Source organism: Halomonas sp. NCCP-2165, assembly GCF_023708045.1.
Taxonomy (GTDB): Bacteria; Pseudomonadota; Gammaproteobacteria; order Pseudomonadales; family Halomonadaceae; genus Bisbaumannia; species Bisbaumannia pacifica.
On sequence record NZ_BRCY01000003.1, the window covers coordinates 57,672 to 114,421 of the forward strand.

A 56,750-nucleotide genomic window follows, 5' to 3' on the forward strand; every position below is an offset into this window, starting at 1 on the left:
GTCGAGCCCCAGCAGTTGCCCCATGACGGCGAACTGCGCAACGGTGGCGAGGTCAGCGTGGGCGAGACCTTCAACGGCTGGCTCTCCGGGCAGCACCGCGAGTACCGCCTGGTGGTGGACGAGGCGGCCCTGGTCACCATCGATATGCGCTCCCAGGACTTCGACAGCTACCTGGAGCTCTCCGGGCCCGGCGTCTCCACCAGCAACGACGACGGCGGCAGCGGTCTCGACTCGCAGATTCGTCAGCGCCTGCAGCCGGGCAGCTATACCATCGTCGCGCGCAGCTTCAGCAGCAGCGCCAGCGGCCTCTTCGAGCTGTCGGTGGCCTCCCGGGAGATCGGCGACCTGCCCAGCGGCGGCGAGCTGACCCTGAACGAGTCCCTGGAAGCCTGGCTGGAGCCCGGTGCCCAGGACTACTACGCCTTCGAGATCACCCAGGCCGGTCGCTATCGCCTGGACATGATGTCCAACGACCTGGACACCTACCTGGAGCTGGAAGGCAACGGCATCTTCGAGAGCAATGACGACGGCGGCAACGGCCTCGACTCGCGCATCCAGGCCTACCTGGAGCCCGGCGAGTACCGCGCCATCGCCCGCTCCTACGGCAACCACAGCAGCGGCACCTATACCCTGCGCCTGACGGCCGAATAAGCCGCGGAGCGAGGCTCCGCATCCAAGCGGTGCAGCAGAGGGGGCGGCCTTAGGTCGCCCCCTCGTCGTTGTGGGGTGAGGCATCGCCCCGCCCCCTGACCAGATCGTCCACCGCCGCCTGGCCGCGGCGGGTCAGCCCATCCAGGCGCTCGATCTGCTCGCCCAGGGCGGGCAGGGCCTGGCGGCGATAGTCCGCCAGGTCGTCGATGGCCGCCATCACCTCGCCGAAGGCCTCTTCCAGGGCCTGCATATCGAGCATCGCCGAGGCGGCCCGGGTCTGGATATCCACGCCCTGGGCACGCAGCGTCTTGGCGGTGCGCGAGATCATCTCGCTGGTGGTGGCATTGAGCCCCTCCACTCGATCCAGCACCATGCGCTGATTGGCCAGCGCCAGGGCCACGGTGACCGCCACCCCCAGGGCCGCCACCGTGACATTGACGGCCCGCTCCACGCCGCGCATCAGCTCCCGGTTGTTGCGGATGATCACCTCCAGGGCGAGGATGCCCTGCTGGCAGACCGCCACCTGCTGTTGCAGGTCGAGCAGGCGCTGGCGCAGCGGGAAGCACAGCTCCTGCTCGATAAAGCCCCGTTCGGCCTCCTCGAGGTCGCCCTCGGCGAGGCTCGCCTCGAGTCGCGCCGCGATGGCCCGGCCCAGGGCGACCTGGTGATGGAGCTCGGCCAGGGTCTGCTCCAGGGCCTCCTGGTCGTCGCCCAGGGTCAGGTTGTCGCGATAGAGGACGTCTCGTCCCGCCTGGAGCTCGTCGATGATGCCGTCGATGGCCTCCTGGGCGTTCTCGAAGCGCCGGAAGTAGCGCTGCAGCCGGCTGCTCACCCCGGGCAGCCGCTCGACCAGCCAGTCGAGGCGCCGCGGCTCGAGGTGATGGGCCTGGGGGTCGAGCTCGTGCATGCGTTCGCGCAGCCCGGTCAGGGCCTGGGCCACCGGCCCGCCATCCTCGCTGTGGCGCGCCAGCTTGCGCAGCGGCGTCTTGAGCATCTCGCTCTGATGGGCGGCGCGGCGTTGCGTCGCCAGCCCCAGCTCGTCCACGGCGTGACGCTGACGCTCCCGGGCCCCACTGCCCAGCACCGCCTCGACCCAGGCCGCGGCCTCCGCCTCCAGGGCGTCCGGATCCGGCGCCTCGGGCCGCTCCAGCCGGGCGGCGAGCTCCTCGGGATTGGGCAGCGACAAGGGTCGCCGTTCCGACTCTGTCATGACACGCCTCCTCGGCCGCCGTTGGCTGCCCTCAGCATAGCTCGCCCGTCCCCGGGCTCACGACTCCTTGCGCCCGTAGCGCTCGGCCCGTTCGGCGAAGCGCTTCAGCGCCTCGAGGGCATCGTCTTGTCCGAGGCGACGCGGCGCCTCGGCCTGGAGGCGCGCCAGGCTGACGCAGGTATCGTCGAACAGGGTCAGGATCGCCTCCAGCCGGGCCCGTACCCGGCGCAGGTCGCGCTCGGTCTCCTCCACCAGCGCCAGGCGCCGCTCCAGGGCCAGGCACTCCTCGACGCCGAGCCCCGGCTCGCGACGTTCCAGGCGACGGCGCACGAAGTCGGCATCCACCCCGGCGACGCCCTCCAGCAGAGTGGCCATGGCCTCGAGCTGCCCCAGCGCCTCCCGCCCCACCTCGCTGACCAGGCCATGGGCCCGCCCATAGGTGACCTCGTCGCGGCGAAAGCTGCCCTCCAGCAGCGCCAGCACCCGCCGATAGCGGCTATAGAAACGATCGACCTGGAGCGCCAGGTCGCTGCGTTCCTTCGCCTCCAGGGCCGCCTTGGCGCGGCATAGCGCCCGGACCAGGTCGTCCGCCCCGGCGGGCGGCGTCTCGCTATCCAGGTGGCGCAGGTCCGCCTCATGGGCCTCGCGGGTCTCGCGCTCGCGGCGCCGCGCCAGCTCGGCATCCAGTCGCGCCTGCAGCCGGGCGCGCCGCCGGCGCCCCCACCAGGCCCGCAGGCGGCGCTCCACGGGAAGCGCCACAGCGATGGCAAGGAGCCCCGCCAGCCAGCCCCACAGGCTGGGGGAAAAACCGCCCCACAGGGAGGTAAGCCACAGCAGCAGGCTGGCGAAAGGCAAGATGAGGGCATAGCGCAGTACCGCCTGGAGGCGGCTGGGCTCGGCGCCGGGCAGCGCCAGGGGCGGCGCCAGCAGCCCCACCACCAGCCAGGGCCAGCAGGTCAGGAAGAGGCCATAGGCGAAGCCCTGCAGAAATCCCAGCATGGTCGGTTCCGTGCATCGACGGGCGGCCGAGCGCCGCCCCATGCCGACAAGCCTAGCCGTCCTCGCCGCATCGGCATTGCATCGGCATTTAACGCTGCGCCTTGCCGCGCGCCGTCTCCTCCAGGGCGCGCAGTGCCTCGCGCAGCTCGTTGAACAGGTCCTGGGTATGGTGCGCCACCTCGCCGATCTCCTTGGCGGAGCCGGAGGCCCGTTCGGCCAGGGAGCGCACCTCCTGGGCCACCACCGAGAAGCCGCGCCCCGCCTCGCCGGCCCGGGCCGCCTCGATGGAGGCGTTCAGCGACAGCAGGTTGGTGTTCATGGCGATCTCTTCGATGGACTCGGCGAAGCGGGTGATCTGCTCGCTGGCCTCGGCGAACTCCGCCATGCGCGCCACCATGGCCTCGCGGTGGGCCACGTCCTCGGTGACATCGCGCAGGAAGGCGGTAAAGACGACGCTGTCGTCGAGATGAATGCGCGCCAGGGAGAGCGCCGCCCAGGTGGTGCTGCCATCCTTGCGCACCACCTCCACCTCGCGGGTCTTGCCCACCAGGCGATCCTCCCGGGTGTCCCGGTTGCGCTGCACATAGCCGTCGTGGTGGTCGCGGATGGCGTGGGGCACCAGCATCTTGACGTTCTCGCCGATCACCTCCTGGCGCGCATAGCCCCAGAGACGCTCCGCGGCGGCATTGAAGAAGGTCACGCAGTTGTTCTCGTCGATGGTGACCACCGCATTGATGGCCTGCTCCAGGGTGCTCTCCATCAGGGTCCGCACCTTGCGCTGCTCGGTGATATCGCGCACGAAGGCGGTATAGCACTGGCGCCCCTCCACCACGAAACGCGACAGCGCCAGATTGACCCAGCGCGGCTCGCCATCGCTGCGGAACAGCTTCACGTCGCGGCTGGTGCCGACGATGCGATCCGTCCCGCTGTGCCGGTGGCGGTCGACGAAGCCATCGTGTCGATGGCGGATCTCCGCCGGCACCAGGCGGTTGACGTTCTGGCCCAGTACCTCGCCGCGCTCATAGCCCCAGAGGCGCTCGGCGGCGGCATTGAAGAAGGTGACCCGGTTGCGGTCATCGATGCTGACCACCGCATCCAGGCACTGCTCCAAGGCCTCCCTGGGCCCCTGGGCCTGCTGACGAGCCTCGGTGATATCGCGCAGTTGCGCCAGGTAGCCCTGTCCCTCGGGCAGCGGCAGCCGCGACAGGGCGATGCTGACCCAGCGCATGGAGCCATCGGCGCGCATCAGCTGCACCTCCCGGTGACGCCCCACCTGGGCATCGTGACCGGTCTCGCGGTTGGCACGAATATGGTCGCGATGCTCCTCCTTCAGGAGCTCGGGAATCAAGCCATCCACCGGCCGGCCGATCACCTGCTCCCGGGGCAACCCCCAGAGGGCCTCCGCGGCGGCATTGAAGCGCAGCACGCGATCCTCGCTATCGATCATGACCATGGCATCCAGGCCCGCCTCCAGGGCCATTTCGGCCAGTTCCTGAGGGGCAGCGGAAGGTTCGGTGGGGGAAATGGCGGTGGAAGGCCGAGGATGGCTACGGCGTCGCCCTGGGCTGATCAGTTTTTTATAATCCAGCAGCATATGAATGGCTCTCTGCATTCTGACGCGTGCCGACTCGCCCACGCACGCGCTGCTTTTATTGTTTGTCTCTACATCAGCGATACCTACCAATACCCCTGCCACTGTAAGCAATCGGTGCCAATCGCAGCGTTTATACAGGGTCGAAGCTCTCGGCTGGCAAAATGAATGCCATGGTATGCTGGGTTCAGCATCCTTTCCGGCCCCCGATCCATGTCCCTGACCGACCTGCTCGCCCAACCCGCCAGCCTCGATTGGCATCGCCGCCTCGCCCAGCTGATTCGCGAGGCCCCGACGCCTCAATTTCCCCTGAGCCTGTCGACTCAGCTGCAGGAACTGAGCGGCTTCGACACCATCCTGATCAATACCTACCAGGGGCGCCTCAGGCCGCTGCTGATCCACGACGACTACCCGGCCCACAAGCGCCAGCAGGGCATCGACCGCTACCTCAGCGAGGCTTACCTGCTCGACCCCTTCTTCGCCGCCGTGGACGGCGGCCTCGACCAGGGCGCCCACCGCCTCAGGGAGCTGGCCCCGGACCGCTTCGAGGCCAGCGACTACTACCACCACTATTACCGGGCCCTGGGCCTGGCCGACGAGGTGGGGCTCTTCGCCCGGGTCGCGGAAGACGTGGTGATCGTCGCCTCCCTGGGCTTTCGCACCGGGGGCGGCAAGCTGACCCGGCGTACCCTGCAGGCGCTGCGCCATCTCGCGCCCCTGGTGGAGGTTCTGCTGGTGGAGTACTGGAAGTGGCAGGGTGGTCAGTTCCAGGCCGACCTGGACGCCCAGGCCCCGGTGGAGGCGGCCTTCGCCAGCTTCGGTGACGGGGTGCTCACCGCCCGGGAGCAGGAGATCGTGCGCCTGCTGCTGGCCGGCCACTCCACCAAGTCGGCGGCCCGCGAGCTCGACATCAGCGACGGCACCGTCAAGGTGCACCGCAAGCACCTCTACCAGCGCCTGGGGGTCTCCAGCCAGTCGCAGCTGTTCCGACTGTTCCTCGACCACGTGGCCCTGGTCTCCCGCCAGCAGAGCGGCTGACGGGCGTACTGTCGACAATACCGAAAAGGATGACTGCATAGAGACGACACTCGGCGTACCCTAAACGCCGTCCCCGCCTCGGCCCGAGGCCGCCTCCGGGACGTCCACCCACAGCAATCGCCACCCCGGTGGCCAAGGAGCAAGCGATGAGCAAGACCGTTGCGGTTATCAAGGGAGATGGCATCGGCCCCGAGATCATGGAAGCCACCCTCAGGGTGCTCGAGGCGCTGGACTGTGGGCTGGAGTACGAGGTGATCGAGGCGGGCCTGGGCGCCCTGGAGAAGCACGGCACCCTGATCCCCCAGGCGTCCCTGGACGCCATCGCCAAGCATGGCGTGGCCCTGAAGGGCCCCCTGACCACCCCGGTGGGCAAGGGCTTCTCCTCCATCAACGTGCAGCTGCGCCGCCATTTCGACCTCTACGCCAATGTGCGCCCGGCGATCAGCTTCCCCGGCACCCGCTCCCGCTACGACGACATCGACCTGATCACGGTGCGCGAGAACACCGAGGGCGCCTACCTGGCCGAGGGCCAGAGCCTCAGCGAGGATGGCGAGACCGCCCTGGCGACCATCAAGGTGACCCGCTCGGGCTCCGAGCGCATCGTGCGCTACGCCTTCGAGCTGGCCCGCAGCAAGGGCCGCAAGAAGGTCACCGCGGTGCACAAGGCGAATATCATCAAGAGCAGCTCCGGGCTCTTCCTCGAGGTGGCCCGGGAGGTGGCCCGGGAATTCCCCGAGATCGAATTCCAGGAGATGATCGTCGATAACGCCTGCATGCAGCTGGTGATGAATCCCCACCAGTTCGATGTGGTCGTCACCACCAACCTGTTCGGCGATATCCTCTCCGACCTCTGCGCCGGCCTGGTGGGCGGCCTGGGTCTGGCCCCGGGGGCCAATATCGGCAAGGACGCGGCCATCTTCGAGGCGGTGCACGGCTCGGCCCCGGACATCGCCGGCCAGAAGCTGGCCAACCCCTGCGCCCTGCTGCTGGCCGCGGCGGACATGCTCGACCACCTGGGCATGGTCGACAAGGGCACCAAGATCCGCACCGCCATCCGTGCCGTGCTGGAGAGCGACCGCGACCGGGTGACCCCGGACATGGGCGGCAGCGGCACCACCGACACCTTCGCCGAGGCGCTGGTGGAGTACTGCCGAGCCAACTAAGTCAGGCGCCCTCGACCGTCCCTGGCTCGCCATGAGTCAGGGACGGTCGAGAGCGCTTCACGCTTACTTCATGACACGATCCGGGCTCAGCCCAGCGCCGCCCCCAGGGTGAGGACGCCCCAGATCACCAGCACGCCGCCCAGGGCATGGCCCAGCCAGTGACCGGCGGGGGCCAGCTTCTCGATCAGCACCCAGAGCGCCAGGGCGGCGATCCAGGCCAGGCTCATCACCCCGCCCACGAACAGCAGCAGCATCAGCACCCAGCAACAGCCGACGCAGTAGCCGCCATGGGTCAGCCCCATCATAAAGGCCCCCCACTGCCCTTCCCGCCACCGGGTCAGCATGAAGTCCAGCGGCGAGCGACAGTGGCGCAGGCAGGCCTCCTTGAGCGGTGTCCACTGATAGAGGCCGGCGCCGATCAGCACCAGCCCCGCCAGCCACTGGCTGGTCAGGACCAGCATCGGCGACAGCAGCGCCGCCCGCTGCAGGGCATATTGCAGCAGCACCGCCAGCAGGCTGAACAGCGTCCAGATCACCAGATAACCGGCGGCGAAACCCGCCGTGGAGGCGGCGGCCTCGCCGCGGGCGCGGCGACGGCGGGTCAGGGTGGTATGCAGCAGGATCATGGGGGCGGCGCTGGGCAGCATCATCGCCGTCATCATCAGCCCCCACATCAGCAGCATCAGCCCCGCCTCCAGGGGCGTCCAGGGGCCCATCGTCATGGGCATCAGGAGGGTCTCGCCACGGGCCATCAGCAGGGCCTCGGCGATCAGGTAGCCCCAGCACAGGGCGGAGACCGCTCCCAGGGCGACCAGGGCCCAGAAGCGGTCGTGGCGCAGCAGGCGTTCCAGCGCATGGTCTTCCACTCCCTACCTCCCCGCCGCCTCGCTCAGGCGGCCACCCCCTGGGGCGTCTGCACCACATGGGCCAGGGTACTGTGGCCCCCCCGGGTGGAGAAGGCCAGGTCGCCGGCACAGTCGATATCCGACGACGCCACCTCGCCCTCGAGATGCTCGAAGCCTTCCGGCATTACCACTCGGATGCGATGCGGCGTATCGGTCACCGGATTGATAATCGGCGCGACCCGGGAGCTGAGCACCCCGGGCATCTCGAGTCGGGCGGTGCGCGCCGCCACATCGAACTCGAGCTCGATGGGCGTGAACAGAGGCTCGTGCAAGCGGGCCACGATCAGGCTGAAGATATGGAAGAGCGTTCCCTCGTCGGAGTGCTCCCCGGAGAGAATCGCGAACAGGGCCTCGCGCTGCTCGGGGGTGGCACGCTCGTCGATCAGCGGTTGGGCATCCCCGTTGCCCTCGTGCAGGGGCCCCGGGAACTTCACCACCACGAAGAAACTCAGGCCATCGAGGCGGGTCGTGCCGAAGTATCCTGAAGCGATACGCATCCCCAGGAAGCCCTGACACTCGCCCCGGGTCGGTGGGGCCAGGAAGTCGCAGGGGCAACCGAAGGCGCAGTTGCAGTTCTTGAGCCAGTCTCCTTCGAGACGCCAGTCTTGGCGGGACATAATGAAATCCTCCCCTTAGCCGTCGAACAACGGCCGGCGGCCGGATCGGTCACCGGCCCGTGGAGGCTCCCTCCGGGAGCAATCGTCAGACTCCCTGTCCTACGCAGTGTAGACGTTACGGCTCCGCGGGCATGGGGCTATCGCTCAGGGGGTGAGCGCCATCCATACGGTCTTGAGTTCGGTGTACTCCTCCAGGGAGTGCAGGGACTTGTCGCGGCCGTTGCCGGACTGCTTGACGCCGCCGAAGGGCACCGTCTGATCGCCACCGGCCCAGTTGTTGACGAACACCTGGCCGGAGTGGAGCCGGCGCGAGACGCGCATGACGCGGTCGATGTCCTGGCTCCACAGCCCCGCGGCCAGGCCGTAGTCGCTGTCGTTGGCCATGGCCACCGCCTCGTCCTCGCTGTCGAAGCCGAACACCGACAGCACCGGGCCGAAGATCTCCTCGCGACCGATGGTCATGGCCGGGGTCACGCCGTCGAAGACGGTGGGCGGGATAAAGTAGCCGGCCCCGTCGAGGGCCTGGCCGCCGGCGCGCAGTGTCGCGCCCTCCTCGGCGCCCTTGGCGATATAGTCGAGCACCCGGCGATACTGGGTCTCGTCGACCATGGCGCCCATAAAGCTCGCGGGATCCAGCGGGTCGCCGGGCTGCATGCCCTTGGCGGCCTCGACCACCTTGTCGACGAAGGCCTCGCGAATCGAGTTCTCCACCAGCAGGCGCGAGCCGGCGATGCATACCTCGCCCTGGTTATGGAAGATCGCCGCGGCGGCGTGCTGGGCCACCTTGTCCAGGTCCTTGCAGTCGGCGAAGACCAGGTTGGGGGACTTGCCGCCGCACTCCAGGTAGACCCGCTTGAGGTTGGACTGACCGGCATACTGCATCAGCTGCTTGCCCACCTGGGTGGAGCCGGTGAAGGCCAGGCAGTCGACCTCCATGGACAGCGCCAGGGCCTTGCCCACGGTGTGGCCGTAACCGGGCAGCACCTGGAAGACGCCCCGCGGCAGGCCCGCCTCCTTGGCCAACTGGGCCAGGCGCAGCGCCGACAGCGGCGACTTCTCCGAGGGCTTCAAGATCACGCAGTTGCCGGCGGCCAGCGCCGGGGCGATCTTCCAGGCGGTCATCATCAGCGGGAAGTTCCAGGGCACGATGGAGGCCACCACGCCCAGGGGCTCGCGCAGCACCAGGCCCAGGCTGTCGTCGCCGGTGGGGGCCACCTCGCCGTAGACCTTGTCGATGGATTCCGCCTGATGGCGGACGGTGCCGATGGCACCGGCCATATCGCCCAGCGAGCTGGAGACCGGCTTGCCCATGTCCAGGGTATCGAGCAGCGCCAGCTCGTCCTTGTGGGCCTCCATCAGCTCGGCGAGGCGCAGCAGCGTCTGCTTGCGCTTGGCCGGCGCCAACCGCGCCCAGTCACCCCGGGCATGGGCGGCCCGAGCCGCGGCCACGGCCCGCTCGGCATCGGCGGCGTCGCAGCTGGCGACATGCGCCAGGGTCTCGCCGGTGGCCGGGTTGAGGGTCGCCAGGGTCGCGCCGTCGACGGCATCGACGAAGGCGTCGTCGATAAAGGCGCGGGTCTCCAGGCGCGGGATCAGGCGCTCGGCCAGGGCCTGCCAGTCGGACTGGGTGGTGGGGGGCTGCACGGACTCGAGGGCACTCATTGGCTCGCCTCCAGGGTGTTGGCGCGTTCCAGCATCGCCTCGAACAGCACCTGGGTGCCCAGGGCGCAGTGCTCCGGGGTGGCGTACTCCGCCTCGTTATGGCTGATGCCGTCGCGGCAGGGGATAAAGATCATCGAGGTGGGGGCGACCCGGGAGACATAGACGGCGTCGTGGCCGGCGCCGCTCATCATGCGCCGATAGGCCACGCCCTGGGCCCGGGCGGCCCGCTCCACGGCGTCGATGCAACCGGCATCGAAGTTCACCACCGGCGAGGCCCAGATGCGCTCGCTGGCGGTCTCGACGCCGAAGGCCTCGGTGAGGGCGGCCAGCTCCCGGTCGAAGCGCGCCTCCAGGGCGTCCAGCTCGGCCTCCACCACATGGCGCAGGTCCATGGTCAGGCGCACCTCGCCGGGAATCACGTTGCGCGACGGGCTGTCGATCTCCAGGCAGCCGACGGTGACCTTGGTACCGCCGCTGGTATCGGCCAGGGCATGGGCCTGCAGGCGGTCGATCAGCCTCGCCGCGGCGGCCAGGGCGTCGTGGCGATAGGTCATGGGGGTGGGGCCGGCATGGGCCGGCTGACCGCGCAGGGTGACGTCGAACCAGCGCATGCCCTGGACGCCGGTGACCACGCCGATGACCTCGTTCTCCTCCTCCAGCACCGGGCCCTGCTCGATATGCAGCTCGAAGAAGCTCGCCAGGCGCGGCTCGCCCACCGGCATCTCGCCGGCGAAGCCGCTGGCCGCCAGGGCCTGGCCCAGGGTCACGCCGTCGCGATCGGTCCGCGACAGGGTGTATTCCTCGCTGAACTCGCCGGCGAAGGCGCCGGAGGCGACCATGGCCGGGGCGAAGCGACTGCCCTCCTCGTTGGTCCACACCACCAGTTCCAGGGGCCGCTCGGTGACGATTCCCTGGTCGTGCAGGGTACGGAACACCTCGAGCCCCGCCAGCACCCCGAGGATGCCATCGAAGCGCCCGCCCTTGGGCTGGGTATCCAGGTGGCTGCCGGTGGCCACCGGGTCGAGGTCGTCGCGCCTGCCGGGGCGGCGGATAAAGAGGTTGCCGACCCGATCGACCCGCAGGGTGCAGCCGATCGCCTCGCACCACTCGATCAGCAGGCGCCGCCCGGCGGCATCCTCCTCGGTCAGCGCCAGGCGGCAGCTGCCGCCGTTCGCGGTGGGGCCGATCTCGGCCATGGCCATCAGGCTCGACCAGAGCCGCTGGCCATCGATGGAAACCGTCATAGGGTGCCTCCCCGGTTCTTGTGAAGGGTACTGGTTGCTTACTGCGGAATGGCTACACCTTAGGCGGCTCCTCAAGCGCACCGATATACCCCAATCGGGATATATTCCCGGCGCCCCGCCCCTCGCTAGTCTGCTCCTGACCTCCAACGACTCATCTCAACAACGACATCGGACAAGCGAGGGCGAGACCATGAGCACCGAGACCCGCACCTACGACGCCCAGGCGCTGTGGCAGAAGGACAAGGATCACTTCATCCACCCCTTCACCGACTACAGCCTCTTCCATGAGAAGGGCTGCGACCTGATCACCGAGAGCGACGGCATCTACGTGGAGGACGTCCACGGCAACCGTTTCATCGACGGCATCGCCGGCCTGTGGTGCGTCAACGTGGGCCACGGCCGCGCCGAGATCGGCCAGGCCATGGCCGACCAGGCCACCCGCATGGCCTACTTCTCCACCTTCAACAACCTCTCCAACGCCCCGGCGGCGGAGCTGGCCGCCAAGCTCGCCGAGCTGGCCCCGGCCCACCTCAACCATGTGTTCTACAGCTGCGGCGGTTCGGCGGCCAACGACGCCACCATCCGCCTGGTGCACTACTACTTCAACCGCCTGGGCAAGCCCAACAAGAAGCGCATCCTGTCGCGCAACAACGCCTACCACGGCACCACCTACCTCGCCGCCAGCCTGACCGGCATCGCCAGCAACAACTGGGAATTCGATACCCTCGACCACCTGGTGACCCACCTTAGCGAGGCCAACTGCTACCGTCGCCCCGAGGGCATGAGCGAGGCGGCCTACTGCGATCACCTGGTGAAGGAGCTCGAGGAGGCCATCGCCGAGATCGGCGCCGAGAATATCGCCGCCTTTATCGCCGAGCCGATCATGGGCGCCGGCGGCGTGCTGATGGCCCCCCAGGGCTACCACGCCCGCATCCAGGCGGTGTGCCGCGCCAACGATATCCTGTTTATCGCCGACGAGGTGGTCACCGGCTTCGGTCGCCTGGGTCACTTCTTCGCGTCTGAAGCGGTCTTCGACACCCAGCCGGATATCATCAACTGCGCCAAGGGCCTCTCTTCGGGCTATGCGCCCCTGGGCGCCACCCTGATCTCCGACGAGCTCTTCGAGGTGCTGGGCACCCCCCAGGGCAAGGGCGGCGTGCTGAGCACCGGCTTCACCTACTCCGGCCATCCGGTGAGCTGCGCGGCGGCGCTGAAGAACATCGAGATCCTGGAGCGCGAGGCGATCTGCGAGAATGTCCGCGAGGTGGGCCCCTACCTGGAGCAGAAGCTCAAGACCCTGGCGGATCACGAGACGGTGGGCGATGTGCGCGGCAGCCATTTCATGCTGGCCATCGAGAACGTCGCCGACAAGGCCACCAAGGCGCTACTGCCGGTGGAGGCGCGGGTCGGCGACCGGGTCGCCGCCGAGGCCCAGAAGCGCGGCCTGATCATCCGCCCGGTGGGTCACCTCAATATCATCTCGCCGCCCCTGATCTGGGACCGCGACACCGTGGACCGGGTAGTGGCCATCCTCGACGAGGCCTTCGCCGCCACCACGGCTAGCCTCAAGGCCGACGGTTTCCTCTGAGAAGGGCCGATTTATTGCTGCGCTCGACATCCTGACCGCCGGCGGTGCTCGCAATCCTCATTGAGCAAACTGTCAACTCCGGTTGCTGTGCTCCGGCGGCGGCCAGCCTATCTTCGCTCGCGACATAAATCGGCACCTTCTCGATTAAGAACCGGATAGCTACCACAACGATAAATAGAGAGTCTTGTATGGAAAGTTTTGGCGCCTGGAGCCTGCTCCCCACCCTGGTGGTGCTGGGCATGGCCATTATCACCCGCCGTACCATCGAGTCGCTGATGGCCGGGGCCCTGGTGGGGCTGCTGATGATCGACCCCACCAGCGTGGTCACCCAGGGCTCGGATATCCTGCTCAGCGTGCTGGGCAACGACACCGTCACCTGGATCATCCTGGTCTGCGGCCTGTTCGGCAGCCTGATCGCCCTGCTGGTCAAGACCGGCGGCGTGCTCAGTTTCGGCGACGCCATCACCCAACGTATCCATAGCCGCCGCCAGAGCCTGCTGGCCACCTGGGTGCTGGGGCTGGTGATCTTCGTCGACGACTACCTCAATGCGCTGACCATCAGCGCCTCCATGAAGAAGGTCACCGACCGCTTCCAGATCTCCCGGGAGAAGCTCGCCTATATCGTCGACTCCACGGCGGCGCCGATCTGCATCCTGGTGCCCTTCTCCACCTGGGCGGTGTTCTTCGCCGGCCTGCTGGAGGAGAACAACGTCGCCGGCAACGGCATGGGCCTGTATATCGAGTCCATTCCCTATATGTTCTATGCCTGGGTGGCCGCCGCCGTGGTACCCCTGGTGGCACTCGGCTGGATTCCCAACCTCGGCCCCATGAAGGCCGCCGAGGCCCGCGCCGCCGCCGGCCAACTGATGCCGGACGGCGTCGACGACACCGCCCTGGAGGTCGAGGACACCGGCGCTAAGCGGCCGCATCTGCTTAATTTCCTGTTACCCATCGCCACCCTGATCTTCTTCACCTGGTACTTCGAGATCGACATTCTGCGCGGCGTCATCGTCGCCCTGGCAGTGACCCTGGTGCTGATCGCCAGCCAGAAGCTGCTGAGCTTCAACGACACCTTCGACACCGCTCTGGATGGTTTCAAGGCGATGATCATGCCGCTGGGCACCCTGGTGGCGGGCTTCACCCTCAAGGAGGTCAACGACGTGCTGGGGCTCACCGACTACGTGATCGCCACCGTGCAGCCGCTGATGACCCCGGCCCTGCTGCCGGCGGTGGTCTTCGTCACCATGGCCTTCCTGGCCTTCGCCACCGGCTCCTTCTGGGGCATCTTCGCCGTGGCCATGCCCATCGTGCTGCCGCTGGCGGCGAGCATGGACAGCCATATGCCGCTGGTGATCGGCGCCCTGATCTCGGCCAGCGCCTTCGGCAGCCACGCCTGCTTCTACGGCGACTCCACGGTGCTCTCCGCCCAGGGCAGCGGCTGCACCCCCATGGCCCACGCCCTGACCCAGTTACCCTATGTGTTGATCGCCGCCGCCATCGCCGCCGGTATCTTCCTGATGGTCGGCCACCTGTGAGAATCGCCATGAACCAGCCAATGATCGATCGAGCCACCACCGAGGCCACGCCCCGGGCCCAGGGCTTCGCCATGCCCGCCGAGTTCGCCCCCCACGACGCCTGCTGGATGCTCTGGCCCCAGCGCCCCGACACCTGGCGCTACGGCGCCAAGCCGGCCCAGCAGGCCTTCGCCGAGGTGGCCTGCGCCATCGCCGAGAGCGAGACGGTGTTCGTCGGCGTCAACGACGAGCAGTACGAGAACGCCCGCAACCAGCTGCCCGCGCATATCCGCGTGGTGGAGCTCTCCAGCAACGACGCCTGGATGCGCGACATGGGCCCCACCTTCCTGACCCACCCGGACGGCCGCCTGGCCATGGTGGACTGGGTATTCAACGCCTGGGGCGGCCTCAAGGGCGGCCTCTACTTTCCCTGGGACAAGGACAAGCGCATCCGCACCAAGATCGCCGAGATGCTCGGCATCCCGCGCTTCGAGGCGCCGGTAGTGCTGGAGGGCGGCGCCATCCATGTGGACGGCGAGGGCACCCTGATCACCACCGAGGAGTGCCTGCTCAACGCCAACCGCAACCCGGAGATGAGCCGCGAGGGGATGGAAACGGTGCTTCGCGACACCCTGGGCATCGACAAGGTGATCTGGCTGCCCCGGGGCTGCCACCTGGACGAGACCGACGGCCACGTGGACAACCTCTGCTGCTTCGTCGCCCCGGGCCAGGTGGCCCTGACCTGGTGCGACGACGAGACGGACCCCCAGGCCGCCATCTCCCGGGAGGCGCTGGCGGTGCTTGAGGGCGCCACCGACGCCAAGGGGCGCCCGTTGACCGTGCACAAGCTGCCCCAGCCCGGCCCGCTGTATATCGCCGAGGACGAGGCCAGCGGCCTGGATCGCCTCAACAGCTCCCACCCGCGCCAGCCCGGCGACCGCATGGCCGGCTCCTACGTCAACTTCTATATCGGCAACTCGGTGGTGGTGATGCCCTTCCTCGACCCCGCCCACGACGAGGAAGCCCGGGCGATTCTCCAGGGGCTCTTCCCCGACAAGCGGGTGGTCGGGGTGCCGGCCCGGGAGATCCTGCTGGGCGGTGGCAATATCCACTGCATTACCCAGCAGCAGCCCAGGCCCTGATCGCCTACTACCGCTGGGAGCACCGAGGGGCGCTGGGGGCAGGCCGGAACAAAGCGTCTTTTTCAGGGACGAAAAAGTCGAGCGTCCAGGGAGGGATTCACAGCGTCTTTGTGCGGGGCCGGCCTTCCGGAGTGCCTGCCCACAGGTTAGCCCCGAGCCTCAATGCTAGATGGAACGAACTCCGACACCGCCGAGGTCCTGATACGGGGCCTCGGCGGCGTCGTTATACGGCTTGGTGACGCCGCGCAAGCGTTTTGTTGCCCCTTGACGCGAAAACTACTTGCGACCAGCCTCATGGGGGGCCATTATCTGCGCCCTCTCGCCGGCCCAGCATGACGCGGAGCCAAGCGAGGCCATGACCGGGGTGGCATCGGGTCGGGGTGCGCTGTGGCGGCCCACTACCGATAAGACCCTACCACTGTTGACATTTCCCGATCTGGATTCGAACCCATGAGCAAAGTCTTGATTATCGGCGCCGGAGGCGTCGGCGGTGTTGTTACCCACAAGTGTGCCCAGCATCCCGAGGTCTTCAGCGAGATCCTGCTGGCCAGCCGCAACGAGGCGAAGTGCAAGGCGATCGCCGACCAGTTGGATCGCCCGATCCAGACCGCCCAGGTGGATGCCGACGACGTCGAGGCGCTGGTCGCCCTGATCGAGTCGTTCCGACCGGACGTGCTGATCCACGTGGCCCTGCCCTATCAGGACCTGACCATCATGGAGGCCTGTCTGCGTACCGGCGTGCCCTACCTGGACACCGCCAACTACGAGCATCCGGACGAGGCCAAGTTCGAGTACAAGGAGCAGTGGGCCTTCCAGGACCGCTACCAGGAGGCCGGTAACATGGCCACCCTGGGCTGCGGCTTCGACCCGGGCATGACCAATATCTACTGCGCCTACGCCCAGAAGAACCTCTTCGACGAGATCCACCGCATCGACATCCTGGATGCCAACGGCGGCGATCACGGCTACCCCTTCGCCACCAACTTCAACCCGGAGATCAATATTCGCGAGATCACCGCGAAGGGTCGCTACTGGGAAAAGGGCGAGTGGAAGGAGACCGACCCGCTGGCGGTGAAGCGCAAGTTCGACTTCGACGGCATCGGCGAGAAGGACATCTACCTCCTCTATCACGAGGAGATGGAATCCCTGTGCCAGAACATCAAGGGCCTGGAGCGCATCCGCTTCTGGATGACCTTCTCCGACAAGTACATCACCCACCTCAAGGTGCTCGAGAACGTCGGCATGACCAGCATCGAGCCGATCAAGGTGGGCGATGCCGAGATCGCCCCGCTGGAGTTCCTCAAGGCGGTGCTGCCCGACCCGGCCTCCCTGGGGCCGCGCACCAAGGGCAAGACCAACATCGGCATCATCGCCGACGGCATCAAGGACGGTAAGCGTCGCAAGGTGCATATCTACAACATCTGCGACCACGAGCAGTGCTACGCCGAGGTCCAGTCCCAGGCCATCTCCTACACCACCGGCGTGCCGGCGGTGACCGGCGCCATGCTGATGCTGGAAGGCATCTGGAAGGGCGCGGGCGTGTTCAACGTCGAGCAGCTCGACCCCGACCCCTTCATGGCGCGCATCGGCGAGATGGGCCTGCCCTGGCAGGTGGTCGAGCTCGACCCCGACCACGACCCCCTGGCCTGAGCCATGGCGAACGCACGCGAGCAGGGCCTGGACTTCAACGTCCGGGCCTGCCCCTCCCCGGCCTATGTGGTGGACGACGCCCTGCTGCGCCGTAACCTGGAGCGCCTCGCCGAGGTCCAGGAACGCAGCGGCGCGCGCATCCTGCTGGCGCTGAAGGGCTTCGCCATGTGGGACAGCTTCCCGCTGGTCCGCCAGTACCTGGTGGGCACCACCGCCAGCGGCCAGGACGAGGCACGCCTGGGGGCGGAGACCTTCGGCGGCGAGGTGCACTGCTACTCGCCGGCCTTCACCGAGGAGGAGTTGAGCGTGGTGCTGCGCTACGCGGACCACCTCAGCTTCAACTCCCCGGGCCAGTGGCGGCGCTTCCGCGAGACCATCGCGGGCGCTCCCCGCCGGGTCTCCTGCGGGCTGCGGGTCAACCCGGAGCACTCCACCGGCGCGGTGCCGCTCTACGATCCCTGTGCACCGGGCTCGCGGCTCGGCACCCGGGCGCGGGACCTCACCCCGGAGGTGATGGACGGCCTCGAGGGGCTGCACTTCCACACCCTGTGCGAGCAGAACAGCGACGACCTGGAGTCGACCCTGGCGGCCTTCGAGGAGCGCTTCGGCCACTACCTGGCCGGCCTGACATGGGTCAACTTCGGCGGCGGCCACCATATCACCCGCGAGGACTACGACGTCGAGCGGCTGGTGCGGGTGATTCGCGGCTTCCGGGAGCGCCATCCGCATCTGACGGTCTACCTGGAGCCGGGCGAGGCCATCGCGCTGAATACCGGCTACCTGGTCTGCTCGGTGCTGGATATCGTCGACAATGACGGCCCCATCGCCATCCTCGACACCTCCGCCACCGCGCATATGCCCGACGTGCTGGAGATGCCCTACCGACCGCAGATCATCGGCGGCGGCGAACCGAACGAGAAGGCCCACACCTACCGCCTGGGGGGCATGACGTGTCTCGCCGGCGACGTGATCGGCGACTACTCCTTCGATGCGCCGCTCGAAATCGGCGACCGCCTGGTGTTCACCGACATGGCCCACTACACCATGGTCAAGACCACCACCTTCAATGGCATCCGCCTGCCGTCGATCTGCCGCATCGACGAGGCGAGCCGCGAGGTGCGCACGGTGCGGACCTTCGGCTACGTGGACTATATGCAGCGGCTTAGCTAAGCGAGTCGCCCGCCCACAGCGAAACGCCACGCCCAGGTAGCCTGGGCGTGGCGTTTTTTTTATGGCTTCCCACCAATAGCTCCTATCTCAGTCGTTCAAGTAGCGCCGCCGATAATCGCCGGGCGTTACCCCGACGACCCGCCCGAAGGCGGTGGTGAAATAACTGGCGTGGCGGTAACCGACCCGCTCGGCGACCGCGGCGACGTCGAGGCGGGTATGGATCAGCAGGGACTGGGCCTCGCCGATCCGGCGGCGAATCAGGTAATGGATGGGCGCACAGCCCACCGCGGCCTTGAAGCGGTGGGCCAGGTGGTAGGGGCTGACCTTGAAGCGCGCGGCCAGGCCGGCCAGGTCGATCTCTTCGGCATAGTGCTCGTCGAGGTAGCGGCGCACCTCCTGGCCGAGGTCGTAGCCGGGGACCTCGAGGCGTGGCTCAGGCCGCTCCAGCAGGCGCCCCACCAACTGGATCAGCGCCTGCAGCAGGTGATGGCACACCTCCGCCTCGCCCTGCCCCACCCGCTCATAGAGCAGCCGCATCAGGCCCTCGATGGCATCATGGTGTTCGCCGCTGGCCAGCACCGGCCGGCCCTGGTCGGGCACCAGGTGATTGACCGGCAGCCCCTTGAGCTTGAGGTGGCGGAAGCCACAGCAGTAGGCGCCGATGCCCACCTCCGCCCGTGCCGACTCGTCGTGGAGGACGCCGCTGTTGTAGATCAGCACGTCGCCGCGGCGGGTGCGGTACTCGTGCCCGCCGATGATATGGGTGCCCTCCCCCTCGCGGATAAAGACGATCTCGGCGCGGTCGTCGTGGCGATGCATGGCCCGGGGCATCTCGCTCTGGTGACCCTCCGCCAGGCACATATAGAGCAGCTCCGCGGGCCGCTCCACCACCGGCGAGCCGCCGGCGGTGGGAACCATAAAACGCTGAATCACCGATTCGTCTCCTCGCCGTCACGCCGCCCATCTTCGCCCGGCCCCGGTGGCGGGTGCCAGCCCGCCTGGATTCATGGAATAACCGCGGACCGCTTCCCGCGATCAGCGGTAGTCGACCCACACCGCCCCGGCCTCGGCGGAACGCACGCAGTGCTCCACCCAGCGCACCCCTTCGACGCCGGCCTCGATGCCGGGGATGCCCAGGGCCTCGACGGCCGCGGTATCGTCGCGGTCCAGCGCCTCCATGGCCAGGGCGAAGCGGCCGTAGAGGTTGGCCCAGGCCTCGAAGAGCCCCTCGGGGTGGCCGGCGCCGATACGGTCGTCCTCCCGCGCCTCGGGTGAGAGGTAATCCATGCCCCGCTCCAGGATCCGGACCGGCTCGCCCTGCACCTCGTAGCGCAGCTGGTTGGGGTGCTCGTCCCACCACTCCAGGCTGGCCTTCGAGCCGATCACCCGCACCTTCTGGCCGTGCATGGAGCCGGCATTGACCGCCGAGGCCCACAGGTGCCCCATGATGCCGCCCTCGTACTCCATCAGCACATAGGCGTTGTCCTCCAGGGGCGCGCGGCTTGCCACGAAGCTCTGCCGCGAACAGAGCAGTCGCTTGATGCGCCGATCCGGCAGCAGCGTCTCGGCGATATAGTAGGGATGGGTCGCCAGGTCGCCGAGCACGTAGCTGGGCCCGGCATGCTTCGGGTCGACTCGCCAGCGGGTGCTGGGGTTGGCCAGCTCCACGGCCTCGCTATGGAAGCCATGGGCGAACTGCATATGCACCATGCGGATCTCGCCGAGCTCGCCGGCGGCAATCATCGCCCGGGCCTGGCGGATCATCTGATGCCCGGCATAGCCGTAGGTCACGCCGACCAGGCGGCGCCGCTCCCCGGCCAGGGCGCGCAGGGTCTCGGCCTCCTCGATGGTGAAGCACAGTGGCTTCTCGCAGACCACGTGCAGGCCGGCCTCCAGCGCCGCCCGGCAGATGGCGAAGTGGGTGCCGTTGGGGGTGGCGATGGAGACCGCCTGGATACCGTCCGATCGTTTGGCCTCCTCGGCGAACAGGGTCCGGTAGTCGGAATAGCAGCGCTCCGGCGCCACCCGCAGCGCCTCGCCGAAGTCGCGGCCCCGCTCGGGATCGATATCGAAGGCCCCGGCGAGGAGTTGGAAGCTGTTGTCGCGCAGCGCCGCGCAGCGATGGCTATAGCCGATCTGGCTGCCGCGGCCGCCGCCCACCATCGCCCAGCGGATGGGTGCAGTCACTCTCAGGTCACCCTGGATCATGGTCGTGTCTCCCGTATCAGAAGCTGGCCCGGAAGCCCCGGTCTTTGAGGTAGTCGAGGCTGGCGGTCACCGCGGCGAGACTGCCGTCGGCATGGCGGGGGTCGCGCTCCTGCTCGATGGTGATATCGCCCTGGTAGTCGATCTCCTGGAGCAGGCGCCGGATGGCGTCGTAGTCGATGCATCCCTGGCCGATGGGGCACATCACCCCCCGGGCGCAGGCCGCGAAGAAGTCCACCCGGTCGGCCATGACCTCAGCGAAGACCCGCGGCGCAATATCCTTGAAATGCAGGTAGTCCAGGCGCGCGGCGTGGTCGCGCAGCCAGGTCACCGGATCCATACCGGAGTAGTGGAGATGGCCGGTATCCAGGCACAGGCCGGCGGTGTGGTCGGGTATATCCACCAGCAGGCGGCGGATCTCGTCGGCGAACTCGATATAGCCGCCGGCATGGGGATGGACGACCGCACGGATGCCGTACTCGCGGCTGGCCAGCTCGGCGATGGCGCGGATATTCGCCATCAGCGTGTCCCAGCGATCGTCGGCGAGGCGCGGCGCCGTCTCGGTGTGACCGGCATGGCGGCTGCGCTCGGCATGCACATGGTCGATCAGCACCAGATAGGGGGCGGGGTGGCGCTGGCCCGGCGCCCGGGGCAGTTCCGGCAGCCGCCTGAGGAAGCCACAGATCTCGTGGGTCTGGCGGATCAGGCTATCGAGGTTGGTCGGGTCGACCAGGTCATCGAAGATGGTACCGGCGACCACCGTCAGGTCACGCGCCTCCAGGGCCCGGGCGAGGCGCTCGCCCTCCAGGGGCAGGTAGCCGTAGGGCCCCAGTTCCAGGCCCTGGTAGCCCGCCTCGGCGGCCTCGTCGAGGACCCGCTCCCAGGGCGGCAGGTGGGGGTTGTTGACGTCGTCGACGCCCCAGCAACAGGGCGCGCTGGCGATTCGTAACTGCATTCGGAGGACTCCGTGAGCAAGGTTTGGGATGAGGGGCCGATGCCCACTCGCCCCCATTACAGCAGTCGGCCGATCCACCTATTTTCACTTTCTTGTTATTTCTTCCCTGCCGCAATCCTCTCCATACGCTGAAACGGGCGACCCGGAGCACTTATTCCGGTGGCGAGGCATCAGTAAATTCACTTTCTTGTTATCCCCTTGCCCCAACGGCCAACGACGACGGGCCGGCGCGAAGCCGGCCCGTCGAGGGGAGTGGAAGCGCGCCTTGCCTCAGGTGGTGCGCGGCTTGCGGCGGTTTTTCATCCACAGGGTGGCGGAGGCGAAGTAGAGCGCCGTGGGCACCACGATCAGCCACTGGAAGCTGTCCAGGTGAGCCACCGCATCGGCGCCGTTGAACCAGGCCCAGCCGGCCGCCCCCAGGATCACCAACAGGCAGGCCACGGCGGTGAAGTACCAGGGGTCGAGCACCCGTACCGGATGGTGCGCCTCGGCCTCACCGCCGGGGACCTCCGGCGGATGCACCGGACCGTAGGCCTCGGTATAGACGTCGCCGCCCGCGTCGCGCTCGACGCCCAGGGCCCGGCACAGCAGCGGATAGGCCACCAGGCTGACCAGCCAGACGGGAATAAAGAGGGTGAAGAGGTGCAGTGAGCCCTCCATCAGCAGCAGGACACCGGCCAGGATCCCGACGCCCCAGGCCAGGAAGGCGGGCCGGTTGTCGGCGAGGCCCCGATGCTCGCGCCACAGGGGACGCATGCCCAGGCGCGGCAGCAGGAAGTGCTCGGCGGCGATGATGGCCCCCACCGGGGCGATCAGCATGATGAAGTAGGAGAGCACATTGAGCCACTGGGTGAAGACGAAGGGGAAGCAGGCGATCAGGGTGGTCACCAGCCCGGTAACCGCCGTCACCCGGACCCGGGAATATTTCGGGAAGACCGACTGGAAGGCCAGGCCGGCGCGATAGAGGCTGGGAATGGAGGTGGTCCAGCCGGCGATCACCACGGCGATCAGCCCCATGGCGCCGAGGATCCGGAAGGCCACGCCGCCCGGGTCCATCTCGGTGAGCTGGGAGCCGGCCAGCAGCGCCGCGGTGGCCCCCATCATGCCGGCGCAGACCCAGGCCATGTAGTGGCCGATATACATGCCGGCGGCGGAGAAGTAGCCGTAGGAGGACTTGCGGGCGAAGCGCAGGATCGACATGTCGCTCATGCCCAGGTGCATGGGCAGGTTGGCGCCCCAGGCCCAGGCGGCGATCACCCACACCGAGATACCCGGCGCGCCGTCCGGGGTGGCGCCGGTCCAGACGAAGGTGTCGACCACCCCGGCGAGGCTGGTGATGCCGTCCAGTTGCCCCATATGCAGCAGCACCGGGATGGTGACCACGCCGCTGGCCAGGAACATGGTGGCCATCCAGGGCGAGCAGACGGTGGAGAAGTTGGCGATCAGCTTGAAGCCCTTGAGGGTCATCCATACGGTGATGGCACCGACGAAGAGCACCAGGGCCACGAAGCTGAGGCTCTGGGGATACCAGGCGGTCTGCGGCGGGATGCTGGTCACCACCCGGAAGGCCGAGGCGGAGACGGTGATCATGGCCCCGGAGACCACGGCGAAGATCAGGCCGTTGAGCAGGTTGTAGGCCAGTGAGAAGCGCTTGCCGGCCAGGCGCTCCAGGTACCAGTAGATGGTCATGCGCGAGCGGGTCGCCACCGGACTGCACACCCAGGCCCAGGAGAGCACGGCGAAGAGGTTGCCGATCAGCAGGCCCCACAGCAGGTCGCTGGTGCTGACGCCCAGTGCCACCAGGGAGGCGCCGATCACGAATTCGGTGCCGGCGACATGCTCGCCGGCATAGGAGCCGAGGAAGTACTTGCCGCTGAGTTGGCGGCTGGCGGGGATGCGTTGGTGTTCGAATTCCCCTCCCTGGCCGGAATCCGCGGTCGAGGCGCTGGCGCCCGGCGCGGCGAGTGTCGAGGTCTGGGTGCTCATAAGCGTCTCCGGTTATTGTCGATGCCCCTCTGGCCGACGCTGCCGAAGAGGCTGATGAAATACACGTTCTAGAATATAGATTCCACGAATGGATTATTCAAACCATTCACTCCCCGACTTTAGTCGAGGCCAGAGCCCTCCGGGTACAGACGAAGTGGCCATCGGACGCTTCGGCGCCAACGGATTCGGGGGAGCGTGCCGACACTCAGCTGGCCTGATGGGCCTGGAGAAACTGCGCCTCGCCGTGGCCGAAGCACCAGTCGGCGTCCCGGTTCTCGGTGATCACGATCATCACGTTGGCGGGGTCGATATCGGCCTGGCGGGCCAGGTCATCGGTGATGCGGCGGTAGAAGGCCTGCTTGGCATGAGTCGGGCGACCGGCGCGCATAGTCAGTTGCAGGATAACGGCGTCGCGATGCCGGGCCTGCAACTCCATCTGCTCCACCGGCAGGGGCTGGATGATCTGGTAGCGATCATCCTCGGGGAAATCCAGGGTCTCGATGACCGCGGCGTTGACCAGGTCGGCGACCTTCTTGCGCCACAGCACCGGACGATGATCCGGCAGGGTAAGGGTCACGAGGGGCATGGCGTGCTCCCTGGCTGGGGCGCCGGAGCGGGCTCCGGCGCCGGGTTGGGGTCAGCCGCTCACAGGGTCGGCATGGTGAAGTGGTTGGTTTCCTCGCGGATGCCGCTGGGCCAGCGCTGGGTGATGGTCTTCATGCGGGTGTAGAAGCGCACGCCGTCGGGGCCGTGCATATGCAGCGGACCGAACAGCGAGCGCTTCCAGCCGCCGAAGCTGTGGAAGGCCATGGGCACCGGGATCGGCACGTTGACGCCGACCATGCCCACCTGGATCTGCTCGCAGAATTGACGGGCGGCGTCGCCGTCGCGGGTGAAGATGGCGGTGCCGTTGCCGTACTCGTGGTCGTTGATCATCTTCACCGCCTCGTCGTAGCTGGCGGCACGGGCGATGGCCAGCACCGGGCCGAAGATCTCCTCGCGGTGGATGCGCATCCCCGGCTTGACGTGATCGAAGAGGCTGCCGCCCACGAAGTAGCCGTCGCCGGCCCCCTCAATGCGTGCCTGGCGGCCGTCCACCACCAGCTCGGCGCCCTCGTCCACGCCGGCCTGGATATAGCCGCGGACCTTCTCCAGGTGCTCGCGGGTGACCAGCGGGCCCATGTCGTTATCGGGGCCATCCACCAGGCCCGGGCCGACGCGCAGCTTGTCAAGCTCGGCCACCAGCTTCTCGCGCAGCCGCTCGGCGGTCTCCTCGCCCACCGGCACGGCCACCGAGATGGCCATGCAGCGCTCGCCGGCGGAGCCGTAGGCCGCGCCCATCAGCGCGCCGACGGCCTGGTCGAGGTCGGCGTCGGGCATGATCACCATATGGTTCTTGGCACCGCCCAGGGCCTGGACCCGCTTGCCGTGCGCCGAGGCGGTAGCGTAGATGTACTCGGCGATGGGGGTGGAGCCGACGAAACTCACCGCCTGGACCCGCTCGTCGGTGAGCAGCACGTCCACGCTCTCCTTGTCGCCGTTGACCACGTTGAAGACGCCGTCCGGCAGGCCCGCCTCGCTGAGCAGCTCGGCCAGGCGCATCGGCGTGGAGGGGTCCTTCTCGGAGGGCTTCATCACGAAGGTGTTGCCGCAGGCCAGGGCCACGGGGAACATCCACATCGGCACCATGGCCGGGAAGTTGAACGGCGAGATGCCGGCGCAGACCCCCAGGGGCTGCATCATCGAGTAGCTGTCCACCCCGGTGCCCACGTTCAGGGAGTGCTCGCCCTTCTGCAGGTGGGGGATGCCGCAGGCGAACTCGACGACTTCCAGGCCACGGGTCAGCTCGCCCTTGGCGTCGGAGAACACCTTGCCGTGCTCGCGGGAGATCAGCCGCGCCAGCTCGTCGGCGTGCTCCTCGACCAGGGCCTTGAACTTGAACAGGATGCGCGCGCGCTTGAGCGGCGAGACCCTGGACCAGGTAGCGAAGGCCTCGGAGGCCGAACGCACCGCCTCGCGGGTCTCGTCGGCACTGGAGAGCGCCACTCGAAGGGACTCCTCGCCGGTGGCGGGGTCGTAGACGGGGGCGCTGCGCCCGCTGTGGCTGGCCTCGGCCCGGCCATGGATATAGTTGCCCAGCATGCTCATGGGGGAAACTCCTTTCGCTATTCGGTTATTGGGTGACCCGGAGGCCGGCCTCGTCGCAGAAGCGCTGCAGGTTGTCGTGGCCCAGGCGGGCATAGGTGAGCGGGTGGGCCACGGCGGGGTCCTGTTCGGCCTCCACCACCAGCCAGCCCTGGTAGTCGCTGTCGCGCAGCCCCTTGAAGAGGCTGACGTAGTCGATAAAGCCGTCCCCCGGCACGGTGAACATTCCGCCCAGCACACCTTCCAGGAAGCTGAGGTCGCGGTTGCGCAGGTCCTCCAGCACCTCCCTACGGATGTCCTTGCAATGCACATGTTTGATGCGCTCGGCGTACAGCTTCTGGGCGGCCACCGGGTCGCCGCCGGCGCCCACCAGGTGGCCGGAGTCGAGCAGCAGGCCAACCGACGGGGCGGTCTCCGCCATCAGCCGGGCGATCTCCTCGGGGGTCTCGATCAGGGTGCCCAGGTGGTGGTGATAGGCGATCGTCACGCCCTGGGCCTGGCAGTAGTCCGCCACCCGGTTGAGGCGCGGGATAAAGGTCTGCCACTCTTCTTCGCTCATGGTCGGGCTATGGGAGAGCGGCACGTCACGCTGGCCATGCACGCAGCGGCTCACCTCGCAGAACACCATGGCGGTGGCGCCCAGCGACTTGAGCAGGCGCAGGTGGGGCTTGATCGCCTCGATCTCCTCCTCGGCGGTACGGGTCAGCAGCTCGCTGCTGTACCAGCCGGAGACCAACGACAGGCCGTGGTTATCGAGGATGGGACCCAGCACCTCGGGGTCGCGGGGAAACTTGTGGCCCAGCTCGAAGCCGGAGAAGCCGGCCTGCTTGCCCTCGGAGAGGCAGGTCTCCAGGGGGGTATCGCCGCCCAGCGACGGCATATCGTCGTTGGTCCAGGTCAGGGGGTTGATGCCCAGTCTTACGCTCATATTGGACTCCTGAATTCGCTCGTGATGGGGTCGAGAGTTAGAGATTCTTGAATTGGCGGGCCTTATAGGCCTCGTAGCGGCTCCGGGCCTCATTGACCTCGGGACGCTCCGAGACCTCGGGCACCGCCACGTCCCACCAGGAACCGCCGTCCTGGGTATCGGCCAGGGCATCGGTGTCGATGGCGATCACGTAGCTGATCTCGGCGGCCTTGGCGCGCTCCAGGGCCGCCTCCAGCTCCTGGATATTGCCGACCCGCTCGGCCTTCGCGCCGAGCGCCGCGGCATGGGCGGCGAAATCGGTCTTGGGCGCGCCGCCCTCCACGGTCAGGCAGTCGTCGAGCATGTTGTTGAAGCCGGGGCCGCCGCAGAACTGCTGCAGGCGGTGGATGCAGCCGTAGCCACGGTTGTCGAGAACCACGGCGATGATCTTGTGACCCAGCATCACCGAGGTGGCGATCTCGGAGTTGAGCATCAGGTAGGAGCCGTCGCCGACCATCACGAAGACCTCGGAGTCGGGCATCGCCATCTTGGCGCCCAGGCCGCCGGCCAGCTCGTAACCCATGCAGGAGTAGCCGTACTCCAGGTGGTAGCCGCGGTGGAAACGGGTGCGCCACAGCTTCTGCAGCTCACCGGGCAGGCCGCCGGCGGCACACACCACGATGTCGCGCTCGCCGGCGGCGCGATTGACCGCCCCCACCACCTCGGCGTCACAGGGCAGATCGGTGCCGCGGTCGGCGGTGACCCGCTCCACGGTCTGGTTCCAGTCGGCGCGCAGGGCGGCGGCCTGCTCGATCCAGGCGCCCTCGGGGAGCCAGCCATCGAGGCCGGCGCTGAGCTCCGGCAGGCTGAGCTTGGCATCGCCCACCAGGGCCTGGCCCTTGTGCTTGACCGCATCGAAGGAGGCCACGTTGACGGAGAGCAGCTTCGCCTCGGGATTGATCAGGGCCCGGGAACCGGAGGCGAAGTCGCCCAACCGGGTGCCCACGGCGATGATCAGGTCGGCCTCGGCGGCCAGCGCATTGGCGGCGGCGCCACCGGTGACGCCGATGGTGCCCAGGTTCTGGACATGATCCCAGGGCAGGGCCCCCTTGCCGGCCTGGGTCTCGCCCACCGGTAGGTGGTAGGCGGAGACGAAGGCCTCGAACTCGGCCAGGGCCTCGGCGTAGTGGGCGCCGCCCCCGGCGATCACCAGCGGCTTCTTCGCCTGGCGGATCAGGGCGATGGCGTCCTCGAGTTCGCGACGGTCGGCGGCCTGACGCCGCGGCCGATGCACCCGCTCGGCGAAGAAGTGCGCCGGATAGTCATAGGCGAAGGTCTGGATGTCCTGGGGCAGCGCCAGGGTGACCGGACCACACTCCACCGGATCGGTAAGCACCCGCACCGCCTGGGGCAGCGAGGTGAGCAGCTGCTCGGGGCGGGTGATGCGATCGAAGAAGCGGCTCACCGGCTTGAAGCAGTCGTTGGAGGTCAGGGTGTGGTCATGGAAATTCTCCACCTGCTGCAGCACCGGGTCGGGCAGGCGGGTGGCGAAGGTGTCCCCCGGCAGGAAGAGCACCGGCAGGCGGTTGACGTGGGCCACGGCGGCGGCGGTGACCATATTGGTGGAGCCCGGCCCCGCCGAGGCGGTACAGGCCATCACCTGGCGGCGATTGAGCGTCTTGGCGTAGGCGATGGCGGCGTGGGCCATGCCCTGCTCGTTATGGGCCCGGTAGGTGGGCAGGGTCTCGCGGGCCTGGTAGAGGGCCTCGCCCAGGCCGGCCACGTTGCCGTGGCCGAAGATCGCCCAGACCCCGGGGAAAAGCGGCTGGATCTCGCCGTCGAGTTCGACCTTCTGGGCCATCATGTAGCGGACGACGGCCTGGGCCATGGTGAGTCGAATGGTGCTCATAGTCTTACCCTTCAAAGGCGCGTTACGGGATCAGGCGCGCTGGCGCGCCTGCCAGGTTTCCACCAGTTCCAGATAGTTGGCCAGCACGGCCTGGATCAGTTGCTCGTCGTCGTAATCGCCGCGCAACCACTTGCGGCTCGGCTCGCCGAAGATGGTGCGCCCCACCGCGAAGCCCTTGCAGACCTCGACGCCGGCGCTGTCCATGAAGCCCTGCTTGAGCTCCTCGGCCGGCGCGTCCAGGCCCAGCATCACCACGCCGCGGCAGTGGGGGGCGCGCTCGGCTAGCAGCTCGGTGATGCGTCGCCAAGCGGCCGGGGTCTGGGGCGGCAGCTTCCACCAGTCGGGCTGCACCCCCAGGTTGTAGATGCGCTGCATGGTGTGGAGGTAGGTGTCGTCGTCGCTGGCCATGTCGCGGGGCGGGATGATCTCCAGCAGCAGCTCGTGCCCGGAGGCGCAGCAGGCCCGGTAGAGCTCCAGCACCTGGCGCTCCTGGGCGCGACGCAGCTCGACGCCATCCTGGGGATGGAAGAACACCAGGCACTTGACGATATGCTCCCGGGGCCAACTCTTCAGGCGGCTGCCGATATCGCGACCGCCCTCCAGCTCGATGGGCCGGGAGCTGGGCAGCTCCACCGGGCGGCCGATCCACCAGCCGCGACCGGTGACGTCGTTGAGGGCGTCCTGGCCATAGGTGTCGTCGATCAGCACCCCCACCTGGCTCGCCCCCAGGCGCTCGGCGCCGCGCTCGGTAGCCTGCACCAGCAGGCGCTTCAGGGTCTTGATGCGTGCCGGATCGGCGCCCGCCTCCCGGGCCATGTCGAACAGCTGCTTGCGGTGGTCGAAGGCCAGGATGCACAGGTCCTGCCACTCGGTGGCGCTGCGCTGGGTGGTGACCCGATGCAGGTGGTTGAGTCGCGCGTCCAGGTCCGGGCGTGGGATCGACGCGGCCCGGGCCAGGTAGTCGTCGAGCTCCTCGGCACTGGGAATGGCCGGGGCGCAGCCGTGGCGGGAGACCACCAGGGCGCCGCAGGCGTTGGCATAGGCGCAGCTGCGCTCGTGGGACTCGCCGTTCAGCCAGCCGCGCAGGAAGCCGCTCATAAAGGCGTCGCCGGCCCCCAGCACATTGAGCACGTCCACCTTGACGCCGGTATGCACCACGAAGTCGGCCTCGCTGTCGGGGATGGCGCCGTCCAGCACGGTGCAGCCCTGGGCGCCCAGCTTGAGCACGATGGTGGCGTTGGTGAGCTCACGAATTCGTTTCAGGGCGGCGATGGTATCGGTGCTGCCGCCGGCGATATGCACCTCCTCCTCGGTGCCCACCACCAGGTCCAGGTCGGGCAGGATGCTCTGCAGGTGGCGGCTGACGCCTTCATTAGAGATAAAGCGGGTCTCGCCGTCGCCCAGGCCGGTCAGGCCCCAGAGCACCGGGCGGTAGTCGATATCCAGGATCACCTTGGTGCCGGCGGCCTTGGCGTACTCGATGGCAGTCTTGCTGGCGTTGTGGGTCCGCTCGGTGGAGAAGTGGGTGCCGGTGATCAGCAACGCCCGGCTGGAGGCGATAAAGGCCGGGTCGACGTCATCGGCCTCGAGGGCCATGTCGGCGCAGTCGTGACGGTAGAAGATCAGCGGGAAGGTGTCGCGATCCTTGATACCCAGCAGCACCAGGCCGGTGAGGCGCTCGGGGTCGGTGATCACATGGCCGGTGTCGACGCCGGCCCGGGCCAGCTCCTCGCGCACGAAGCGCCCCATATGCTCGTCGCCCACCCGGGTCAGCATGGCGCTCTTGAGCCCCATGCGGGCGGTGCCATAGGCGATATTGCCGGAGGAACCGCCGAGGTACTTGGCGAAGCCGCTCATGTCCTCCAGGCGGCTACCGATCTGCTCGCCGTAGAGGTCGACGGCGGCGCGTCCCAGGCAGATCAGGTCGAGGGTCTTGGTGTCAGTCATGGGCTCGCATCCTAGACTTGGCCAGTCCCGAGCCCCGCTCGCGCGGCTCGGCCGGTCGGTGATGGGTGAAGATGCCGGTTTATGTGTTCCACTTGGAATTTATTTTAGAACGAAGATTCCATCCATTCAATAAATGGAAAGGATGATTCGTTCTTCTTTAGTCGCATGCCGGACCCTCCCGATCCCATCTCGAACCACCTCCCGAAACAGGACAGCCCCGGTCCCTGCCGGGCCCGGGGCTGTCCACACACCCATGTCGACTCCGCTCAGCCGTAGAAGGCGGGACGCTCGGGCATCTCGATGGCCTCGATGGCGCCGCTCTCCTGGGCCTTGACGCAGACGTCCCCGGCGATGGCCGCGGCATAGCCGTCCCAGGAGGAGGGCCCCTCGATGCGCCCGGCGGCCACGCCGTCGATAAAGGCCTGGAGCTCCACGTCGAAGGCCTCGCTGAAACGCTTCTTCCAGTCCTGGAGGATCTCGTTGGAGAGCCGCCCGGCCTGGCGGAACTGCAGGCTCTGGGGCTCGGGCAGCCGGGCGATGCCCTCCTCGCCGACCACGTCACACTGGATGTCGTAGCCATAGCGGCAGTTGACGAACACCTCCACGTCGATGCGCACGCCCTTCACCGTCTCCAGCATGACGATCTGCGGGTCGGCGACCTGGTCATGGGCATGGCGGGTCTTGCGCGGAAAGACCACCTGGGCGCTCCGGTAGTCGTCGTCGAGCAGCCAGCGGAAGGTGTCCAGCTCGTGGATCAGGGTGTCGTGGATCGCCATGGGGGTGATGTAGCGCTCCGGCACCTCGGGGTTGCGATGGGCGGCGTGCACCATCAGCGCCTCACCCAACTGGCCGCCGTCGATGGCATCCTTCATCATCCGGTAGCCGCTGTCGTAGCGGCGCATGAAGCCCACCTGCACCAGGCGGCGGCCGGCCTCGATCTCGGCGTCGATGATATGCCGGCAGCCCTCGGCGGTAGTGGCCAGCGGCTTCTCGCAGAACACCGCCTTGCCGGCGGCGATGGCCGCCAGCACGTACTCCTCGTGGGTCGGCCCCCAGGAGGTGACCAGCACCGCATCCACGTCATCGGCGGCGATCAGCGCCTGGCCGTCCTCATAGACCCGGGCCTCGAGACCCAGGCGGTCGACTACGGCCCGGGCCTGCTCCTGGTTGACGTCGGTGACGGCGACGATCTCGCCGCCGGTGAGCTGCTGGATGATACGGCGGGCGTGCTCCTCGCCGATCATGCCGGTGCCGATGACTCCGATTCTGACTGTCATGGTGTTGTCCTTTTACTGGTTCCAGTACTTGTCGACGTAACGCTGAATCTCCTGGCGCATGAAGCGGGACGACTCCACGGCCCGCTCCTCCCAGCCGAAGACGCAGCTGGAGAGCACCCCATCGAAGCCCACCTCGTGCAGGGTCTTGAAGAAGACGTCCCAGTCGATCTCGCCCTCGCCGATGTTCAGGTGCTGGTGCACCCGGGCCTCGGAGCCCGGCGGATTGACGATATAGCGCAGTTGGGAGGAGGCCTTGTGGTTGAAGGTGTCGGCGACCCGGGCATGCACCAGCTCGCCCCGGGTGGCGCGAATGGTCTCGGCCAGGTCATCGCCGTAGTAGAAGCAGTGCGGCGCGATATAGGAGCACTTCACCGACGGGGAATCGATGGTCTTGATGATCTCCACCGCCGGCTCCATGGTCTCGATCCAGTCCTCCGGATGGGGCTCGACGCTCAGGGTCAGGCCCTCGCGCTCGAGGATCGGCACCAGCACGTCCATGGAGCGCCAGAAGGCGTTCTCGCAGGCCTCGGGGGTGTGGATGCCCTGGCGGTCGGCCTGGGAGCGCTCCACGGAGCCGCCGCGACCGAACTCGGAGATCAGGGTGTCGCACTCCAGCTCCACGGCCACCTCGATGATGCGCTTCCAGTTGTCCATGGCCATTTCCCACTCGTCCCGGTAGGGGCTGGACCAGCGGTACATGGGCTGCATGGTGGCCAGGCCCACGTCGTGCTCGCGCATGGCCTTCTTGAAAGCCTGGATAGCGGCGGGATAGGTGCGCGGCCGAGTCCACCAGACCATGAAGTCGGGGCGCGGCGAGAGCTCGACATAGTCGTAGCCGAGCTCCTTGGTGAGGCGACAGATCTCCGGCAGGGAGAGGTGGCGATGCATATGCGGATCGAGGGCGATCTTCATTCGGTCATCCTCCTGGGTTCTGGGGTGGCTCAGGCGAGGCCGGCGCGGACGAAATCCATGCTCTGACGCAGCTCGCTCACCGGATCCACGGCGGCGTGCACCGAGTCGGCGAAGGGCTCGAAGGAGAGGTAGCCCTGGTAGCCCTCCTCCAGCAGCCGGCGGATCTGGCCGAGGTTGTCGAGGCGGTCATCCTCGCCCACCAGCAGCCGATGGGGGTCGAGCATCGCCTCGAAGCCGACGGCCGGGTCCTCGACGCCGGAGATATGCACCAGCCCCGTGCGTTCGGCGAAGAACTCGCGCTCGCCGGCGCCCTGGTGGTGGAAGGTGTCGTGGACCAGGCCGAAGCGCGACTCCAGCCCCAGCTCGCGGATGGTCTGCACCGCCTCGGCCTTGGTGCGCAGGGTGGAGATCGGGAAGCCCAGCGGCTCGACGAAGCCCCTGAGGTCATGGCGCCCGAGGATGGCGTCCAGGGAGGTCAGCGCCTGCTCCAGGCGAGCGCGCTGCTCCTCGGGAGAGGCCGTGTCGTCGCCGTCCACCAGCGGGCAGAGCACCAGGCCGCGGCCGCCGGCGGCGGCGAGCAGTTCGGCCATGGCCTCGGCCTGGGCGGCGCGTTCCTCGTTCCAGATATTGAAAGGATAGAGGGCGTTGAGGCTGAGCACCTCGATGCCCAGTTCCCGGGCCCGGCGACCGGCGGCCTGGGCCTGCTGCCGATCAGTCAGGCTGTTATCGCCCACGTCGTTGCGCAGCTCCACCGCGCCCACCCCCATCTCGGCGGCGGTCTCGATCAGCTGCAGCGGCGTCCAGCGCGGGCAGACCATATGGTTGAGGGCGAACTTCACGTTGGTTTGAGCCATGGCGGCCTCCGGATTGAGGGCGTGATTATCGTGGTTGTTGTGGTCTGCCCGAAGACTAGAACAATTATTCCACTTTATCAACAGACTGAATATTTCATTTTAACCACCGCCGATCCGCCGGCATCCCGGGCATGGCGCGGCTCTCCCCTATTCCACCCCCGATCGACTACGACCAAAGACGAAGGCCACGGAGCGCCCGAGGCGCCCAGAGAGGCCATTGCCAGACCCAGCATTCTATACTAACGTTTCAATGGAATTTTTATTCCCAAGGTGCTAGGGTGTGAGCATACCGACACCCGGACGCTGACCAGTCATCGGCAAGGCGGACACCATGAATCAGACCCCACAGGACTTCACCACCCTGGAAGCGCGTATCACCGCGGACTACCCGGCGCTGAGCCGGCGCCTGCAGCAGACCGCCCGCTTCCTGCTCGACCACCCCCAGGAGGTGGCCTTCGCCACCGTGGCCAAGCTGGCCGACCAGGCCGGGGTCACCCCCTCGACCCTGATCCGCTTCGCCAACAGCTTCGGCTTCAAGGGCTTCTCGGAGATGCAGCAGCTGTTCCGCGCGCGCCTGGTGGACGAGTTGCCCAACTACACCGAGCGGATCCGCGCCGTGCGCACCGCCACCGGCGAGACGCCGGACAGCACCGAGCTGCTGTGGGAGTTCGCCGAGGCCAACCGGGAGGTGCTCGACCAGTTGCCGGGGCGCATCGACCCCCGCCACCTGGAGCAGGCCCTGGATATCTTCGAGAAGGCGGAAATCGTCCATGTGATGGGGGCCCGGCGCAGCTTCGTGGTGGCCAGCTACATGGCCTACGCGCTGCAGCACGTGGACAAGCGCACCCAACTGGTCAGCGGCCTGGGGGGCATGCACCTGGAGCAACTCAAGTCCATGGGCGACCGGGATGCGCTGATGGTGGTGAGCTTCTCGCCCTATGCCCAGGAGTCCCGGGAGGCGGCGGAGGAAGCCAAGGCGCGGGGCCTGCCGCTGGTGGTGATCACCGATTCCAGCTTGAGCCCCCTGGCCCGGCTGGCCGACGTCTCGCTGGTGGTGCACGAGGCCGAGGTCAAGAGCTTCCGCGGCCTGACCGCCTCGCTGTGCCTGACCCAGACCCTGGCCATCGCCCTGGGGGTGCGCCAGGACAAGGCGCGGGATGGCGTCGACGATGGCAGCGACTCCCCCGCCGTGCGCTGACGCCACCAGGCGACCCATTTCTCAACCGTTTTCAGGAGGGCATTCGCATGACCTCACTCCTCGTTCGTCCCCAGCACCCCGACGCCCAGGGCAAGGTGCTGGAAGTCACCCCGCAATCCGCCGGCTGGGAGCACGTGGGCTTCCGCGTCCACCGGCTGGCCAAGGGCCAGCGCCTGGAGGCCAATACCGAGGGCCGCGAGCACTGCCTGGTGCTGCTGAGTGGCCGCGCCACCGTGAGCTGCGGCGAGCAGCGCTGGGAGGACATCGGCCAGCGAATGGATATCTTCGAGAAGGTCCCGCCCTACGCCGTCTACCTCCCCGACGGCGTGAGCTATGGCGTCGAGGCCACCACCGACATGGAGCTGGCGGTGTGCAGCGCCCCCGGCCACGGCAATCACGCGCCGCGGCTGATCGCCCCCGACCAGATCAGGCGCAGCACCCGGGGCAGCGGCACCAACACCCGGCATATCCAGGACATCCTGCCGGAGACCGAGCCGGCGGACGGCCTGCTGGTGGTGGAGGTCTATACCCCGGCGGGCAACTGGTCCAGCTATCCGCCCCACAAGCACGACGTGGACAACCTGCCCGAGGAGTCGATCCTCGAGGAGACCTACTACCATCGCCTCAACCCCGCCCAGGGCTTCGCCTTCCAGCGGGTCTACACCGATGATCGTAGCCTGGACGAGACCATGGCGGTGGAGGATGGCTGCTGCGTGATGGTCCCCCGGGGCTACCATCCGGTGGGTACCCCCCATGGCTATGAACTCTACTACCTCAATGTGATGGCCGGCCCCAAGCGCAACTGGAAGTTCCAGAACGACCCGGCTCATGAATGGATCGTCAAGCAGTGATCGTCCCCTGATACAGGTCGGACGTCTCTTCGCCCCGCTCACTGCGGGGCTTTTTTATGCCCGAACGGGCGGCCGGCACGCCGACCAAAAAACGGAACAATAATTCTATTTATACCAAAGTATAGAATAATATTTTTGCAAAATTTCAAAATGGAATCTAAATTCCATATCAGGGTTCGATGGAAAACCTGCTCCTTTCACCAGTCCCGCTGGCAATAACCACAACGACACGCAATAGGAGACTCGCTATGAAACGCCTGCTACTCGGCGCCGCCCTTGCCACCCTCTGCTCCACCAGCGCCATGGCTCAGACCATCGGCGTCTCGGTGGCCTACTTCGACGACAACTTCCTCACCAGCATGCGCAATGCCATGCAGGCCGAGGCCGAGAACCAGGGCTGGGACATCCAGTTCCTGGATGCCCAGGGGGATATCGGCCGCCAGCTCAGCCAGACCCAGAGCCTGGCCGCCCAGGGGGTCGACGCCATCATCATCAACCCGGTGGATACCGCCGCCACCAGCATGATGACCCAGACCGCGGTGGAGAGCGGCATCCCCCTGGTCTATGTCAACCGTCAGCCCGAGGGCGACGACCTGGATCACGAGGACGTGGCCTTCGTCGGTTCCGAACAGCGGGTGGCCGGCGAGCTTCAGATGCAGGCCCTGGCCGAGAGGCTCGGCGGCGAGGGGCGCGTGGCGGTGATGCTCGGCGAGCTCTCCTCCAGCGCCACCCACGAGCGTACCGCCGGGGTCGAATCTGTCTTCGACGCCTACCCGGGCCTGGAGCTGGTCGACATGCAGACCGCCGACTACCAGCGTACCGAGGCCATCGACCTGATGAATAACTGGATCGTCGGCGGCGAGCGGATCGATGCCATTGCCGCCAATAACGACGAGATGGCCCTCGGTGCCCTGATCGCCATGAAGCAGTCCGGCATCTCCCCCACTGACATCCTGGTGGGCGGTATCGATGCCACCCGCGATGCCCTGGACGCCATGCAGCGTGGCGAGCTGGCAGTCAGCGTCTTCCAGGATCCGGTCGGCCAGGGCGGCGGCGCCGTCGAGGTGGCCATCGATCTGGCCAATGGCGAGCCGGTGGAGAGCATCAATATGGTGCCCTTCCAGTTGGTGACCCCCGACAACCTCGACGACTTCCTCACCAATTGATGCTCGCGGGCCCGCCGGTTGGCGGGCCCTCATCGCCTCAGGAGTCTCCCCCATGGCTACGATGATTGCCGAAGCCCCGACCGTGGACGCCGCCGAGTATCTGCTCGAGGTGGTCGATGCCCGCAAGACCTTCCCCGGCGTGGTCGCCCTGGACAATGTCCGGCTCAAGATTCGCCCGGGCACCGTGCATGCCCTGATGGGCGAGAACGGTGCCGGCAAGTCGACCCTGATGAAGATCATCGCCGGGGTCTATATCCCCGACCAGGGCGAGGTGCGCCTGCATGGCCGGCCGCTGGACCTCAAGGGCCCGCTGGATGCCCTGGAGGCCGGCATCGCCATGATCCATCAGGAACTCAACCTGATGCCCTTCATGACCATCGCCGAGAATATCTGGATTCGCCGCGAACCCCTCAATGCCTTCGGCCTGGTCGATCACCCCCGCATGCTGCGGATGACCGAGGCGCTCTTCGAACGCCTGGGCATCGATATGGATCCGGAAACCGAGGTGCGCCGCCTCAGTGTGGCGGAACGCCAGATGATCGAGATCGCCAAGGCGGTCTCCTATGAGTCCGACGTGCTGATCATGGATGAACCCACCTCGGCGCTCACCGACCGCGAGGTGGAACACCTGTTCCGCATCATCAATGACCTGCGCGCCCAGGGTAAGGGCATCATCTATATCACCCACAAGATGGATGAGGTCTTCGAGATCGCCGACGACATCTCGGTATTCCGCGATGGCCAATTTATCCACGCCGCCCCGGCCAGCGAACTCGACTCCGACAAGATCATCCAGTTGATGGTGGGCCGCGAGGTGACCCAGATGTTCCCCAAGCAGGAGGTCCCCATCGGCGAGGTGGTGCTCTCGGTCAAGGACCTCAGCCTGGAGGGCGTCTTCGAGAACGTCAGCTTCGACCTGCGCGCCGGGGAAATCCTGGGCATCGCCGGCCTGGTGGGCTCCGGGCGCACCAATGTCGCCGAGACCCTGTTCGGCGTCACCCCGGCCAGCGGCGGCAGCATCGCCATCGACGGCGAGGAAACGCAGATCACCTCGCCCCACCAGGCCATGCTGCGCGGCCTGGCGCTGCTCACCGAGGACCGCAAGGAGACCGGCCTGTTCCTCGGCCTGTCGGTGATCGAGAACATGGAGATGGCGGTGCTGCGCGATGGCTACACCCGGGGCCCCTTCGTCGAGCAGGGCCGCCTCGATCATGAGTGCGACACCATGAAGGCCCTGCTGCGGGTCAAGACGCCGAGCCTCGACGAGCGTATCGGCAACCTCTCCGGCGGCAATCAGCAGAAGGTGCTGATCGGCCGCTGGCTGATGACCCAGCCGCGGATCCTGATCCTCGACGAGCCGACCCGCGGTATCGACGTCGGCGCCAAGGCCGAGATCCACAAGCTGATCAGCAAGCTCGCCGGCCAGGGTGTGGCGGTGATCATGATCTCCTCGGAGCTGCCCGAGGTGCTGGGCATGAGCGACCGCATCCTGGTGATGCACGAGGGCAGGGTCACCGGCGTTCTCGACCGGGCCGAGGCCAACCAGGTGAACATCATGGAGCTGGCCTCCACTCCCCTGACACCGGCGGATGCCTGAGCCGACACACCAAGACAGCCAAGGGTAAAGACAATGACGACAACAACCGACACCAATACGCCGCTCGAAGCACCCAAGAAGCGTAAGCGCAAGATCCCCACCGAGGTCAGTATCTTCCTGGTGCTGATCGGCATCGCCGTGCTGTTCGAGGTTCTCGGCTGGGCGATCCGCGGCGACTCCTTCCTGATGAACCCGCGCCGCCTGCTGATCATGATCCTGCAGATGTCGATCATCGGCATCATCGCCATCGGCGTGACCCAGGTGATCATCACCGGCGGCATCGACCTCTCCTCGGGATCGGTACTGGCCCTGACCGCCATGGTGACCGCCAGCCTGGCCCAGCAGTCGGAGTACCTGCGCGCCGTCTATCCGGCGCTGACCGACCTGCCCTGGGTCTTCCCATTACTCGCCGGCCTCTTGGTCGGGGCCCTGGCGGGGCTGGTCAACGGCGCCCTGATCGCCTTCGCGGTGATCCCGCCCTTTATCGCCACCCTGGGCATGATGGTCAGCGCCCGAGGCATGGCCCGCGCCTACACCGACGGCCAGCCGGTCAGCATGCTCACCGAGCAGTTCACCTGGATCGGCTCCGGCGCCAACCCGGTGATCATCTTCCTGGCGGTGGCGGTGTTCTTCCATATCGCCCTGAAGTACACCCGCTACGGCAAGTACACCTACGCCATCGGCGCCAATCCCCAGGCCGCCCGGGTCTCCGGCATCAACGTGCGCCGGCACCTGGTGCTGGTCTATACCATCGCCGGCCTGCTCGCCGGCCTGGCCGGGGTGGTGGCCTCGGCCCGGGCCGGTACCGGCCAGGCCGGCATGGGCCTGATGTATGAGCTCGATGCCATCGCCGCGGCGGTGATCGGCGGCACCAGCCTGGCCGGCGGCGTGGGCCGCATCGCCGGCACCGTGATCGGCGCCCTGATCCTCGGCGTGATGCTCTCGGGCTTCACCTTCCTGGGCGTCGACGCCTACTACCAGGACATCGTCAAGGGCGCGATCATCGTCGCCGCCGTGGTGATCGACCAATACCGCCAGCGCAAGCGCAACAAGACCGTCTAAGCCCGACCCCGCCGCGCCGGAAGACTCCGGTGCGGCCCCCTTTCTCGCCAGTCAACGCCCGCCTGACCGAGGCCTTCGCCTCGGCCAAGGGCCATGCCTTGCCCATTCGCCACAGGGAGGTCACCGCCCCAGTCACGCAAGCCAGCAACACCCACGCTAACTCGCCAACACAACAACGATGACATGAGGAATGCAGTGAAGACTTCAATAACAACCTTGATGGGATCCTTCGCCCTCGCCGCCACCGCCCCGACCTTCGCCGGCATCACCCTGGAAAACGAGCAGGGCCGACTCAGTTTCGGCGGCGATGTGGAACTCGATATCAATTCCTACAACACCCAGTCGGGCCCCATTTTCACCGACGACGAGATCGATACCAGCGACGAGTACAACCAGACCGGGCGCATCCTGCTCGACGTGAGCGGCGAGCGCACCAGCGCCACGGGCAATTACGCACGCTTCAAGGCGCAGCCGCTGATCCAGACCGACGGCGGTTTCGGCCTGGATGATGCCTGGCTGGCCCTGGGCAACGCCGGCGGCCTGGAACTCAAGGTCGGCCGCTTCGAGGCCTTCGACCTCTTCCCCCTGGGCCAGGACGTCTTCGTCGGTTACAGCGGCGACACCTCGGATGGCCTCTATGCCGATGGCCAGGGCTATGTCTATCAGGCCAAGGAGGGCCGCGGTCGTGCCGGGGACTCGGGCCAGGTGCTGCTCGGCCAGCGCAGCGGCGACTTCTATGCCGAGCTCGCCACCCTGTTCGGGGATCGCACCGACCTCTTCGAGAACGGTAACAACGGCGGTACCTACCACGGCTTCGCACTCGAGGAGAGCAAGAACTCCTTTATCGTGCGCCCGGTGCTGGCCTGGACTCCCGGCCCCTGGACGCTGGCCATAGGGGCGGAAACCAACCTGGTCGACGATGCCCTGGTCGATGAGCGCGGCGAGGATATTAGCGACCGCACCGGCTATGGCACGCGCCTCTCCTACGCCGCCGGCGACTGGTCGGTCAACGCCAACCTGGCCTACCTGGATGCCCATGAGGAGGACAACCTGTCCCTGGGCCTCAATGCCCTCTGGGGTAACGCCGGCCTGGGCTATATCCATGCCCGCAACGAGATCGACGAGGTCAAGCCCGGGGCCATGGGAAGCCTGACCGAACCGGGCGAATACACGGTGGATACGCTCTATGCCTCCTACCGCTTTCCCAACGCCATCGGCATCGAGAACTTCGACCTCTACCTCGGCGCCTTCTATAGCCGGGTCGATCACGAGGCGATCGACGACCTGGACGACGCCGACCGCTATGGTGGTCGCCTGAGGTTCAAGTACCACTTCTGAGCCCCGCCCCTCGCTCGTGTGTCCTCTTGCCCCGCCTCGGCGGGGCTTTTTGCACTCAGGCCTATGGCGCCCGGACTCACCCCAGCGCCTTGATCAGCAGTTGCACGCCGACGATCACCATGGCGACGATCACCAGCCGATAGAAGAGCGCCTCGCTGACCCGATGCTGCAGCCACAGGCCGTTCTTGACCCCGGCCCAGGCCACCGGCACCAACAGAAGCGAGGCCCAGATGCTGGTCAGGTTGATCTCGCCAAGCCACAGGTAAGGCGGCACCTTGATCAGGTTGACCGCGGCGAAGGCGATGGCGCTGGTGGCGATAAAGGTTTCCTTGGAGAGTCGCCGCGGCACCAGATAGAGGTTGAGCGGCGGCGCCCCGGCATGGGCCAGGAAACTGGTGAAGCCGCAGCCGGCGCCGGCGGGCAGGGCCCAACGCGGCGAGATGGGGCGCCCCGCCGCCGGGCGCAACAGCATATAGGCGGCGAACAGCAGCGAGAGGAGGCCCAGCAAGAGGCGCACGCCGTCCTCGTCGAGGCTGCCGGCCAGCAGGGTGCCGACGGCCACCCCCAGCGCCAGGCCGGGCAGCAGGCGGCGTACCTCGGCGCCATCATGGCGGCCCCACCAGGCGCGCACGGTGAAGGCATCCATCACCAGCAGCAGCGGCAGCAGCAGGCCGGCCGCCTCGATGGGGCCGATGGCCAGCGCCATCAGCGGTACCGAGAGGGTGCCGAAGCCCCCGGCGAAGCCACCCTTGGAGACCCCGGTGAGGTAGGTGGAGAGCACGATCAGGCCCCAGGCGAGCCAGGAGTAGTCGGGCAGCATCGAAGGTCCTTTTCAGCGCAGCAGGGTCAATAGCAGGGCCGCGAGGCCCACCGCCAGGGCGGTGAGCACGGCGATATCCACGGCGCGATCCAGCCAGCGGTCGAACGCGACTCGCTGGCCGGGACGGGGGCGGCGGGTGGCGCCGCGACTGGATCGGCGTGAAGACATGGGAGCCTGTCGTGGGGGTACGGTTCTTTATCATAAGCGCAATTCGTCCCCCTACCAACGGCGGGGGTAGAGGGGCTTTACTGAGGACAGGCCGTCGCGGGGCGCCGCGTCCCCTCCCTGAAAACTCGACGTGATCGTCCCTGATAAAGACGCTCTGCCCTGCCCCGGCGCCCCTCGGCATCCCAGCGGCAATAATCGCCGACATTGCAACGCCCCTCAGGTCTCGGGATGATTGCGAGCAAGCTAACGATTAACAGGGTGCTAACCATGTCTCGACTCGCCTCGACTCCCCTCTCGGTGCTCGACCTGGCCCCGGTGCGCCAGGGCGGCAGCATCGCCGACAGCTTCCGCGAGACGGTGCAACTGGCCCGCCAGGCGGAGGCGCTCGGCTTCACCCGCTACTGGCTGGCGGAGCATCACAACCTGGAGGGCATCGCCAGCGCCGCCACGGCGGTGCTGATCGGCCATGTGGCCGGCGCCACCTCGACGCTTCGCGTGGGCAGCGGCGGCATCATGCTGCCCAACCATGCGCCCCTGGTGGTCGCCGAGCAGTTCGGCACCCTGGAGACCCTCTACCCTGGGCGCATCGACCTGGGTCTGGGCCGTGCCCCGGGCACCGACGGCGCCACCGTAGCGGCCCTGGGCCGAGATCCCCGCGCCGGGGCCGACGACTTCCCGGCACGTCTCGAGGAGCTGCGCGGCTACCTGGACGAGGCCACCCCGGGGCAGCGGGTGCGTGCCATTCCCGGCCAGGGCATCCGGGTGCCGATCTGGCTGCTCGGCTCCAGCGACTACAGCGCCCGCCTGGCCGGGCGCCTGGGGCTGCCCTTCGCCTTCGCCGCCCAGTTCGCCCCGGGCTACCTGTTCGAGGCCCTGCGCTGCTACCGGGAGGCCTTCCGGCCCTCGCCGCAGCTAGATGCCCCCTATGCCCTGGTGGGGCTGCCGGTGATCGCCGCCGAGAGCGACGCCCTGGCCCACTACCTGGCCACCAGCGCCCAGCAGAAGTTCCTCAACCTGATTCGCGGCCGGCGCACCTTCTCCCAGCCCCCGGTGGAGGCGCTCGACTGGACGCCGCGGGAGCGCGCCCAGGTGGAGCAGTTCCTGGGCGCCGCCATCATCGGCGGCCCGCAGACGGTACGTGACGAGTTGGAGGCCTTCCTGGCGGCCACCGGTGCCAACGAGCTGATGATCAATACCGACGTCTACAGCGCCGAGGATCGCCTGGCCAGCTATCGCCTGGTGGCCGAGGCTAAGGAGCGCTGAGGGCGTCGACATCCTCACCGCTCCCCAGCGGCTTCCCGTCCGAAAATCGCCCGAAGACGGTTGTCTTGCATGGCGGGCGTCCTTCTGCTGGGATGCGGGGACGAGGCCGATGCCGGTCTCGCCCTAAGCAAGGCAAGAAGCGGGCCAGGCGAACGAATCCCGTGCCCCGGGTTCCAAGGGGGCAGTCACCGATAGGAGTTGTCATGAGCGATCCCCATGATCCGCGCCACAACTCGGCCTGGCAGGCCGCCCGCCAGTGGCAGGCCCGCGCCCGCCAGGCGCGTCCCCAAGGCCTGCTGGGCACCCTCAAGCTGCTGCTGCTCTGGGTGCTGTTCGGGGTGATGATGGTCGTCGCCCTGGTGCTGGGCCTGGTCTTCCTGCTGCTGGGCTGGGCCTTGATGCCGCTGCTGCGCTATCGCTTGAAGAAGCGCATGGAGCAGATGCGCGCCGACCAGGCCCAGGACGTGGGCGGCGATTACCATGCCTCGCCGGGACGCCACGAGACCCTGGAGGGCCACTACGAGGTGAAGTCGGACGAGCACGACGACCCCCGCCGCTGAGCCAGGTCCCGCCGCCATAAAAAAGCTCCCGCGGGGGAGGCGGGAGCCAAGGGGATTATGCTTGAGTCGCATCTCGGAACGATGCAAGGGTACGCCTGGCGTACCACCAGACAGCGCCACCCTACACCCACCCCGACTGATGCAGCCAATTTATTGGCCGCATCATGCCAATAGCCATTCTCTAACTCTTCTCGGTGGCTTGCCGGCCGCTCGCCCTGTCGAGCCGTTGCCCGCCATGCAATAGCCAGTAGGCCAGACCACCGGCCACCACGCCCCAGAAGGCGGCGCCTAGGCCCAGGAAGTCGACGCCCGAGGCGGTGGCGATAAAGGTGATCACCGAGGCCTCCAGGTGGTCCTTCTGGGCCGCGAAGGCGCTGAGGTTGCTGGCGATGGCACCGATCAGCGCCAGCCCCGCCAGCACCGCCACGAACTCCCCGGGCAGCGAGGTGAAGAGCGCCACGATGGTGCCGGCGAAGAGGCCGCCCAGCAGGTAGAAGCCGCCGTTGGCGACCCCGGCCACATAGCGCTTGGCGGGGTCCGGATGCGCCTCCTTGCCGGTGCACAGGGCGGCGGTGATCGCCGCCACCACGGTAGTAATGCCGCCGAAGGGCGCCGTGGCCAGCGACGTCAGGCCGGTCACCGCGAGGATCGGCCGGGCCGAGGCGTCATAGCCGGCGCCGCGCAGGATCGCCATGCCGGGCAGGAACTGGCCGGTGAGGCTGACCAGCACCAGCGGCAGGGCCAGGCTCAGGGTGGCGTGCCAGCTCCACTCGGGCCGGATAAACTGCGGCTCGGCCAGTTGCAGGGAGATGCCCTGCAGGCTGGCGCCCTCCAGCCCCACCGCCAGCGCAATACCCACCAGCAGCAGGATGATCAACCCATAGCGGGGCGTCAGGCGCCGCGCCACCAGGTAGGTGATCAGCATGCCGATGGCCAGCCCCGGCGCCGCCTCCAGGGAGAGGAAGACGCCGACCCCGAACTGGAAGAGGATGCCGGCCATCATGGCGGCGGCGATGCCCGGGGGGATCGCCCTGACGAGGCGGTCGAAGGAGCCGCTGACGCCGATCACGATCAGCAGCAGCGCCGCCGTCAGATAGGCCCCCACCGCTTCGTTCAATGACAAGCCCGGAAACAGGGTCACCAGCAAGGCCGTGCCCGGCGCCGACCAGGCGGTGATCACCGGCACCCGGAGCCACAGGCTGAGCACGATCCCCGAGACGGCGGCGCCCAGCGAGATGGCCCATACCCAGGAAGTCATCATGGCCTCGGAGACCCCGGCGCCCTGGGCAGCCTGGAAGAAGATCGCCAGGGGCCCCGAGTAGGAGATCAGCACCGCCACGAAGCCGGCGGTAATGGCGGGAAGCGAGACATCCTTGAGGCGCGACATGGTCAAAGTCCCTCTTAACGACAAAGGAAAAAGCCCGGGCCGACAGGGCCCGAGCCAAGGGGAATGACGAGACTATCAGGCAGCGGGCTTGCCGGGCCGCTCGCGGCGCGTCAGCAGGAACTCGAAGTCCTTGGTCTCGAAGAGCATCGAGATCAGCACGCCCAGCACCAGGGCCCAGAAGGAGGCGCCGATGCCGAGGATCTGCAGGCCGGAGGCGGCGATCAGGAAGGCGAAGAGGCCGCCCATCTCGTGCTTGCCGGAGAAGGCCATATGCACCGCCGAGGTGATCACCCGCAGCAGGGCCAGGCCGGCGATGATGGCGATAAAGTAGCCCGGCATGGCCTCGATCAGGCTGACCACGAAGCCGTAGAAGGGCGCGGCGATCACGAAGATGGCCCCGGTCACCACCGCCGCCACCCAGCGCTTGTCGCGCTCACCGGCCTCCGGCGAGGAGCAGATGCCGGTCATCGGCGCGGCGATGCAGGTGCTGTGCAGGTTGAAGAAGGCCGAGAGCATGGTGCCCACGCCGCCCACCGCGGTAATGGCGTTGGCCGGCACGTCCTTGTAGCCCATGCCCTTGATCAGCCCCACCCCGGCGGGGGTCTCCATGCCCACCAGGATCAGCGCCAGCGGCAGGCCATAGGCGAGGAAGGCGTTCAGGGTGAACTCCGGCACGATGAACTCGGGGAAGGTCACCGAGAAGGTCACCGCGGAGAAGTCGACGCCGCTATAGGCCATGTAGGCGATACCGGCCAGCATGGCGACGATCAGCGGCGGCACCCGGCGCAGCAGACGGGCCGAGAAGAAGAAGGCCAGGATCATGATCGCCGCCGGCAGCATGGCGTTCTCCAGCGGCGCCACCATATTGAGGCCGAACTTGAGCAGCACCCCGGCCACCATGCCCATGACGATGGGCATGGGAATCAGCTTCATGACGATGCCCATGACCCCGGCCAGGCCGGCGACCAGGGAGATGGCCCCGGCGATCAGGGTCGCCCCCAGGGCGGCCTCCAGGCCCACCACGGGGATGATGGCGGCGAACAGCAGGGCCCCGGGGATGGAGTTGGCCATGGGCATGGGCAGCCGGTAGTAGGCCGGCATCACCAGGCCGAAGAGGCCGTTGATCATCAGGTAGCTGATCACCCAGATCATGATGAAGTGGGAGTCGAGGCCGGCGGCGGTGCCGGCGCTGATATGGATGATCCCGGCGCTGAGGCCGAAGATGCCGGCGACCACGCCGGCACTGAGGTTGTCGACGTTGAGGTCGCGGAGGAAGTCCCTGGGCGCGGACCTAAGGCCTACGCCCTTCTCGAGATGTTTCATGGTGTGCTCCAGGGGAATTATTGTCGTTGGAATCCTGCCGGGCCCGTTCGCCGGGCCCTGTCATCCGATCCGGTCATCCGATCCGGCCATCGGCTAGCCGAGGTCGCCGCCGGCCACCGGCAGCACGCTGCCGGTGACATAGCTGGCCTCGTCCGAGGCGAGGAAGAGGATCGGCGCGACCATCTCGTCCAGGGTGCCGTAGCGGTGCATCAGGCAACTCTGCTTGGTCTGGTCGATATGCGCCTGGAACCAGGCCTGCTCGGTGGCGTTGCGCGGCTCGGGGGTGCCCCGGGAGATGCGCCGCGGCGGTGCCTCGGTGCCGCCGGGGGCGGTGGCCACCACGCGGATGCCGTGCTCGGCGACCTCGAAGGCCAGCGAGGCGGTCAGGGCGTTGACGCCGCCCTTGGCCGCCGAGTAGGGAATCCGATGGATGCCCCGGGTGGCCGCCGAGGAGACGTTGACGATGACGCCACCGCCCTGCGCCACCATGCTGGGCAGCACCGCCCGGCAGCACCACAGGGTGGGCATCAGCGAGCGGGTAATCTCGGCGGCGATCTCGTGGTCGCTGAACTCGGTGAACGGCTTGAAGTTGATCGCCCCGCCCACGTTATTGATCAGGATATCGAGGCGTCCGAAGCGCTCGACGCTCTTCGCCATCACCTCGGCGGCGCCTTCCCAGGTCTCCAGGTCGGCCTGCAGGGCGATGGCCTCGATGCCCTGCTCGGTCAACTCGGCCACCACCTCGTGGATCAGCTCGGCGCGATCCACCAGGGCCAGGCGGGCGCCCTCGGCGCCGGCCCGCTCGGCGACCCGCCGGCCGATGCCCTGGGCGGCCCCGGTGATCACCATCACCTTGCCTTCGAATCGAGTACGGCTCATGCGGCCTCCCCCGCCGCATTGGGCGTGAACTTCTCGTAATGGAAGCTCTGCGGCACGATGCCCTCGGCATCGAAGTGCTTGAGCACGGCGTCGACCATGGGCGGCGGCCCGCAGAGGTAGACGTCCACGTCACCGTCATGCATGACGTCGGCGTCCATATGGTGGGTGACATAGCCCTTGCGCGGGTGATCGCTGGCCTCGTCCACTACCACGGTGGCGTAGGTAAAGCCCGGCAATTGCTCGGCGAAGGCCGCCAGGGCGTCCACCTTGACCAGGTGATCGTCCTGGTTGACCCCGTAGATCAGATGGATCGGCTGATCACAGCCCTTCCCTTCTTCCCGTTTCTGGGCCAGTTGCTCGAGCATGGAGAGGAAGGGCGCCAGGCCCGTGCCGCCGGCCAGCATCAGCACCGGGCGCGTCACCTCGCGCAGGTAGAAGCTGCCCAGGGGGCCGGTCAGGCTGAGGCGGTCGCCCGGTGCGGCGCGCTCGGCCAGGTAGCCGCTCATCACCCCGTTCGGGATATTGCGGATCAGGAAGGTGGCACGCCCCTCCCCCGGCAGCGAGCTGAAGGAGTAGGAGCGGTGCGCCTCGCTGCCCGGTACATCGATATGCACGTACTGGCCGGGCAGGAAGGTCAGCTCGCTGCCCTCGTCCAGGTCCACGACCAGCTCGATGCTGTCCTCGGAGAGCGACTCCACCGCGGCCAGGGTTCCCTCCACCTTGCCCACCGCGGTCTTGCACAGGGTGGAGGCCACCGGGACCTGGATGACGCAGTCGGAGGACGGCACCATCTGGCAGGTCAGCACCATGCCCTCGGCGGCCTCCTCGTCGGAGAGGGCGTCCTCGATATATTCGTCACCCATGTCGAAGGCGCCCTGCTCGCAGTGCCCCTTGCAGGTGCCACAGACCCCGTCGGAGCAGTCCATGGGCAGGTTGACCTTCTGGCGGTAGGCGGCGTCGAGGACGGTCTCGCCCGCCTTGCAGCCGATAAAACGGGTGACGCCATCCTCGAAGTTGAGGGCAATGGTATAGCTCATGGTGGCTCTCCTCCCACACCGGATCAGACGTGGTAAACGTCGATGACCTGGTGGATGTAATCGTTGTTGAGCTGGATCACCTTGCGGGTGATCAGCGGCGCCTCCCCCGACACGTCCAGGGTGTAGAAGGAGGTGCCGAAGAAGGTCTGGGTCTCCTTGTAGCGGTGACTCAGGGTCTGCCAGTTGAAGCGCAGCTTGACCCGATCCCCCGCCTCCTCGAGCACCTCCAGGTTGCTGATCATATGGGTGGTGCGCGGCTCCGGGGTGCTCGCCCCCGAACGCTCGGTCTTGATCCGGTAGACCCGGTCCTCCAGGCCCTCGCGGTTGGGGTAGTAGATCAGCGAGATCTCGCTGTGCGGGTCGCGGGTCAACTGGTCGTCGTCGTCCCAGGCCGGCATCCAGTACTCGACGTCCTTGGCGTAGCAGGTCAGCCACTCATCCCACTGGCGGTCGTCGAGCAGCCGCGCCTCGCGATACAGAAAGGCCTGAAGTTCCTGATAAGACAGACTCATGCGTGCTCCCCCTCTGCGGCAGGTGCGGTGGCGATAAACTGGCGGCGCTCCTTGTCGATGGCGCGCAGCATCTCCTCGACCCAGTGCTGGTGGTGCAGCACATAGAGGCCCTCGTCTTCCGGCGAGGCCCCGCTCAGCAGCGGCCGCATGTCGATCGCCCGGGCGTTGTCGTCGGCGCCCTCGATCCATTGGGTGGCGCCGCGGGACAGGTCGTTCCACTCCGCCAGCGCCCCTGCGTAGCCGCTCTGGCAGCCGCGGAACTCCTCCAGGTCGTCCGGGGTGCCCATGCCGCTGACGTTGAAGAAGTCCTCGTACTGGCGGATGCGGATCCGCCGGCTCTCGGCGGACTCGCCCTTGGGCGCGAAGCAGTAGATGGTCACCTCGGTCTTGTCCACGTCGATCGGCCGCAGCACGCGGATCTGGGTGGAGAACTGGTCCATCAGGTAGACGTTGGGGTAGAGGCAGAGGTTACGGGTCTGGTTGACGATGGAGTCGGCCCGCGCCGCGCCGAATTCCTGCTCGATCCAGTCCTTCTGCTGGTAGACCGGGCGCACCTCGGGGTTGAGCAGCCGCGTCCAGAGCATGATGTGGCCGTGATCAAAACAGTAGAAGCCGCCCTGGCTCTTCGACCAGCCGTCGGCGTCCACCGCCTGGGTGCCGCCGGCGTCGTAGTTGCGGCGGTCCATGGTCGAGGCGTAGTTCCAGTGCACGGTGCTGACGTGGTAGCCGTCGGCGCCGTTCTCGGCCTGCAGCTTCCAGTTGCCGTGGAAGGTGTAGGAGGAGGTGCCGCGCAGGATCTCCAGGCCCTGGGGCGCCTGGTCGACGATATTGTCGATCACCTTGGTGGTCTCGCCGAGGTGCTCCACCAGCGGCTTGACGTCCTCGCTCAGGCTGCCGAACAAGAAGCCCTTGTAGTTCTCGAAGCGCGGCACCCGGGTCAGGTCATGGGAGCCGTCCTGCTTGAAGCCCTCCGGGTAGGCGCCGGTCTTCTCGTTCTTGGCCTTGAGCAGCTTGCCGTCGTTCTTGAAGGTCCAGCCGTGGAAGGGGCAGGTGAAGGTGCCCTTGTTGCCGCGCTTGCGCCGGCACAGGGTGGCACCGCGGTGGGCACAGGCGTTGATCAGCGCATGCAGCTCGCCGCTCTTGTCGCGGGTGATCACCACCGGCTGGCGACCCAGGGTCACGGTCATGTAGTCGCCGGGCTCGGCAATCTGGCTCTCGTGGGCCAGGAACAGCCAGTTGCCCTCGAAGATGTGCTTCATCTCCAGGTCGAAGAAGTCACGGTCGGTGAACATGCTGCGGTGGCAGCGGAAGATGCCGGCCTCGGCGTCATCGATGACGGCGCCGCGGACGCGCTTCTCGAGTTGATCAAGCTTGTGGGTCATGATCGGACTCCTGATGTCTCGGCAGAGACGCTGTTGAACTCGCCGCGTCCCGGCGGAAGCCAAGGCTTCCCCAACCCATGGCGAGGAGCGCCATGGCGGAACGGACAAAATGGGATTCGGGGGCGCCGGCGAGCCGCCGGCGCGAGAGGCTGAGGGCCTAGACCCTGGCGGTGCCGGCCAGCTGGCTGGCCTGATCCTGCGCGTCTTCCTTGGCGCGGGGACGGGCGTGGCGCACCTGCAGTTCGGCGGCCTCGGTCCGGCTCAGCTCGATATCGAAGACCACCTCGGCGAAAGGGCCCTCCAGCCGACGCTTGTCGATCTCGGCGGCATCGTCGATACGGGTCGCCGGGATCACCAGCTCCTCGCGGGTGGCGAAGGCGAAGTCGTCATAGGTGTAGGGGTCGCCGGCCAGGTTGATCTGGGTGGTCAGGTGCTGATGGCCCGGCGCCGAGACGAAGTAGTGAATATGCGCCGGACGCTCGCCGTGGCGGCCCAGGGCCTTGAGTACCTGATCCGTCGGGGCGCCTTCCGGCACGCCGTAGCCGGAGGGGATGATGCTGCGCGCGGTGTAGCGCCCCTCGGCGTCGGTGACGATGGTGCGGCGCAGGTTGTACTCGGACTGGGACGGGTCGAAGAAGGAGTAGCCCCCCTTGGAGTCGGCGTGCCAGATCTCGACCTTGGCCCCGGCGATGGGCGTGCCGTCGACATCGCGCACCTGGCCGGTCAGCCACATGGTCTCGCCGTCGGTGTCGCGGCCGTCGTCCATGCGCGCGAAGCCCTCGGCCTCGGGGGCGCCGGCCACGTAGAGGGGCCCTTCGATGGTGCGCGGGGTGCCGCCGACGCGTTTGGCCTCAGCGTCGATGGCATCCTGGCGCATATCCAGATAGTGATCGAAGCCGAGCCCCGGCGAGAGCAGGCCGAACTGGGTATCGCGACCCAGGGCATTGAGCAGGCTGACGCTCGACCAGAACTCCTCGGGGCTGACGTCGAAGTCGTCGATCAGGCGATAGAGGTCGGAGAGCAGGCGGTGCAGGATCTGCTTGGCGCGCTGGTTGCCGCCGGCCTGATCGAAGCCGGCCACGGCCTCGAGGAAATCCTGGACTTCCGGGGTATCGAAGATCTTGACGCTCATCGGGCTATCCTCGTCATTATCGTTATGACCGGTCGCGACCGGTGCTAGCGGGTCTCGCAGGGCGTGCTCCTTGGCGGAAATCACCGGGTCGAAACTCGGTCTGCCCTGTTATGGGGCAAGTGTGATTGCCTCCCGGGCACAGAACCAATATCGTTTGGGTCCTTAGCCATACCCAGGAGGTATCATGGAGCTGCGTCATCTGAGGTACTTCTGCGTCGTCGCCGAGGAGCTCAACCTGACCCGAGCGGCGGCCAGGCTGCATATGGCCCAGCCACCATTATCTCGCCAAATCAAGCAGTTAGAAGATGAAGTCGGGGTCAAACTCTTCGATCGAAGCTCTCGTGGCCTACGCCTGACCACCACCGGTCAGTTCTTCTATGAGCATACCCTGCAGATACTGGAGAAGATCGACACCACGGTGCAGGCCGCCCGCCGCATGGCCCGAAGCCAGCGGGTGATGTTCGGGATCGGCTTCGTCGCCTCGGTCTTCTATGGGCAGCTACCGCTGCTGGTACGAGGCTTACGACAAAAGGATAACGTCGAGCTGAGCCTGGCGGAGCTGACCACGGTGCAGCAGGTGCAGGCCCTCAAGGCGGGACGCATCGATATCGGCTTCGGGCGCCTGAGGATCGACGACCCGGACGTGGAGCAGGAGGTGCTATTCGACGAACCCTTGATGGCGGTGGTGCCCTGCGGCCATCCCCTGGAGGGCACCACCCCCACCCTGGCGGAACTCGCCGACTACCCGCTGATCCTGTTTCCCGCCAAGCCGCGCCCCAGCCTCGCCGATACCGTGCTCGGCCTGTTTCGCCGCCAAGGGCTCAAGGTGGAGGTGGTGCAGGAGGCCAACGAGTTACAGACGGCGCTGGGCCTGGTGGCCTCGGAGATCGGCATTACCTTGGTCCCCGAGCAGGTCAGGCGGGTGCGCCGCGACGGTATTAGTTTTATCTACCTGGCCGACAAGAACCTCACCTCGCCGGTGCTGTGCAGCCGCCGCCGCGGCGAGCCCCCTTCCGAGGTGATGCAGGCCGCCAACGCCATCCTCGAGGTGCTGGTGGAGAACCGCCGCAGTGGGCGCTATCCCTGATGGCAAGCCCTGACGGCAAGGCATAGAAAAGCCCGGGCACCACCGATGGTGGCCCCGGGAAAGGATGGCGCCAGCCGGCGCCACCAGGAGGAAGGAGTCGTGTCAGTCGAGGGTGGCCAGCAGGAGCTCGGCGAAGCGCTCGGGCACCTCCACGGAGGGCACATGGCCGACGCCGTCGAGGATCGTCAGCGGCGCGCCGTCGAGCTCGCCAGCCAGGGCCTCCAGGCTCGCCGGCGGGGTCGCCAGGTCCTCGCTGCCGCCCAGCAGTTGCACCTTCACCGGCTTGCCGGAGAGCTTGCCGGTGAAGGCGTGGCCGCCGAGCATCTCGCAGAGCTTGGCGTAGGCCTCGTCGTCGCCGCGGCCCATCTGGGTCATCCAGCCGGACTTGAGGGCCGGCTCGGCCTCGAAGCAGGCGGGGGCGAACCAGCGCGGCACGATCTCGCCGCTTATCGCCGCCAGGCCTTCCTCGCGCACGCGGGCGGCGCGGGTGCTCCAGAGCTCCGCGGTGCCGATCACCGCCCCGGTATTGGTGAGGGTCGCGGAGGCGAGCCGCTCGGCATGCTCACTGATCAGTTGCTGGCCGACCACCCCGCCGATGGAGGTGCCGACGAAGTGAAAGCGTTCGGCGCCGGCATGATCGGCCAGGGCCAGGGCCTCGGCGGCCAGGTCGGCCGGAGTAATCGCGCCCTCGCCCCAGGCCTGGCTGGCACCGTGGCCGGGCAGGTCCCAGGTCAGCACCCGGTAACGGGGCAGCAGCGCCGGCAGGATGTCGTCCCACACCGCCTGGGTCATGCCCAGCGGATGCGCCAGCACCACCAGGGGGTTGGCCGCCGCCCCCAACAGGCGATAGGCCACGCTGCGGCCCTTGATAGTCAGAAATGCCATGATCTCTCTCCGTGTATGACAACGGACAAGGCCGGCGACATCATATCACCGGCCCTGCATTCAACCTTCGGTCTCGCTCAGACCCGCTCGATCAGCGTCGCGATGCCCTGCCCCACCCCCACGCACATGGTGCACAGGGCGTAGCGCTTGCCGGTGCGCTGCAGTTCATGGGCGGCGGTCAGCAGCAGTCGCGCCCCGGACATGCCCAGCGGGTGACCCAGGGCGATGGCGCCGCCGTTGGGATTGACCCGGGGGTCGTCGTCGGCAAGCCCCAGGTCGCGCATGCAGGCCAGGGCCTGGGCGGCAAAGGCCTCATTGAGCTCGATAATGTCGATCTCGTCCATCGACACCCCGGTACGCTCGAGCAGCTTGTTGACCGCGGGCACCGGGCCATAGCCCATGATACGCGGCTCGACGCCGGCGGTGGCCATGCCGAGAATCCTGGCCATGGGCGTCAGGCCGTGCTGCTCCACCGCCGCGGCGCTCGCCACCAGCATGGCGGCGGCGCCGTCGTTGACCCCGGAGGCGTTACCGGCGGTGACGCTGCCGCCCTCGCGGAAGGGGGTCGGCAGGCCGGCGAGCTTCTCCAGCGTCGTCGCACGCGGGTGCTCGTCGCGATCGAAGATCAGCGGTTCCTGCTTGCGCCGGGGGATCTCGATGGCGGTGATCTCCTCGGCGAAGCGCCCGGCTTCCTGGGCCGCCGCGGCTTTCTGCTGGGAGCGCAGGGCGAAGGCGTCCTGATCCTCCCGGGCGATCTGGAACTGCTCGGCGACGTTCTCGGCGGTCTCCGGCATGGAGTCGACGCCGTACCTCTTCTTCATCAGCGGGTTGATAAAACGCCAGCCGATGGTGGTGTCCTCGATCTTCTGGCCCCGGGAGAAGGCGCCGTCGGCCTTGCCCATCACATAGGGGGCCCGGGACATGGACTCCACGCCACCGGCCAGCGCCAGCGCCATCTCGCCGGCCTTGATGGCGCGGAAGGCGGTGCCCACCGCGTCCATGCCGGAACCGCACAGGCGGTTCAGCGTCGTGCCAGGGACGGAAGTGGGCATGCCGGCCAGCAGCAGCGACATGCGCGCCACGCTGCGGTTGTCCTCGCCGGCCTGGTTGGCGCAACCCATAAAGACTTCGTCGATGGCCGCCGGATCGAGGCTCGGGGCCTCATTGAGTACCGCCTTGAAGAGGCTGGCGGCCAGGTCGTCGGGGCGCACGCCGGAGAGGGTGCCGCCGAAGCGGCCGATGGCGCTGCGCCGCGGATGGCAGAGATAAACGTCGGTCATAGGACTCTCCTGCTCGGCTTACTGGCCGCTATGGGCACGGGCGGTGCGTTCCTTGAGATCGCGCAGGATCTCGAGTTCCTTGGCACTGGGCTCCGGGGTGCTCTCCAGGGTCTCGGCGAAACGCAGCTCCCAGCCGGTGGCCTCCTGGACCTGCTCGGCGGTGACGCCCGGATGCAGGGAGACCACCACCAGCTCCTTGGTCTCCGGGTCGGGCTTCATCACGCAGAGGTCGGTGATCACCCGGGTCGGGCCGCGGCCGATATTGGGCACGCCGTCGCGGCCCTTGCCGTCGCGGCCGAAGCCCAGGGTGGTGACGAAATCGACCTCGTCGACGAAGGCCCGCTTGGAGTGCTTCAGGGTGATAAACACCTCGCCGGCGTTGGTGGCGATCTCCGGCGCCCCGCCGCCCCCCGGCAGGCGCACCTTGGGCTCCCGGTAGTCGCCGATCAGGGTGGTATTGAGGTTGCAGTAGCGGTCGATCTGGGCGGTGCCCAAAAAGCCCACATTGATCTTCCCGCCCTGCAGCCAGTAGCGGAACATCTCCGGCACCGCAACGGTGGTCAGCGCCGTCTCGGCGAGCTCGCCGTCGCCGATGGAGAGCGGCAGCACGTCGGGCTGGGTCTGCAGGGTGCCGGATTCGTAGATCAGCACCACGTCCGGGGCATGGGTCAGGCGCGCCAGGTTGGCGGCCTCACTGGGCAGGCCGATGCCGACGAAGCAGGTCATGCCGTTGTCCAGGGCGCGGGCGGCGGTGACGGTCATCATCTCCGCGGCGGTGTAATCGAGGCTCATCGGGCGTTCCCCCCTGCAGTCATGACGTTCTCTTCGATCCAGGCCGTGAAGGTGTCGCGATCCCGGGCGATGGCGTCCCACTCCTTGTAGAAGGCGTTGTCGCGCGGGTAGTAGCCGTGGGCATAGGAGGGCAGCGAGCCCTTCTCGGCCACGGCGATGGCGCTGATCGCCCAGCCGGGGATGATGCAGGCATTGGGGTGATAGCCCGGTTCGCTGCGCAGGTCCTCGACGATCTCCTCGACGGTGACGATGCTCTGCCTGGCCGCCAGCACCGCCTCCTTCTGCACTCCGACGATGCCCTCCACCAGGACATTGCCGGCGCGGTCGGCCTTCTGGGCGTGGACGATGGAGACGTCCGGGCGCACCGCGGGCACCGCCGCCAGGCGCTCGCCGGTGAAGGGGCACTCGATGAACTTGATCTGGTCGTTGACGCTGGGCAGCTCGCTGCCCACATAGCCGCGCAGCACCGCCAGCGGCAGGCCCGCCGCGCCGGCCTCGAAGGCGCAGGCCATGGCGGCATGGCTGTGCTCGAGGATCTCGACCCGGCGCGGCCAGCCCTTCTCCACGGCATCGCGCAGGCGGTGCAGGGAGCCCACGCCGGGGTTGCCACCCCAGGAGAAGATCACCTTCTTGGCGCAGCCGGCGCCGATCAACTGGTCATAGACCAGGTCCGGGGTCATGCGGATCAGGGTCAGGTCACGCTTGCCCTGGCGAATCACCTCGTGACCCGCGGCGAAGGGAATCAAGTGGGTAAAGCCCTCCATGGCCACGGTGGCGCCGTCTTCGACGTAGCGCGCGACCGCGTCATGCAGGCTCAGGAACTCGGCCATGGGATCTCCTCCTGGCGGTGGCTCTCGATAAGTTCGAATAACGAACATCAATTCTTTATACGAACAAAATTACTCCCGAACGCCATCGCCGTCAAATCCCGAAAGACGCGCACAAAAAAGGGAGGCTGGGCCTCCCTCACAGGAATCGGTGCATAGAGTGTCGAATTTTCAGACGATTAATGGCGCCTTGCCCGACCTCTCCCGGCCGGGGCAAGGCGCCGGATGCGACCAAGGTATAAAGGCTTACTCGGCGTCCTCGATCACCGCCTCCAGGGCCAAGGCGCCGGCATGCCGCGGACCTATACGGGGATAAGCGATCATTCGGTGTCCTCGATCACCGCCTCCAGGGCCAGGGCGTAGCCCCGGCTGCCGAGCCCGGCGATCACCCCATCGGCGCGCAGGGAGACATAGGAGTGGTGGCGGAACTGCTCGCGCTTATGAACATTGGAGAGATGCACCTCGATCACCCGCCCCTCGAAGGCGTTGAGGGCATCGAGGATGGCCACCGAGGTGTGGGTATAGGCGGCGGGATTGATGATGATGGCGGCGGTGCCGTCCAGGCGGGCGGCGTGGATGGCATCGATCAGCTCGCCCTCGTGGTTGCTCTGTCGGCAGGCGATCTCCCAGCCCGCCATCAGCGCCTGCTGGCGCAGGGAATTGTCGATATCCGCCAGGGTCTCGTGGCCATAGATCTCCGGCTGGCGACTGCCCAGCAGGTTGAGGTTGGGGCCATGCAGTACCAGTACCTTGTTCATGCGTGCTCCTGAGCTCATCGATTAGCGCCCGCGTCGCTCGGCTCCAGCAGGCGTTGCCAGAGGCGGGTGACCAGGGCGCGATGTTCCTGAAATTCCTCGGCGCCCACCGCCCGTGGCTGGTTGGCCAGGGCGGCGCGATGCACGGCGTCCCGGTAGGCCAGGTAGGCCTCGCGCAGCCCCCGGCACTCGCCGGCATCCAGCAGGC

General features: G+C 67.4%; 51 protein-coding genes (2 of these 51 cut by a window edge). 17 read left to right on the forward strand and 34 right to left on the reverse strand.

The genetic code is table 11. The annotated features are described in order from the left end of the window. Positions 1-651, forward strand: partial view of a hypothetical protein gene (locus NFU04_RS02255; protein WP_251307911.1) — the 3' portion only. Its footprint begins 732 nt before the window's first position; 651 of the gene's 1,383 nt are visible here — the last part of the coding sequence; the start codon falls outside the window, past its left edge; the stop codon is at positions 649-651. Between the two features lie 49 nt (positions 652-700). Here the strand turns inward: NFU04_RS02255 and NFU04_RS02260 are convergent, their stop codons facing one another. From NFU04_RS02260 to NFU04_RS02275, 3 genes are all read right to left on the reverse strand, one after another. Further along, positions 701-1,861 carry a toxic anion resistance protein gene (locus NFU04_RS02260; protein WP_251307912.1) on the reverse strand — a complete coding sequence of 387 codons (1,161 nt, stop codon included), beginning with the start codon at positions 1,859-1,861 and terminating at the stop codon, positions 701-703. A 57-nt stretch (positions 1,862-1,918) separates the two neighbouring features. Beyond that, complete coding sequence (locus NFU04_RS02265; RefSeq protein WP_251307913.1) at positions 1,919-2,860, reverse strand: AAA family ATPase; 942 nt, start codon at positions 2,858-2,860, stop codon at positions 1,919-1,921. An 88-nt stretch (positions 2,861-2,948) separates the two neighbouring features. After that, complete coding sequence (locus NFU04_RS02275; protein WP_285835105.1) at positions 2,949-4,340, reverse strand: PAS domain S-box protein; 1,392 nt, start codon at positions 4,338-4,340, stop codon at positions 2,949-2,951. 324 nt (positions 4,341-4,664) lie between these two features. On the opposite strand from NFU04_RS02275, the gene NFU04_RS02280 reads away from it, so the two are divergent. Next, entirely contained in the window at positions 4,665-5,489 is an 825-nt protein-coding gene (locus NFU04_RS02280; RefSeq protein WP_251307914.1) for a helix-turn-helix transcriptional regulator, read from the forward strand. 146 nt (positions 5,490-5,635) lie between these two features. Next, positions 5,636-6,652 (forward strand): isocitrate dehydrogenase, encoded by a 1,017-nt coding sequence (locus tag NFU04_RS02285; RefSeq protein ID WP_251307915.1) that lies wholly within the window; start codon positions 5,636-5,638, stop codon positions 6,650-6,652. 86 nt (positions 6,653-6,738) lie between these two features. Here the strand turns inward: NFU04_RS02285 and NFU04_RS02290 are convergent, their stop codons facing one another. From NFU04_RS02290 to NFU04_RS02305, 4 genes are all read right to left on the reverse strand, one after another. After that, the gene (locus NFU04_RS02290) at positions 6,739-7,518 is read right to left on the reverse strand and encodes a DUF2182 domain-containing protein (protein WP_251307916.1); all 780 of its coding nucleotides are present in this window, start codon (positions 7,516-7,518) and stop codon (positions 6,739-6,741) included. Between the two features lie 23 nt (positions 7,519-7,541). Next, positions 7,542-8,174 (reverse strand): DUF1326 domain-containing protein, encoded by a 633-nt coding sequence (locus NFU04_RS02295; RefSeq protein ID WP_251307917.1) that lies wholly within the window; start codon positions 8,172-8,174, stop codon positions 7,542-7,544. A gap of 144 nt (positions 8,175-8,318) precedes the next feature. Further along, complete coding sequence (locus NFU04_RS02300) at positions 8,319-9,836, reverse strand: aldehyde dehydrogenase (protein WP_251307918.1); 1,518 nt, start codon at positions 9,834-9,836, stop codon at positions 8,319-8,321. Continuing rightward, positions 9,833-11,080, reverse strand: a complete 1,248-nt coding sequence (locus NFU04_RS02305) for a M20 family metallo-hydrolase (RefSeq protein ID WP_251307919.1) — start codon at positions 11,078-11,080, stop codon at positions 9,833-9,835. Before NFU04_RS02305 ends, NFU04_RS02300 begins: the two co-directional genes overlap by 4 nt. 190 nt (positions 11,081-11,270) lie before the next feature. Between NFU04_RS02305 and NFU04_RS02310 the strand changes: the two genes are divergently transcribed. The 5 genes from NFU04_RS02310 to nspC all read left to right on the forward strand — a co-directional run bounded on the left by NFU04_RS02310 (position 11,271) and on the right by nspC (position 18,144). Further along, positions 11,271-12,668: an aminotransferase gene (locus NFU04_RS02310; protein ID WP_251307920.1), complete on the forward strand. Its 1,398-nt coding sequence runs from the start codon at positions 11,271-11,273 to the stop codon at positions 12,666-12,668. Positions 12,669-12,856: 188 nt separating this feature from the next. Next, positions 12,857-14,203, forward strand: coding sequence for a Na+/H+ antiporter NhaC family protein (locus NFU04_RS02315; protein ID WP_251307921.1), 1,347 nt, complete (start codon positions 12,857-12,859; stop codon positions 14,201-14,203). An 8-nt stretch (positions 14,204-14,211) separates the two neighbouring features. Next, entirely contained in the window at positions 14,212-15,324 is a 1,113-nt protein-coding gene (gene aguA / locus NFU04_RS02320) for an agmatine deiminase (protein ID WP_251307922.1), read from the forward strand. A gap of 450 nt (positions 15,325-15,774) precedes the next feature. Continuing rightward, on the forward strand, positions 15,775-16,974 hold the full coding sequence (locus NFU04_RS02325) for a saccharopine dehydrogenase family protein (RefSeq protein ID WP_251307923.1): 1,200 nt from the start codon (positions 15,775-15,777) through the stop codon (positions 16,972-16,974). 3 nt (positions 16,975-16,977) lie between these two features. Continuing rightward, positions 16,978-18,144, forward strand: coding sequence for a carboxynorspermidine decarboxylase (gene nspC, locus NFU04_RS02330; protein WP_251307924.1), 1,167 nt, complete (start codon positions 16,978-16,980; stop codon positions 18,142-18,144). Between the two features lie 87 nt (positions 18,145-18,231). Here the strand turns inward: nspC and NFU04_RS02335 are convergent, their stop codons facing one another. From NFU04_RS02335 to NFU04_RS02390, 12 genes are all read right to left on the reverse strand, one after another. Next, positions 18,232-19,077 carry an AraC family transcriptional regulator gene (locus tag NFU04_RS02335; RefSeq protein ID WP_251307925.1) on the reverse strand — a complete coding sequence of 282 codons (846 nt, stop codon included), beginning with the start codon at positions 19,075-19,077 and terminating at the stop codon, positions 18,232-18,234. A gap of 102 nt (positions 19,078-19,179) precedes the next feature. After that, on the reverse strand, positions 19,180-20,352 hold the full coding sequence (locus NFU04_RS02340) for a Gfo/Idh/MocA family protein (RefSeq protein ID WP_251307926.1): 1,173 nt from the start codon (positions 20,350-20,352) through the stop codon (positions 19,180-19,182). Between the two features lie 16 nt (positions 20,353-20,368). Further along, positions 20,369-21,304 (reverse strand): TIM barrel protein, encoded by a 936-nt coding sequence (locus NFU04_RS02345; protein WP_251307927.1) that lies wholly within the window; start codon positions 21,302-21,304, stop codon positions 20,369-20,371. Positions 21,305-21,574: 270 nt separating this feature from the next. Next, entirely contained in the window at positions 21,575-23,290 is a 1,716-nt protein-coding gene (locus tag NFU04_RS02350) for a purine-cytosine permease family protein (RefSeq protein WP_251307928.1), read from the reverse strand. 205 nt (positions 23,291-23,495) lie between these two features. Further along, positions 23,496-23,876, reverse strand: coding sequence for a tautomerase family protein (locus NFU04_RS02355; protein WP_251307929.1), 381 nt, complete (start codon positions 23,874-23,876; stop codon positions 23,496-23,498). A gap of 59 nt (positions 23,877-23,935) precedes the next feature. Continuing rightward, entirely contained in the window at positions 23,936-25,438 is a 1,503-nt protein-coding gene (locus NFU04_RS02360; protein ID WP_251307930.1) for a CoA-acylating methylmalonate-semialdehyde dehydrogenase, read from the reverse strand. Between the two features lie 25 nt (positions 25,439-25,463). Continuing rightward, entirely contained in the window at positions 25,464-26,363 is a 900-nt protein-coding gene (gene iolE, locus NFU04_RS02365; protein ID WP_251307931.1) for a myo-inosose-2 dehydratase, read from the reverse strand. A gap of 37 nt (positions 26,364-26,400) precedes the next feature. Beyond that, on the reverse strand, positions 26,401-28,251 hold the full coding sequence (gene iolD / locus NFU04_RS02370) for a 3D-(3,5/4)-trihydroxycyclohexane-1,2-dione acylhydrolase (decyclizing) (RefSeq protein WP_251307932.1): 1,851 nt from the start codon (positions 28,249-28,251) through the stop codon (positions 26,401-26,403). A gap of 30 nt (positions 28,252-28,281) precedes the next feature. Next, positions 28,282-30,198 (reverse strand): bifunctional 5-dehydro-2-deoxygluconokinase/5-dehydro-2-deoxyphosphogluconate aldolase, encoded by a 1,917-nt coding sequence (locus NFU04_RS02375; RefSeq protein WP_251307933.1) that lies wholly within the window; start codon positions 30,196-30,198, stop codon positions 28,282-28,284. A 266-nt stretch (positions 30,199-30,464) separates the two neighbouring features. Continuing rightward, positions 30,465-31,475 carry a Gfo/Idh/MocA family protein gene (locus NFU04_RS02380; RefSeq protein ID WP_251307934.1) on the reverse strand — a complete coding sequence of 337 codons (1,011 nt, stop codon included), beginning with the start codon at positions 31,473-31,475 and terminating at the stop codon, positions 30,465-30,467. Between the two features lie 12 nt (positions 31,476-31,487). Then, positions 31,488-32,387, reverse strand: a complete 900-nt coding sequence (locus NFU04_RS02385; RefSeq protein WP_251307935.1) for a sugar phosphate isomerase/epimerase family protein — start codon at positions 32,385-32,387, stop codon at positions 31,488-31,490. A 29-nt stretch (positions 32,388-32,416) separates the two neighbouring features. After that, a complete protein-coding gene (locus NFU04_RS02390) occupies positions 32,417-33,241 on the reverse strand; it encodes a TIM barrel protein (protein WP_251307936.1) in 825 nt (274 codons plus the stop codon). 331 nt (positions 33,242-33,572) lie between these two features. Between NFU04_RS02390 and NFU04_RS02395 the strand changes: the two genes are divergently transcribed. The 6 genes from NFU04_RS02395 to NFU04_RS02420 all read left to right on the forward strand — a co-directional run bounded on the left by NFU04_RS02395 (position 33,573) and on the right by NFU04_RS02420 (position 40,453). Beyond that, on the forward strand, positions 33,573-34,439 hold the full coding sequence (locus tag NFU04_RS02395; RefSeq protein ID WP_251307937.1) for a MurR/RpiR family transcriptional regulator: 867 nt from the start codon (positions 33,573-33,575) through the stop codon (positions 34,437-34,439). Between the two features lie 47 nt (positions 34,440-34,486). Next, positions 34,487-35,290 carry a 5-deoxy-glucuronate isomerase gene (gene iolB, locus NFU04_RS02400; RefSeq protein ID WP_251307938.1) on the forward strand — a complete coding sequence of 268 codons (804 nt, stop codon included), beginning with the start codon at positions 34,487-34,489 and terminating at the stop codon, positions 35,288-35,290. A gap of 248 nt (positions 35,291-35,538) precedes the next feature. Next, positions 35,539-36,456 carry a sugar ABC transporter substrate-binding protein gene (locus tag NFU04_RS02405; RefSeq protein WP_251307939.1) on the forward strand — a complete coding sequence of 306 codons (918 nt, stop codon included), beginning with the start codon at positions 35,539-35,541 and terminating at the stop codon, positions 36,454-36,456. Positions 36,457-36,508: 52 nt separating this feature from the next. Continuing rightward, the gene (locus NFU04_RS02410) at positions 36,509-38,053 is read left to right on the forward strand and encodes a sugar ABC transporter ATP-binding protein (RefSeq protein ID WP_251307940.1); all 1,545 of its coding nucleotides are present in this window, start codon (positions 36,509-36,511) and stop codon (positions 38,051-38,053) included. A gap of 33 nt (positions 38,054-38,086) precedes the next feature. Further along, the gene (locus NFU04_RS02415; protein WP_251307941.1) at positions 38,087-39,115 is read left to right on the forward strand and encodes an ABC transporter permease; all 1,029 of its coding nucleotides are present in this window, start codon (positions 38,087-38,089) and stop codon (positions 39,113-39,115) included. Between the two features lie 219 nt (positions 39,116-39,334). Further along, positions 39,335-40,453: a carbohydrate porin gene (locus NFU04_RS02420; protein WP_251307942.1), complete on the forward strand. Its 1,119-nt coding sequence runs from the start codon at positions 39,335-39,337 to the stop codon at positions 40,451-40,453. 76 nt (positions 40,454-40,529) lie between these two features. Here NFU04_RS02420 and NFU04_RS02425 read toward each other — a convergent pair whose 3' ends face one another. Together NFU04_RS02425 and NFU04_RS02430 are read right to left on the reverse strand one after the other, a co-directional pair. Continuing rightward, on the reverse strand, positions 40,530-41,273 hold the full coding sequence (locus NFU04_RS02425; RefSeq protein WP_251307943.1) for a sulfite exporter TauE/SafE family protein: 744 nt from the start codon (positions 41,271-41,273) through the stop codon (positions 40,530-40,532). A gap of 12 nt (positions 41,274-41,285) precedes the next feature. Beyond that, complete coding sequence (locus NFU04_RS02430; protein ID WP_251307944.1) at positions 41,286-41,441, reverse strand: hypothetical protein; 156 nt, start codon at positions 41,439-41,441, stop codon at positions 41,286-41,288. Between the two features lie 267 nt (positions 41,442-41,708). On the opposite strand from NFU04_RS02430, the gene NFU04_RS02435 reads away from it, so the two are divergent. Further along, entirely contained in the window at positions 41,709-42,704 is a 996-nt protein-coding gene (locus NFU04_RS02435) for an LLM class flavin-dependent oxidoreductase (protein ID WP_251307945.1), read from the forward strand. A 203-nt stretch (positions 42,705-42,907) separates the two neighbouring features. Continuing rightward, entirely contained in the window at positions 42,908-43,264 is a 357-nt protein-coding gene (locus NFU04_RS02440) for a hypothetical protein (protein WP_251307946.1), read from the forward strand. A gap of 181 nt (positions 43,265-43,445) precedes the next feature. Here the strand turns inward: NFU04_RS02440 and NFU04_RS02445 are convergent, their stop codons facing one another. The 7 genes from NFU04_RS02445 to catA all read right to left on the reverse strand — a co-directional run bounded on the left by NFU04_RS02445 (position 43,446) and on the right by catA (position 50,916). After that, positions 43,446-44,651, reverse strand: coding sequence for a benzoate/H(+) symporter BenE family transporter (locus tag NFU04_RS02445; RefSeq protein WP_251307947.1), 1,206 nt, complete (start codon positions 44,649-44,651; stop codon positions 43,446-43,448). Between the two features lie 75 nt (positions 44,652-44,726). Continuing rightward, positions 44,727-45,974, reverse strand: coding sequence for a benzoate/H(+) symporter BenE family transporter (locus NFU04_RS02450; RefSeq protein WP_251307948.1), 1,248 nt, complete (start codon positions 45,972-45,974; stop codon positions 44,727-44,729). Positions 45,975-46,067: 93 nt separating this feature from the next. Next, positions 46,068-46,853, reverse strand: coding sequence for a benzoate diol dehydrogenase BenD (gene benD, locus NFU04_RS02455; RefSeq protein ID WP_251307949.1), 786 nt, complete (start codon positions 46,851-46,853; stop codon positions 46,068-46,070). After that, positions 46,850-47,890 (reverse strand): benzoate 1,2-dioxygenase electron transfer component BenC, encoded by a 1,041-nt coding sequence (benC, locus tag NFU04_RS02460; RefSeq protein ID WP_251307950.1) that lies wholly within the window; start codon positions 47,888-47,890, stop codon positions 46,850-46,852. Before benC ends, benD begins: the two co-directional genes overlap by 4 nt. A 23-nt stretch (positions 47,891-47,913) precedes the next feature. Next, positions 47,914-48,402 (reverse strand): benzoate 1,2-dioxygenase small subunit, encoded by a 489-nt coding sequence (benB, locus tag NFU04_RS02465; protein WP_251307951.1) that lies wholly within the window; start codon positions 48,400-48,402, stop codon positions 47,914-47,916. Further along, positions 48,399-49,784 (reverse strand): Rieske 2Fe-2S domain-containing protein, encoded by a 1,386-nt coding sequence (locus tag NFU04_RS02470; protein WP_251307952.1) that lies wholly within the window; start codon positions 49,782-49,784, stop codon positions 48,399-48,401. Before NFU04_RS02470 ends, benB begins: the two co-directional genes overlap by 4 nt. A 157-nt stretch (positions 49,785-49,941) precedes the next feature. Beyond that, complete coding sequence (catA, locus tag NFU04_RS02475; protein WP_251307953.1) at positions 49,942-50,916, reverse strand: catechol 1,2-dioxygenase; 975 nt, start codon at positions 50,914-50,916, stop codon at positions 49,942-49,944. Between the two features lie 184 nt (positions 50,917-51,100). Between catA and NFU04_RS02480 the strand changes: the two genes are divergently transcribed. After that, positions 51,101-52,003 carry a LysR family transcriptional regulator gene (locus NFU04_RS02480; RefSeq protein WP_251307954.1) on the forward strand — a complete coding sequence of 301 codons (903 nt, stop codon included), beginning with the start codon at positions 51,101-51,103 and terminating at the stop codon, positions 52,001-52,003. A gap of 102 nt (positions 52,004-52,105) precedes the next feature. Here the strand turns inward: NFU04_RS02480 and NFU04_RS02485 are convergent, their stop codons facing one another. From NFU04_RS02485 to glnE, 6 genes are all read right to left on the reverse strand, one after another. Further along, positions 52,106-52,888: an alpha/beta fold hydrolase gene (locus NFU04_RS02485; RefSeq protein ID WP_251307955.1), complete on the reverse strand. Its 783-nt coding sequence runs from the start codon at positions 52,886-52,888 to the stop codon at positions 52,106-52,108. 77 nt (positions 52,889-52,965) lie between these two features. Then, complete coding sequence (gene pcaF, locus NFU04_RS02490) at positions 52,966-54,168, reverse strand: 3-oxoadipyl-CoA thiolase (protein WP_251307956.1); 1,203 nt, start codon at positions 54,166-54,168, stop codon at positions 52,966-52,968. 18 nt (positions 54,169-54,186) lie between these two features. Further along, positions 54,187-54,960 carry a CoA-transferase subunit beta gene (locus NFU04_RS02495; RefSeq protein WP_251307957.1) on the reverse strand — a complete coding sequence of 258 codons (774 nt, stop codon included), beginning with the start codon at positions 54,958-54,960 and terminating at the stop codon, positions 54,187-54,189. Beyond that, positions 54,957-55,790 (reverse strand): CoA transferase subunit A, encoded by an 834-nt coding sequence (locus tag NFU04_RS02500; RefSeq protein WP_251307958.1) that lies wholly within the window; start codon positions 55,788-55,790, stop codon positions 54,957-54,959. Before NFU04_RS02500 ends, NFU04_RS02495 begins: the two co-directional genes overlap by 4 nt. Before the next feature lie 317 nt (positions 55,791-56,107). Then, complete coding sequence (gene aroQ / locus NFU04_RS02505) at positions 56,108-56,545, reverse strand: type II 3-dehydroquinate dehydratase (protein ID WP_459382060.1); 438 nt, start codon at positions 56,543-56,545, stop codon at positions 56,108-56,110. 14 nt (positions 56,546-56,559) lie between these two features. After that, positions 56,560-56,750 carry the end of a bifunctional [glutamate--ammonia ligase]-adenylyl-L-tyrosine phosphorylase/[glutamate--ammonia-ligase] adenylyltransferase gene (gene glnE / locus NFU04_RS02510; protein ID WP_251307960.1) on the reverse strand. It continues 2,806 nt past the right edge of the window, so only the last 191 of its 2,997 coding nucleotides appear in the window; its start codon lies beyond the right edge, outside the window; the stop codon is at positions 56,560-56,562.

Excerpts from the sequence above, each read along its gene's own strand:
- NFU04_RS02260 (WP_251307912.1), bottom strand. The coding sequence starts at position 1,861 with ATGACAGAGTCGGAACGGCGACCCTTGTCGCTGCCCAATCCCGAGGAG.
- NFU04_RS02265 (WP_251307913.1), bottom strand. The coding sequence starts at position 2,860 with ATGCTGGGATTTCTGCAGGGCTTCGCCTATGGCCTCTTCCTGACCTGC.
- NFU04_RS02275 (WP_285835105.1), bottom strand. The coding sequence starts at position 4,340 with ATGGCCCTGGAGGCGGGCCTGGATGCCATGGTCATGATCGATAGCGAG.
- NFU04_RS02280 (WP_251307914.1), top strand. The coding sequence starts at position 4,665 with ATGTCCCTGACCGACCTGCTCGCCCAACCCGCCAGCCTCGATTGGCAT.
- NFU04_RS02285 (WP_251307915.1), top strand. The coding sequence starts at position 5,636 with ATGAGCAAGACCGTTGCGGTTATCAAGGGAGATGGCATCGGCCCCGAG.
- NFU04_RS02295 (WP_251307917.1), bottom strand. The coding sequence starts at position 8,174 with ATGTCCCGCCAAGACTGGCGTCTCGAAGGAGACTGGCTCAAGAACTGC.
- NFU04_RS02300 (WP_251307918.1), bottom strand. The coding sequence starts at position 9,836 with ATGAGTGCCCTCGAGTCCGTGCAGCCCCCCACCACCCAGTCCGACTGG.
- NFU04_RS02305 (WP_251307919.1), bottom strand. The coding sequence starts at position 11,080 with ATGACGGTTTCCATCGATGGCCAGCGGCTCTGGTCGAGCCTGATGGCC.
- NFU04_RS02310 (WP_251307920.1), top strand. The coding sequence starts at position 11,271 with ATGAGCACCGAGACCCGCACCTACGACGCCCAGGCGCTGTGGCAGAAG.
- NFU04_RS02315 (WP_251307921.1), top strand. The coding sequence starts at position 12,857 with ATGGAAAGTTTTGGCGCCTGGAGCCTGCTCCCCACCCTGGTGGTGCTG.
- aguA (WP_251307922.1), top strand. The coding sequence starts at position 14,212 with ATGAACCAGCCAATGATCGATCGAGCCACCACCGAGGCCACGCCCCGG.
- NFU04_RS02325 (WP_251307923.1), top strand. The coding sequence starts at position 15,775 with ATGAGCAAAGTCTTGATTATCGGCGCCGGAGGCGTCGGCGGTGTTGTT.
- nspC (WP_251307924.1), top strand. The coding sequence starts at position 16,978 with ATGGCGAACGCACGCGAGCAGGGCCTGGACTTCAACGTCCGGGCCTGC.
- NFU04_RS02340 (WP_251307926.1), bottom strand. The coding sequence starts at position 20,352 with ATGATCCAGGGTGACCTGAGAGTGACTGCACCCATCCGCTGGGCGATG.
- NFU04_RS02345 (WP_251307927.1), bottom strand. The coding sequence starts at position 21,304 with ATGCAGTTACGAATCGCCAGCGCGCCCTGTTGCTGGGGCGTCGACGAC.
- NFU04_RS02350 (WP_251307928.1), bottom strand. The coding sequence starts at position 23,290 with ATGAGCACCCAGACCTCGACACTCGCCGCGCCGGGCGCCAGCGCCTCG.
- NFU04_RS02355 (WP_251307929.1), bottom strand. The coding sequence starts at position 23,876 with ATGCCCCTCGTGACCCTTACCCTGCCGGATCATCGTCCGGTGCTGTGG.
- NFU04_RS02360 (WP_251307930.1), bottom strand. The coding sequence starts at position 25,438 with ATGAGCATGCTGGGCAACTATATCCATGGCCGGGCCGAGGCCAGCCAC.
- iolE (WP_251307931.1), bottom strand. The coding sequence starts at position 26,363 with ATGAGCGTAAGACTGGGCATCAACCCCCTGACCTGGACCAACGACGAT.
- iolD (WP_251307932.1), bottom strand. The coding sequence starts at position 28,251 with ATGAGCACCATTCGACTCACCATGGCCCAGGCCGTCGTCCGCTACATG.
- NFU04_RS02375 (WP_251307933.1), bottom strand. The coding sequence starts at position 30,198 with ATGACTGACACCAAGACCCTCGACCTGATCTGCCTGGGACGCGCCGCC.
- NFU04_RS02380 (WP_251307934.1), bottom strand. The coding sequence starts at position 31,475 with ATGACAGTCAGAATCGGAGTCATCGGCACCGGCATGATCGGCGAGGAG.
- NFU04_RS02385 (WP_251307935.1), bottom strand. The coding sequence starts at position 32,387 with ATGAAGATCGCCCTCGATCCGCATATGCATCGCCACCTCTCCCTGCCG.
- NFU04_RS02390 (WP_251307936.1), bottom strand. The coding sequence starts at position 33,241 with ATGGCTCAAACCAACGTGAAGTTCGCCCTCAACCATATGGTCTGCCCG.
- NFU04_RS02395 (WP_251307937.1), top strand. The coding sequence starts at position 33,573 with ATGAATCAGACCCCACAGGACTTCACCACCCTGGAAGCGCGTATCACC.
- iolB (WP_251307938.1), top strand. The coding sequence starts at position 34,487 with ATGACCTCACTCCTCGTTCGTCCCCAGCACCCCGACGCCCAGGGCAAG.
- NFU04_RS02405 (WP_251307939.1), top strand. The coding sequence starts at position 35,539 with ATGAAACGCCTGCTACTCGGCGCCGCCCTTGCCACCCTCTGCTCCACC.
- NFU04_RS02410 (WP_251307940.1), top strand. The coding sequence starts at position 36,509 with ATGGCTACGATGATTGCCGAAGCCCCGACCGTGGACGCCGCCGAGTAT.
- NFU04_RS02415 (WP_251307941.1), top strand. The coding sequence starts at position 38,087 with ATGACGACAACAACCGACACCAATACGCCGCTCGAAGCACCCAAGAAG.
- NFU04_RS02420 (WP_251307942.1), top strand. The coding sequence starts at position 39,335 with ATGGGATCCTTCGCCCTCGCCGCCACCGCCCCGACCTTCGCCGGCATC.
- NFU04_RS02425 (WP_251307943.1), bottom strand. The coding sequence starts at position 41,273 with ATGCTGCCCGACTACTCCTGGCTCGCCTGGGGCCTGATCGTGCTCTCC.
- NFU04_RS02430 (WP_251307944.1), bottom strand. The coding sequence starts at position 41,441 with ATGTCTTCACGCCGATCCAGTCGCGGCGCCACCCGCCGCCCCCGTCCC.
- NFU04_RS02435 (WP_251307945.1), top strand. The coding sequence starts at position 41,709 with ATGTCTCGACTCGCCTCGACTCCCCTCTCGGTGCTCGACCTGGCCCCG.
- NFU04_RS02440 (WP_251307946.1), top strand. The coding sequence starts at position 42,908 with ATGAGCGATCCCCATGATCCGCGCCACAACTCGGCCTGGCAGGCCGCC.
- NFU04_RS02445 (WP_251307947.1), bottom strand. The coding sequence starts at position 44,651 with ATGTCGCGCCTCAAGGATGTCTCGCTTCCCGCCATTACCGCCGGCTTC.
- NFU04_RS02450 (WP_251307948.1), bottom strand. The coding sequence starts at position 45,974 with ATGAAACATCTCGAGAAGGGCGTAGGCCTTAGGTCCGCGCCCAGGGAC.
- benD (WP_251307949.1), bottom strand. The coding sequence starts at position 46,853 with ATGAGCCGTACTCGATTCGAAGGCAAGGTGATGGTGATCACCGGGGCC.
- benC (WP_251307950.1), bottom strand. The coding sequence starts at position 47,890 with ATGAGCTATACCATTGCCCTCAACTTCGAGGATGGCGTCACCCGTTTT.
- benB (WP_251307951.1), bottom strand. The coding sequence starts at position 48,402 with ATGAGTCTGTCTTATCAGGAACTTCAGGCCTTTCTGTATCGCGAGGCG.
- NFU04_RS02470 (WP_251307952.1), bottom strand. The coding sequence starts at position 49,784 with ATGACCCACAAGCTTGATCAACTCGAGAAGCGCGTCCGCGGCGCCGTC.
- catA (WP_251307953.1), bottom strand. The coding sequence starts at position 50,916 with ATGAGCGTCAAGATCTTCGATACCCCGGAAGTCCAGGATTTCCTCGAG.
- NFU04_RS02480 (WP_251307954.1), top strand. The coding sequence starts at position 51,101 with ATGGAGCTGCGTCATCTGAGGTACTTCTGCGTCGTCGCCGAGGAGCTC.
- NFU04_RS02485 (WP_251307955.1), bottom strand. The coding sequence starts at position 52,888 with ATGGCATTTCTGACTATCAAGGGCCGCAGCGTGGCCTATCGCCTGTTG.
- pcaF (WP_251307956.1), bottom strand. The coding sequence starts at position 54,168 with ATGACCGACGTTTATCTCTGCCATCCGCGGCGCAGCGCCATCGGCCGC.
- NFU04_RS02495 (WP_251307957.1), bottom strand. The coding sequence starts at position 54,960 with ATGAGCCTCGATTACACCGCCGCGGAGATGATGACCGTCACCGCCGCC.
- NFU04_RS02500 (WP_251307958.1), bottom strand. The coding sequence starts at position 55,790 with ATGGCCGAGTTCCTGAGCCTGCATGACGCGGTCGCGCGCTACGTCGAA.
- aroQ (WP_459382060.1), bottom strand. The coding sequence starts at position 56,545 with ATGAACAAGGTACTGGTACTGCATGGCCCCAACCTCAACCTGCTGGGC.